Annotated in this window: 64 protein-coding genes, 1 pseudogene, 1 riboswitch and 1 other annotated feature; of the genes and pseudogenes, 8 read left to right on the top strand and 57 right to left on the bottom strand. The window is 35.3% G+C overall.

All coding sequences use genetic code 11. The features are described from left to right. Positions 1–286: 286 nt before the first annotated feature. The 7 genes from ACQV2Q_RS04660 to ACQV2Q_RS04630 all read right to left on the bottom strand — a co-directional run bounded on the left by ACQV2Q_RS04660 (position 287) and on the right by ACQV2Q_RS04630 (position 11,946). Positions 287–796 carry a phosphohydrolase gene (locus ACQV2Q_RS04660; RefSeq protein WP_428874344.1) on the bottom strand — a complete coding sequence of 170 codons (510 nt, stop codon included), beginning with the start codon at positions 794–796 and terminating at the stop codon, positions 287–289. A gap of 99 nt (positions 797–895) precedes the next feature. Next, positions 896–1,681 (bottom strand): TrmH family RNA methyltransferase, encoded by a 786-nt coding sequence (locus tag ACQV2Q_RS04655; protein ID WP_428874343.1) that lies wholly within the window; start codon positions 1,679–1,681, stop codon positions 896–898. A gap of 101 nt (positions 1,682–1,782) precedes the next feature. Then, the gene (pepV, locus tag ACQV2Q_RS04650) at positions 1,783–3,201 is read right to left on the bottom strand and encodes a dipeptidase PepV (protein WP_428875413.1); all 1,419 of its coding nucleotides are present in this window, start codon (positions 3,199–3,201) and stop codon (positions 1,783–1,785) included. Positions 3,202–3,373: 172 nt separating this feature from the next. Further along, entirely contained in the window at positions 3,374–4,099 is a 726-nt protein-coding gene (locus ACQV2Q_RS04645; RefSeq protein ID WP_428874341.1) for a pseudouridine synthase, read from the bottom strand. Then, on the bottom strand, positions 4,096–7,458 hold the full coding sequence (locus ACQV2Q_RS04640) for a polysaccharide biosynthesis C-terminal domain-containing protein (protein WP_428882069.1): 3,363 nt from the start codon (positions 7,456–7,458) through the stop codon (positions 4,096–4,098). The genes ACQV2Q_RS04645 and ACQV2Q_RS04640 overlap by 4 nt, the downstream gene beginning before the upstream one ends. Positions 7,459–7,536: 78 nt before the next feature. Beyond that, a complete protein-coding gene (leuS, locus tag ACQV2Q_RS04635; protein WP_428874339.1) occupies positions 7,537–9,957 on the bottom strand; it encodes a leucine--tRNA ligase in 2,421 nt (806 codons plus the stop codon). Between the two features lie 67 nt (positions 9,958–10,024). Then, positions 10,025–10,238, bottom strand: a binding site (T-box leader). Then, the gene (locus tag ACQV2Q_RS04630) at positions 10,237–11,946 is read right to left on the bottom strand and encodes a LysM peptidoglycan-binding domain-containing protein (RefSeq protein ID WP_428882066.1); all 1,710 of its coding nucleotides are present in this window, start codon (positions 11,944–11,946) and stop codon (positions 10,237–10,239) included. Its footprint overlaps the feature before it by 2 nt. 443 nt (positions 11,947–12,389) lie before the next feature. On the opposite strand from ACQV2Q_RS04630, the gene ACQV2Q_RS04625 reads away from it, so the two are divergent. Continuing rightward, the gene (locus tag ACQV2Q_RS04625) at positions 12,390–12,569 is read left to right on the top strand and encodes a hypothetical protein (protein ID WP_428882064.1); all 180 of its coding nucleotides are present in this window, start codon (positions 12,390–12,392) and stop codon (positions 12,567–12,569) included. Next, positions 12,569–13,138, top strand: a complete 570-nt coding sequence (locus tag ACQV2Q_RS04620) for a tRNA (mnm(5)s(2)U34)-methyltransferase (protein ID WP_428874335.1) — start codon at positions 12,569–12,571, stop codon at positions 13,136–13,138. The genes ACQV2Q_RS04625 and ACQV2Q_RS04620 overlap by 1 nt, the downstream gene beginning before the upstream one ends. Positions 13,139–13,207: 69 nt before the next feature. On the opposite strand, the gene ACQV2Q_RS04615 is transcribed toward ACQV2Q_RS04620, so the two are convergent. The 48 genes from ACQV2Q_RS04615 to ACQV2Q_RS04380 all read right to left on the bottom strand — a co-directional run bounded on the left by ACQV2Q_RS04615 (position 13,208) and on the right by ACQV2Q_RS04380 (position 52,969). Beyond that, the gene (locus ACQV2Q_RS04615) at positions 13,208–14,380 is read right to left on the bottom strand and encodes a MalY/PatB family protein (protein WP_428882063.1); all 1,173 of its coding nucleotides are present in this window, start codon (positions 14,378–14,380) and stop codon (positions 13,208–13,210) included. 165 nt (positions 14,381–14,545) lie between these two features. Further along, a complete protein-coding gene (locus ACQV2Q_RS04610; protein ID WP_428874333.1) occupies positions 14,546–15,742 on the bottom strand; it encodes an FAD-dependent oxidoreductase in 1,197 nt (398 codons plus the stop codon). Between the two features lie 36 nt (positions 15,743–15,778). Then, positions 15,779–15,904, bottom strand: coding sequence for an NADH peroxidase (locus ACQV2Q_RS04605; RefSeq protein WP_428874331.1), 126 nt, complete (start codon positions 15,902–15,904; stop codon positions 15,779–15,781). Positions 15,905–15,987: 83 nt separating this feature from the next. Further along, a complete protein-coding gene (gene metK / locus ACQV2Q_RS04600) occupies positions 15,988–17,178 on the bottom strand; it encodes a methionine adenosyltransferase (protein ID WP_428874329.1) in 1,191 nt (396 codons plus the stop codon). Further along, positions 17,176–17,268: riboswitch (SMK box riboswitch) on the bottom strand. It overlaps the preceding gene by 3 nt. Before the next feature lie 143 nt (positions 17,269–17,411). Continuing rightward, on the bottom strand, positions 17,412–17,768 hold the full coding sequence (locus ACQV2Q_RS04595; RefSeq protein WP_428875970.1) for a hypothetical protein: 357 nt from the start codon (positions 17,766–17,768) through the stop codon (positions 17,412–17,414). Between the two features lie 91 nt (positions 17,769–17,859). Beyond that, the gene (locus tag ACQV2Q_RS04590; protein ID WP_428875969.1) at positions 17,860–18,264 is read right to left on the bottom strand and encodes a HEPN domain-containing protein; all 405 of its coding nucleotides are present in this window, start codon (positions 18,262–18,264) and stop codon (positions 17,860–17,862) included. Then, positions 18,265–18,624 carry a hypothetical protein gene (locus ACQV2Q_RS04585; protein ID WP_428875968.1) on the bottom strand — a complete coding sequence of 120 codons (360 nt, stop codon included), beginning with the start codon at positions 18,622–18,624 and terminating at the stop codon, positions 18,265–18,267. A 10-nt stretch (positions 18,625–18,634) separates the two neighbouring features. Next, on the bottom strand, positions 18,635–19,030 hold the full coding sequence (locus tag ACQV2Q_RS04580) for a DUF6941 family protein (RefSeq protein WP_428875967.1): 396 nt from the start codon (positions 19,028–19,030) through the stop codon (positions 18,635–18,637). Positions 19,031–19,259: 229 nt separating this feature from the next. Beyond that, a complete protein-coding gene (locus tag ACQV2Q_RS04575; RefSeq protein ID WP_428882062.1) occupies positions 19,260–20,717 on the bottom strand; it encodes a glucosaminidase domain-containing protein in 1,458 nt (485 codons plus the stop codon). Beyond that, the gene (locus tag ACQV2Q_RS04570) at positions 20,710–21,027 is read right to left on the bottom strand and encodes a hypothetical protein (protein WP_428875965.1); all 318 of its coding nucleotides are present in this window, start codon (positions 21,025–21,027) and stop codon (positions 20,710–20,712) included. The genes ACQV2Q_RS04575 and ACQV2Q_RS04570 overlap by 8 nt, the downstream gene beginning before the upstream one ends. Before the next feature lie 2 nt (positions 21,028–21,029). Then, the gene (locus tag ACQV2Q_RS04565; RefSeq protein ID WP_428872910.1) at positions 21,030–21,317 is read right to left on the bottom strand and encodes a hypothetical protein; all 288 of its coding nucleotides are present in this window, start codon (positions 21,315–21,317) and stop codon (positions 21,030–21,032) included. 56 nt (positions 21,318–21,373) lie between these two features. Further along, on the bottom strand, positions 21,374–21,967 hold the full coding sequence (locus ACQV2Q_RS04560) for a carbohydrate-binding protein (RefSeq protein WP_428875963.1): 594 nt from the start codon (positions 21,965–21,967) through the stop codon (positions 21,374–21,376). Continuing rightward, a complete protein-coding gene (locus ACQV2Q_RS04555; protein WP_428875962.1) occupies positions 21,967–22,152 on the bottom strand; it encodes a hypothetical protein in 186 nt (61 codons plus the stop codon). The genes ACQV2Q_RS04560 and ACQV2Q_RS04555 overlap by 1 nt, the downstream gene beginning before the upstream one ends. A 21-nt stretch (positions 22,153–22,173) precedes the next feature. Then, entirely contained in the window at positions 22,174–23,772 is a 1,599-nt protein-coding gene (locus ACQV2Q_RS04550) for a hypothetical protein (RefSeq protein ID WP_428875961.1), read from the bottom strand. A gap of 10 nt (positions 23,773–23,782) precedes the next feature. Continuing rightward, positions 23,783–26,257 carry a G5 domain-containing protein gene (locus tag ACQV2Q_RS04545; RefSeq protein ID WP_428875960.1) on the bottom strand — a complete coding sequence of 825 codons (2,475 nt, stop codon included), beginning with the start codon at positions 26,255–26,257 and terminating at the stop codon, positions 23,783–23,785. After that, complete coding sequence (locus tag ACQV2Q_RS04540; RefSeq protein ID WP_428882137.1) at positions 26,254–28,833, bottom strand: phage tail spike protein; 2,580 nt, start codon at positions 28,831–28,833, stop codon at positions 26,254–26,256. Before ACQV2Q_RS04540 ends, ACQV2Q_RS04545 begins: the two co-directional genes overlap by 4 nt. Positions 28,834–28,842: 9 nt before the next feature. Further along, on the bottom strand, positions 28,843–29,565 hold the full coding sequence (locus ACQV2Q_RS04535) for a hypothetical protein (RefSeq protein ID WP_428882061.1): 723 nt from the start codon (positions 29,563–29,565) through the stop codon (positions 28,843–28,845). Next, the gene (locus ACQV2Q_RS04530; RefSeq protein ID WP_428882058.1) at positions 29,562–34,439 is read right to left on the bottom strand and encodes a phage tail tape measure protein; all 4,878 of its coding nucleotides are present in this window, start codon (positions 34,437–34,439) and stop codon (positions 29,562–29,564) included. The genes ACQV2Q_RS04535 and ACQV2Q_RS04530 overlap by 4 nt, the downstream gene beginning before the upstream one ends. A 38-nt stretch (positions 34,440–34,477) precedes the next feature. Next, positions 34,478–34,645 (bottom strand): hypothetical protein, encoded by a 168-nt coding sequence (locus ACQV2Q_RS04525; protein WP_428882057.1) that lies wholly within the window; start codon positions 34,643–34,645, stop codon positions 34,478–34,480. A gap of 50 nt (positions 34,646–34,695) precedes the next feature. Beyond that, positions 34,696–35,046 (bottom strand): hypothetical protein, encoded by a 351-nt coding sequence (locus tag ACQV2Q_RS04520; protein ID WP_428882055.1) that lies wholly within the window; start codon positions 35,044–35,046, stop codon positions 34,696–34,698. A 10-nt stretch (positions 35,047–35,056) separates the two neighbouring features. Beyond that, a complete protein-coding gene (locus ACQV2Q_RS04515; protein ID WP_428882053.1) occupies positions 35,057–35,734 on the bottom strand; it encodes a hypothetical protein in 678 nt (225 codons plus the stop codon). 24 nt (positions 35,735–35,758) lie between these two features. Continuing rightward, the gene (locus tag ACQV2Q_RS04510; RefSeq protein ID WP_428882052.1) at positions 35,759–36,196 is read right to left on the bottom strand and encodes a hypothetical protein; all 438 of its coding nucleotides are present in this window, start codon (positions 36,194–36,196) and stop codon (positions 35,759–35,761) included. Then, a complete protein-coding gene (locus ACQV2Q_RS04505; RefSeq protein ID WP_428882051.1) occupies positions 36,196–36,531 on the bottom strand; it encodes a hypothetical protein in 336 nt (111 codons plus the stop codon). The genes ACQV2Q_RS04510 and ACQV2Q_RS04505 overlap by 1 nt, the downstream gene beginning before the upstream one ends. Next, the gene (locus tag ACQV2Q_RS04500) at positions 36,531–36,875 is read right to left on the bottom strand and encodes a hypothetical protein (RefSeq protein WP_428882050.1); all 345 of its coding nucleotides are present in this window, start codon (positions 36,873–36,875) and stop codon (positions 36,531–36,533) included. The genes ACQV2Q_RS04505 and ACQV2Q_RS04500 overlap by 1 nt, the downstream gene beginning before the upstream one ends. Beyond that, complete coding sequence (locus ACQV2Q_RS04495; RefSeq protein ID WP_428882048.1) at positions 36,868–37,152, bottom strand: hypothetical protein; 285 nt, start codon at positions 37,150–37,152, stop codon at positions 36,868–36,870. Before ACQV2Q_RS04495 ends, ACQV2Q_RS04500 begins: the two co-directional genes overlap by 8 nt. 1 nt (position 37,153) lies before the next feature. Further along, positions 37,154–37,384 (bottom strand): HeH/LEM domain-containing protein, encoded by a 231-nt coding sequence (locus ACQV2Q_RS04490; RefSeq protein WP_428882047.1) that lies wholly within the window; start codon positions 37,382–37,384, stop codon positions 37,154–37,156. A 10-nt stretch (positions 37,385–37,394) separates the two neighbouring features. Then, positions 37,395–38,570 carry a phage major capsid protein gene (locus ACQV2Q_RS04485; RefSeq protein WP_428882045.1) on the bottom strand — a complete coding sequence of 392 codons (1,176 nt, stop codon included), beginning with the start codon at positions 38,568–38,570 and terminating at the stop codon, positions 37,395–37,397. Beyond that, positions 38,570–39,358 (bottom strand): head maturation protease, ClpP-related, encoded by a 789-nt coding sequence (locus ACQV2Q_RS04480; RefSeq protein ID WP_428882044.1) that lies wholly within the window; start codon positions 39,356–39,358, stop codon positions 38,570–38,572. The genes ACQV2Q_RS04485 and ACQV2Q_RS04480 overlap by 1 nt, the downstream gene beginning before the upstream one ends. A 37-nt stretch (positions 39,359–39,395) precedes the next feature. Continuing rightward, positions 39,396–40,538 carry a phage portal protein gene (locus tag ACQV2Q_RS04475; RefSeq protein ID WP_428882042.1) on the bottom strand — a complete coding sequence of 381 codons (1,143 nt, stop codon included), beginning with the start codon at positions 40,536–40,538 and terminating at the stop codon, positions 39,396–39,398. A gap of 170 nt (positions 40,539–40,708) precedes the next feature. Beyond that, positions 40,709–42,364, bottom strand: a complete 1,656-nt coding sequence (locus ACQV2Q_RS04470) for a terminase TerL endonuclease subunit (protein WP_428882041.1) — start codon at positions 42,362–42,364, stop codon at positions 40,709–40,711. Beyond that, complete coding sequence (locus tag ACQV2Q_RS04465; RefSeq protein WP_428882039.1) at positions 42,357–42,701, bottom strand: hypothetical protein; 345 nt, start codon at positions 42,699–42,701, stop codon at positions 42,357–42,359. Before ACQV2Q_RS04465 ends, ACQV2Q_RS04470 begins: the two co-directional genes overlap by 8 nt. 169 nt (positions 42,702–42,870) lie before the next feature. Next, entirely contained in the window at positions 42,871–43,227 is a 357-nt protein-coding gene (locus ACQV2Q_RS04460) for an HNH endonuclease (protein WP_428882038.1), read from the bottom strand. Positions 43,228–43,546: 319 nt separating this feature from the next. After that, positions 43,547–43,957: a DUF1492 domain-containing protein gene (locus ACQV2Q_RS04455; RefSeq protein WP_428882037.1), complete on the bottom strand. Its 411-nt coding sequence runs from the start codon at positions 43,955–43,957 to the stop codon at positions 43,547–43,549. After that, the gene (locus ACQV2Q_RS04450) at positions 43,924–44,097 is read right to left on the bottom strand and encodes a hypothetical protein (RefSeq protein ID WP_428882035.1); all 174 of its coding nucleotides are present in this window, start codon (positions 44,095–44,097) and stop codon (positions 43,924–43,926) included. The genes ACQV2Q_RS04455 and ACQV2Q_RS04450 overlap by 34 nt, the downstream gene beginning before the upstream one ends. A gap of 71 nt (positions 44,098–44,168) precedes the next feature. Then, the gene (locus ACQV2Q_RS04445) at positions 44,169–44,648 is read right to left on the bottom strand and encodes a hypothetical protein (RefSeq protein ID WP_428882034.1); all 480 of its coding nucleotides are present in this window, start codon (positions 44,646–44,648) and stop codon (positions 44,169–44,171) included. A gap of 1 nt (position 44,649) precedes the next feature. After that, entirely contained in the window at positions 44,650–44,946 is a 297-nt protein-coding gene (locus ACQV2Q_RS04440; RefSeq protein WP_428882033.1) for a MazG-like family protein, read from the bottom strand. Continuing rightward, on the bottom strand, positions 44,947–45,498 hold the full coding sequence (locus tag ACQV2Q_RS04435) for a nucleotide modification associated domain-containing protein (protein WP_428882032.1): 552 nt from the start codon (positions 45,496–45,498) through the stop codon (positions 44,947–44,949). Between the two features lie 335 nt (positions 45,499–45,833). Next, positions 45,834–47,933 (bottom strand): DNA primase family protein, encoded by a 2,100-nt coding sequence (locus ACQV2Q_RS04430; protein WP_428882030.1) that lies wholly within the window; start codon positions 47,931–47,933, stop codon positions 45,834–45,836. Positions 47,934–47,953: 20 nt separating this feature from the next. Then, the gene (locus tag ACQV2Q_RS04425; protein WP_428882029.1) at positions 47,954–48,439 is read right to left on the bottom strand and encodes a DUF669 domain-containing protein; all 486 of its coding nucleotides are present in this window, start codon (positions 48,437–48,439) and stop codon (positions 47,954–47,956) included. Between the two features lie 15 nt (positions 48,440–48,454). Further along, entirely contained in the window at positions 48,455–49,378 is a 924-nt protein-coding gene (locus tag ACQV2Q_RS04420) for an AAA family ATPase (RefSeq protein WP_428882028.1), read from the bottom strand. Then, positions 49,378–50,304, bottom strand: a complete 927-nt coding sequence (locus ACQV2Q_RS04415) for a lambda-exonuclease family protein (RefSeq protein ID WP_428882027.1) — start codon at positions 50,302–50,304, stop codon at positions 49,378–49,380. The genes ACQV2Q_RS04420 and ACQV2Q_RS04415 overlap by 1 nt, the downstream gene beginning before the upstream one ends. After that, the gene (locus tag ACQV2Q_RS04410; RefSeq protein ID WP_428882026.1) at positions 50,305–50,493 is read right to left on the bottom strand and encodes a hypothetical protein; all 189 of its coding nucleotides are present in this window, start codon (positions 50,491–50,493) and stop codon (positions 50,305–50,307) included. After that, positions 50,494–51,708, bottom strand: coding sequence for an SNF2-related protein (locus ACQV2Q_RS04405; RefSeq protein WP_428882023.1), 1,215 nt, complete (start codon positions 51,706–51,708; stop codon positions 50,494–50,496). Further along, on the bottom strand, positions 51,680–51,970 hold the full coding sequence (locus tag ACQV2Q_RS04400) for a VRR-NUC domain-containing protein (RefSeq protein ID WP_428882022.1): 291 nt from the start codon (positions 51,968–51,970) through the stop codon (positions 51,680–51,682). Before ACQV2Q_RS04400 ends, ACQV2Q_RS04405 begins: the two co-directional genes overlap by 29 nt. Before the next feature lie 55 nt (positions 51,971–52,025). Further along, complete coding sequence (locus tag ACQV2Q_RS04395; protein WP_428882021.1) at positions 52,026–52,241, bottom strand: hypothetical protein; 216 nt, start codon at positions 52,239–52,241, stop codon at positions 52,026–52,028. Continuing rightward, positions 52,231–52,404: a hypothetical protein gene (locus ACQV2Q_RS04390; RefSeq protein ID WP_428882020.1), complete on the bottom strand. Its 174-nt coding sequence runs from the start codon at positions 52,402–52,404 to the stop codon at positions 52,231–52,233. The genes ACQV2Q_RS04395 and ACQV2Q_RS04390 overlap by 11 nt, the downstream gene beginning before the upstream one ends. A 12-nt stretch (positions 52,405–52,416) precedes the next feature. Continuing rightward, a complete protein-coding gene (locus tag ACQV2Q_RS04385) occupies positions 52,417–52,647 on the bottom strand; it encodes a hypothetical protein (RefSeq protein WP_428882017.1) in 231 nt (76 codons plus the stop codon). A gap of 130 nt (positions 52,648–52,777) precedes the next feature. Beyond that, positions 52,778–52,969 carry a hypothetical protein gene (locus ACQV2Q_RS04380; protein ID WP_428882014.1) on the bottom strand — a complete coding sequence of 64 codons (192 nt, stop codon included), beginning with the start codon at positions 52,967–52,969 and terminating at the stop codon, positions 52,778–52,780. 62 nt (positions 52,970–53,031) lie between these two features. Between ACQV2Q_RS04380 and ACQV2Q_RS04375 the strand changes: the two genes are divergently transcribed. Continuing rightward, positions 53,032–53,244, top strand: coding sequence for a hypothetical protein (locus ACQV2Q_RS04375; RefSeq protein ID WP_428882013.1), 213 nt, complete (start codon positions 53,032–53,034; stop codon positions 53,242–53,244). Here ACQV2Q_RS04375 and ACQV2Q_RS04370 read toward each other — a convergent pair whose 3' ends face one another. Continuing rightward, on the bottom strand, positions 53,245–53,385 hold the full coding sequence (locus ACQV2Q_RS04370) for a hypothetical protein (RefSeq protein ID WP_428882011.1): 141 nt from the start codon (positions 53,383–53,385) through the stop codon (positions 53,245–53,247). 306 nt (positions 53,386–53,691) lie between these two features. Here ACQV2Q_RS04370 and ACQV2Q_RS04365 point away from each other — a divergent pair, with 306 nt between their 5' ends. From ACQV2Q_RS04365 to ACQV2Q_RS04345, 5 genes are all read left to right on the top strand, one after another. After that, positions 53,692–54,009 (top strand): helix-turn-helix domain-containing protein, encoded by a 318-nt coding sequence (locus ACQV2Q_RS04365; protein ID WP_428882009.1) that lies wholly within the window; start codon positions 53,692–53,694, stop codon positions 54,007–54,009. 12 nt (positions 54,010–54,021) lie between these two features. After that, complete coding sequence (locus ACQV2Q_RS04360) at positions 54,022–54,423, top strand: ImmA/IrrE family metallo-endopeptidase (RefSeq protein WP_428882008.1); 402 nt, start codon at positions 54,022–54,024, stop codon at positions 54,421–54,423. Continuing rightward, the gene (locus ACQV2Q_RS04355; protein WP_428882006.1) at positions 54,420–55,160 is read left to right on the top strand and encodes a hypothetical protein; all 741 of its coding nucleotides are present in this window, start codon (positions 54,420–54,422) and stop codon (positions 55,158–55,160) included. The genes ACQV2Q_RS04360 and ACQV2Q_RS04355 overlap by 4 nt, the downstream gene beginning before the upstream one ends. A 125-nt stretch (positions 55,161–55,285) precedes the next feature. Then, positions 55,286–56,380, top strand: coding sequence for a site-specific integrase (locus ACQV2Q_RS04350; RefSeq protein ID WP_428875899.1), 1,095 nt, complete (start codon positions 55,286–55,288; stop codon positions 56,378–56,380). Positions 56,381–56,517: 137 nt separating this feature from the next. Further along, positions 56,518–57,321, top strand: a complete 804-nt coding sequence (locus tag ACQV2Q_RS04345) for a hypothetical protein (RefSeq protein WP_428875898.1) — start codon at positions 56,518–56,520, stop codon at positions 57,319–57,321. Between the two features lie 76 nt (positions 57,322–57,397). Here the strand turns inward: ACQV2Q_RS04345 and ACQV2Q_RS04340 are convergent. Continuing rightward, positions 57,398–57,480, bottom strand: a pseudogene (locus ACQV2Q_RS04340) (IS3 family transposase); the annotation flags it as partial. Between the last annotated feature and the right edge of the window lie 191 nt (positions 57,481–57,671).

Below are 57,671 nucleotides of genomic sequence, written 5' to 3'. Positions count from 1 at the left end.
CGCGCTACCGTGGTACCACCCTTATTCTTGAAAAATTTCAAGCACTCAAATCATTGTTAACCCCAATGAAGGTATCTTTTTCTAGTTTCAAACTATTTAAGGATCGACTCCTAGGATGAAAATAATTGAAAAGTGACATCATCTGCTCTCAGTCGGTGACAAATTTCCCTGTTTATGTACCTTTCAATTAGGTCCTAATCATAGTCTTTAGTTATCTTTATCAAGTATAGCCTGTAAATAGTTTTTCGTCAATCTTGCTCTTTAGTGAAAAGTCATTTCACCCTCACTATTCGCTAAATCCAATGGTCTGCTCTTTCTTATATAGAGAGGCTTTTAGCCACCTTTTTAAACCTTCTACTAATTCGCATACAGCTGATTGCTTATCCATTAAAGTCACAATTAATGACTCGCCATAGCGTGGGATATCTAAAGTAGCGCCACACATATGTTTTAAAATTATATCTTTTTCTTTGTCTGATAAATCAGTGATTTCTAATGCATTCTTTAAAGCGATACGTGGATGCTCATAATTATGGCCTTTTCCGCCTACGCAATCCTTTGAGCAAGAATCGTAGAAAAACAAATCGTGCAGAAGGGCTGCTCTGGCTGTAGCGATCGCATCGAGCTTAAAACGTTTAGCCCAAAGGTATGAACGATAAGACACTGAAATAGAATGTGCTAAACGATTGGTATATTTATGATGGACAAATTTTTCTAGAGATTGAACTTTTTCATTCTCCATCAAATCTTTAACAATTGCCACATATTCTTGGTTATCTTGCCAAGCTATTGCCATTTATCCACGTCCCTTCTTTAATCTAACTCTAGTATACTCCGCAAATATGAAATTTATGTAAATTCTATGTAAAAGTTTAATAAAGCTAATATTTATTAACTAATTCGACCATTGTTTCCAGGCAAACATTAAAATACCTGCTGCTATAGATACATTAAGGGATTCTGCTTTTCCTGGCATAGGTATAAAGACTGATTTATCTGCTTTTTCCATCCAAAAAGGCCCAACACCTTGCCCTTCATTGCCCAAAACCAAGACACAGTGGTTAGCGATTAATTTACGATAATCTTCAGCTTCTTGATTGACGGCTGTACAGTAAAGAGGAAGTTCACTCGCTTGAATGGCTTTAAATATTTGAGCGTTTGAAGCTTCATAGATAGGCAAGTGCCATAAAGATCCTTGACTCGCTCTTATGACTTTATCATTGTAGAGGTCTACACAACCTTCAGCTAAGAATACACCATCAAAACCTGCTGCATCAGCGGTTCGAATCATGGTTCCTAAATTGCCCGGGTCTTGTACCCCGTCACATAAAAGATAGTGGCTACCATTTATATTTTCTTTAGCTAAATTACTTTCTTTTTTCTTAATGACAGCCATCACTCCTTGGGTATGTTGAGTGAGTGCGACTGTCTTCATCACTTCTTCACTTAAAATCAACACTTCGATTTGAGCTTGTTTGATTTGTTCAATAGTCTGTATATGATTTTCATGATAACTTGGCGTCATTAAAACTACTTCAATGGCTGCTTGATAAGTGATGGCTTCTTCAATAAGATGTTCACCCTCGATTAAATAAGTTTCTGTCTTTTTGCGATTCTTAGCTAAATGCAATTTGCGGTAGTCTTTTATTCTTTGATTTTGCTTTGATTGAATAATTTCCATAATATTTCACCTTTTTTCTTCATGAATTGAAGGTTACTTGAATATATAAAAAAAAGCAAACTTTCTAGCAAATTGGCTAGAAAGTTTGCTTAAATGGTCAATTAGCGTGTTAAGCGATAGATAGATTCTGCATAAATAGCAGTAGCTCTTAATAAGTCATCCATCGCAAGGAACTCATTGGCTTGATGCATAGTATCAATTGAATCTGGGAATAAGACACCAAATGAAACTCCACGCTCCATTAAGCGGCCATAAGTTCCTCCACCAATTGTTTTTTCATAAACTTCATTGCCAGTTTGTTTAGCATATACATCCAGTAAAGTTTTAACCATTGGATCTTCTGGTGAAAGATAATGAGGGTCTTTATTACCATTCATTTCCACTTTCACTGCTAAGTTAGCAACATTTTTGATAATAGCTGATTGAATTTGATCTTTGTCGGTTCCTTTAGGGTATCTAAAGTTAGCATCTACTAATCCACCTTCAGCATCATCAAAATTGATAATACCAATATTCATAGACAAGGCTCCCATAATATCATCGACTATAGCGACACCGATTTTTTCACCTTCAAAATCAAGATGTAACTTATCGCCTACTAGAGTTAAGAAGTCATTGGCTTCTTTTTTATCAAAAGTATACTTACTTAAGAAAGCAGCTAAGTAAGTTCCCGCATTATGGCCTTTTTCTGGAGTAGATCCGTGAGCCGCCTTACCTGTTAGTTCAAAACGTAATTGACCAGACGCTTGGGAAACTTTACCTGATACAGGTTGATCTTCTAAAAAGGCTTGGAAATCAGCTTTTATTTGGTCTGCTTGATCAGTTTTTACACTCGCATAAGCTTCTTGAGGAACCATATTTGCACGAAGACCTGCATGGAAATCAAGCAATTTATGATTAGCTTCCACTGTTTGCTTAGCATCAAATTTAAATTGAGCAGAAACATTTCCTTTTTCACCGTTGATAATTGGGAATTGCGCATCTGGTGAAAAACCATAGTCTGGCATTTTTTCAACTTTAGCATAATGATCCATACACATCCAGCCAGATTCCTCATCTGTTCCAACAATCAGATGAATCTTTTGATTAAACTCTGCGCCTAATTCACGTAATAATTTAATGGCAAAGTAAGCACCAATTGTTGGTCCTTTATCATCAGAAGAACCACGCGCATAAATGCGTCCATCTTTGATTACTGGCTCATAAGGGTCAGTGTCCCAACCAGTTCCTTCAGGAACAACATCCAGGTGACCTAAAATACCTAAGGTTTGATCGCCTTCTCCAATTTCAACACGGCCCACCAAAGGCCCAAATTGCTTCGTTTCAAAACCATCTTCTTGGGCCATTTTTAAGAATTCTTCTAAAGCTTTTTTAGGTCCAGGTCCAACAGGAGCCTCTGCTGTTGCTAAATCATCTTCACGAACTGAACGAATGCGAATCATCCGAAAAAGATCTTCTAATAAGTCTTCTTGACGTTTAGTGACTTCATCTAACCAATTAATATTGTCTAAATTTTCCATCTTTCTACCTCCATAAAATATAGAATTTCAAAATCATTCTGACTTTAATAAACTATTGCCATCAAATGAATCCGTTCCCATTATATCATATAAATTTATCCAACCCTATATCTCTACTTTAAATTTAAGTCTTTTTTTTAATAAGACTTCTTCTCTGAGAATAGCATTTTTACTATTCATAACCCAATGGCTTTAGAGCTTCTATTTCAGCTTGAGTTAATTGACGATAATCTCCAAGAGCTAAGTCATCTTCAAGCTGGAGAGGTCCCATTGATAAACGGTGAAGTTGAAGAACTTCCATCTGACAAGCTTGAAACATTCTTTTTACTTGGTGAAATTTACCCTCACTAATGGAAACGCGAATTTTAGATAGACTCTTTTCAAAATCTACTTCATCAATCCATAATTGAGCGGGTTTACTTATAAATTCTCCTAAATCCAAGCCTGCTTTAAACGCTGCTACCGTTTCTTTCGTAACATTTCCTTCAATTAAAGCTTGATAGGTTTTATAAACTTGTTTTTTTGGAGAAGTTAACTGATGAGCCATTTGACCATTATTGGTAATTAATAAGAGACCAGTGGTGTCAATATCTAGTCTCCCTACCGGAAAGAGATCAAAACGATAATCATCCGGATGTAGACAATCGATAACCGTATCATGGTGTCCGTCTTCAGTGGCAGAGATAACGCCTTGCGGTTTATTCAAGAGCCAATAGATGAACTTGTGGTAAATAATTTGTTGTCCATCTACTTCTATCAAGTCCTTGTTTTCGTCTACTTGAAAGTTTGCTTTTATAATTTGTTCACCATTGACTCGAACACTTCCTGTTGAAATTAAAGACTTGACTTCTTTTCTAGAGCCGAAATTCATATGACTTAATAATTTATCTAATCTCATCGGTGGATACTCAATTTCTTTTGTAAATCCGCACGGTAATCACCGATAATAATCGGCAACATACCGAATAGGGCCATAGTGCCGCTATAGATAAGAATGGCAATCAAAACGACTATAATGATTTGAACTAAAGTTAAGCCTCGTCCTACTGGATCCATCATCAGATTGATTAAACGATTCCAACCGTAAGTACCAATTGCCATAATGGTTGTCGCAATCACAATGCGCACAATATCACCTACAAAATAACGATCACGAATTTTGATTACACGCCAAATCTTCATCCACATTAAAACAGCAGCCACAGCAAAGCCAAAGAAGGTCGCCAGTAAAGCACCGTGAGCTTGGAATAACGCTACCATTGGAAATTGTAGAACAAGCTTAATTGCTAAACCTACCAGTAAATAAGTGATTGCAAACCGACGATAATCCATTGATTGAAGAATGGTTGCAAAAACAGTATATGCTCCTAATACAATAGCTGTAAATGATCCTGTCGTTAATAAACCCGGTCCTGCAGAAATACCTGCTGGATAGAAGAAAGGATAGACATTGTCAGCTATAATCGCCATTCCGATTGAGGCTGGCAGCATGATAAAGGTGAATAAAAGAACAATATTTTTGATTAATTCACTGGTTTTATTAATATTTCCTTCAGCGTACTTACTTGAAACAGCTGGGATTGATGAAGCCGCAATAGCTACAGCAAATGAAACAATAATCATCACTAATTTATTAACATCTAAGCTCATCGCTCCAAATAATTCAGCAATTTCTGAATTTAATAACACACTGGTACGAACAAGGATTTGTTTAAAGGTATAGGTATCAATATTTTGTGCAAAAATTATACCTGAGCCAAGCAAGATGAAAGGAATCGAATCACGTAGCATAATTTTTAGGCTATCCATGAAATCGATATCCATCTTATTTAAGGATGTCTCTTTAATACTTTTCATTTTTCGATTATGAATAATATAAGCACCAACCAAGAAGAGCAAGGCAATTAAGGCTCCAACAAAGGCTGCAAAAGTTGAATGAGCAACCGCGTCTGTAATCGATCCCTCGTAAACCATCATAATCAGGTAAGTAGCACCTAAGATATAAAGAACTCGCATAATTTGTTCCAGAACCTCAGAAAGGGCTAGCGGTATCATTTGACTATAACCTTGGAAATATCCTTTAAATAGGCTTAAAGTAGGTAAAATCAAGAGAGCCGGTGCTAATGAACGAACGACAATGATTGCCGCTTCTTGGTTATCTGTTGGTGAATTAGCTACTAATACAGGTGCGATTAAATAAAAGATTGCAGCAATTAAGATACCTGAGAAGGCCATAATTCCCAGTGAATATTTAAAGAGCTTGTCGACCACTTTAAATTCTTTCTTAGTGCTGTAAAAGGCTATCTGCTTAGCAACCGCCGCAGGAAAACCAGCTACTGCAATTGATAAGAAAAATACGTATGGATTATATCCAACAGCATAAAGAGAGTTTGCTTGAGAATATTCTGCCCCTAGCCAAGCTGCCCATGGAATAATATATAAAGCCCCAATAATTCGGGATAGTATTTGTCCCATTGACAACCAAGCAGCACCAACAACAAATTTAGATTTATCTTCAGAATGGCCTTGTTCACTCAGTTCTTGCTGAGCTTTTTCTGCTTCAAAAAGATTAGCATCTAAGGTGTCTTCAAGAAGGACATCCGTTAAAATTGGCGCTTCGTAATAAGAAGTTTTTTGCGAAATTTCTTCTGCAATGGACTCTTCTTCAGATAAATTATCCCTATCCTTGGGTTTTTCTTCTTCATTTATTGACTCTTGGTCATCATTATTAATGATTGCAGCTTGTTCATTTTCATCAGAAGATTCCTGTTCAAGAATCGCATCTAAAGGCGCTTGTTTTTCAGTTGGTGTCTCTTTTTCTCCTTCAACTTCACTGTCTTTATCATCATGATTTTGAACCGTTTGTAGCATTTGACTGGTTGACTGCTTGGTTTTCTCTAACAGCTTTGTAGAATTAGCTGCAATTTTAGCCCAGGCATTGCGTGAATTGACTTTAACCTTATCTAATAAATTAGATCCTTTTTTAGGAGTTATTTGCTCTTGTTTATAATGATCTTCAGGCAAGATGTCCCATGCTAAAGCTTCTATTTCTTCATCATTATACATTTGAGTTTGCGATGACTTTTGCGATTCTAAATCTTTTTCATCAGAAGAACTTTCATTGGTCTTGGAATTGAAATTAACTTTAGAAAAAGCAGGTTCGACAGAGGAAGAATTCTGCTCTTCTTGAGATTGACGATTGTTACTATCTTGAGTCTTTTCTTGCGATAAAGATTGTGACTCAAACTCCTTATCTTCCCTCCCTTCGTCTATATTTTCAGCTTGTGAACTTTCTGCCGATTCCCCATCAGTCAATGCTTCCTCAAGAGAATTTGAACTACTCTTTAAACTTGAATTAGGAGTTTGAGAGAGACTTTCAGTTTCAGCTTGACTATTATCCTCAATATCTTCAGCTGGATGGCTATTATTAATTACGTCCAATTCGTTAAGAGACTCTTGTTCTAGACTAACTGCTTCCTCACTCGCTAAAGAATTATCAATCAATGCTTCGTCTGAATCATAGGATTCAACTTCAAAAGTATTGGTGTTGAGAGACTCATGCACAACTTCTTCATCTTCTCGTTCTTCAGAAGTAAGGGGTTCAAATTCATCACGCGTTGAAAAAACTATCTGGAAAACTCTTTGAAAGAATCCAGGTCTAACATTAGCAGCTCGCTTGTTTCGATGCTCTTTTCTTAGGCTTTCCTCAATCGATCGATACTGGAAGGGGTTCTCATTTTCATTTCCATGACCATCTTGTTTTTCAAAATCATGACGAGTAAAAAGATCTGGTTCTATTTCTAATTCCAGTGTTTCCTTAAGATGATTAGCTGGATCTTTCATAATTTCAACTTTTTGAGTTAACTGTGAGAATTCCCTTTCTTTATCAGTATCCTCAATTGAACTTAGAGAACTAACTTCAATTTGATTGTCTGCGATTTCTTCCTCGGCTTCAATTACTTCCTCTGAATTATCTTCAAATTGCTCAAGTAATTCTCCTGCTTGTTCTTCAGTAGGTTGATTGTTAATGGCTGACTCTTTTTCATTTTCTGTCAATTGATGATCTACTAAATTTTCGATCGGTTGATTTGTATTAGGATCAGCTTTTATCTCTCGGTCAAAATAATCTGAATCCATTGGCCGAGGATTAGGATGTCTCAGTTTTTCGAGATCTTCTTCTGTAAATTCTAGTGTATCAAAACGGTCGTAATCATTTTTAAATCCCTGATTTTTATCATCAAATTGATTATCAGACACTTACTACACCCCTTTTATTGATATTTCGTCTCTAATATAACATGTATCTATATCAAGAACGATTTCTTAGCACTTTAACTAGTTAGCCACTATGTTAACCAAACGGTTAGGAATAGCAATGATTTTACGAACTGTTTTACCATCCAACTCTTTTTTTATGCTTGCTTCTGCAAGAGCTAACTCTTCCATAGCCTCTTTTTCTAAATCCAAAGCTATATCGAGTTTTGCTTTAACTTTACCGTTAATTTGGATGACAATTTCAACAACTTCATCTTTAATGAGTGACTCATCATATTCTGGCCAGCTTGCTTCTGATAATGATTCAGAGTGCCCTAATTTTTGCCACAACTCTTCCATTAAGTGCGGTGCAATTGGAGCTAACAACTGAACAAAGCCTTTGGCATATTTCTTAGGCAATACATCGACGCTTCTAGCTTCATTTAAGAAAATCATTAGTTGAGAAATAGCTGTATTAAAATGTAACTGCTCAAAATCTTCTGTCACTTTTTTGACTGTTTGATGGTAAATCTTAGTCAATTGATCATCTTCAGACTCTTGAATAGCTGAACTTATTTGACCCGTCGTTTCCTCAATAAATAAACGCCATACGCGATCCAAGAAACGTCTTGAACCTTCCAAGCCATTTTCTGACCAAGCGATCGATGCGTCTAAGGGGCCCATGAACATTTCATATACTCTCAATGTATCTGCGCCATATTCATTAACTACATCGTCTGGATTAACCACATTTCCCTTCGATTTAGACATTTTTTCATTGTTTTCACCCAAAATCATTCCTTGATTGTAGAGTTTTTGGAAAGGTTCTTTAGTAGGAACGACCCCCAAATCATAAAGAAACTTATGCCAAAAACGGGCATAAAGAAGATGTAAAACAGCATGTTCCGCTCCACCTATATAGAGATCGACATTTTGCCATTTGTTTAATGCCTTTTCAGAAGCAATCGCTTCAGTATTATTTGGATCCATGTAACGTAAAAAATACCAGGAAGAACCTGCCCATTGTGGCATAGTATTTGTTTCTCTTCGGCCCTTCATGCCTGTTTTGGGATCTTCAACTTCCAGCCAATCTTTAACATTGGCTAATGGAGATTCGCCTGTTCCAGAAGGTTTAATGCGGTCTGTCTTAGGTAAAAGTAAAGGTAGTTCTTCTTCAGCAATCGCTGTGCTTGTACCATCTTCCCAATGTATAACTGGAATAGGCTCTCCCCAATATCTTTGTCTAGAGAAGACCCAGTCTCTTAAGCGGAAGTTAACTTTTCTTTGTCCTTTAGCATTAGCTTCTAACCACTCAATCATTTTTTGATTGGCTGCTTCTATGTTCAAACCATCTAAAAATTCAGAATTAATATGCATTCCATCTTCTACATATGCCTCATTTTGAATTCCTTCTTCGGATTTAATCACTTCATATCTTGGTAAATCATATTTTTGTGAGAACTCATAGTCTCTTTGATCATGAGCTGGGACCGCCATGACCGCACCTGTTCCATAAGAAGCCAATACATAGTCTGCAATCCAAATAGGTATCTCTTTAGCTGTTACAGGATGGATGGCGTATGAGCCAGTGAATACACCCGTTTTATCTTTAGCAAGTTCAGTACGGTCTAAATCCGTTTTAATCGAAGCAGCAGCAATATAGCTTTCTATTTCTGTCTTTTGTTCTGGACTCGTTAAGTCTTTAACGAGCTCGTGCTCTGGTGCTAAAACGATATAAGACAAACCAAACAAAGTGTCTGGACGGGTAGTATAAGTTGTAATGATTGAAGGACTATCTTTTACTTCAAAATCAATTAAAGCTCCCTCAGAACGGCCTATCCAATTGCGTTGCATCTCTTTAACTGAATCCGGCCAATCCAAATCTTCTAAATCATCAAGTAAACGCTGGGCATAGGCTGTAATTTTTAATACCCATTGCTTCATTGGACGACGGACTACAGGGTAACCGCCACGTTCTGACACACCATCTACAATTTCTTCGTTAGCTAATACTGTTCCTAAAGCTTCACACCAATTAACGGTAACATCCGCTTGATAAGCCAATCCTTTTTCATAAAGTTTGGTAAAAATCCATTGAGTCCATTTGTAATAGGATGGATCGGTAGTAGCAAATTCTCGCTCCCAGTCATAAGAGAAGCCTAGAGATTTGATTTGACGTTTAAAGTTGGCGATGTTTTTTGCTGTAAAATCTGCTGGATCGTTACCAGTATCTAAGGCATATTGTTCAGCTGGTAAACCAAAAGCATCCCACCCCATTGGATGAAGAACATCATAACCTTGTGCTCTTTTCATTCTGGCCATAATATCAGTAGCAGTGTAACCTTCTGGATGACCTACGTGTAGTCCTTGACCTGAAGGGTATGGAAACATGTCTAATACATAATATTTTTCTCGGTCTGCTCTATCCTTAGTTTTAAAAGTTTCATTTTTATCCCAATAATCTTGCCACTTTTTCTCAATTACTCGATGCTGATATGTCATATTCTTTTCCTCCAATTATCTAATCTTTTATACAAAAAAGCCCTATGAAATCATCTCAAAGACAACTTCATAGGGCGCAATCGCGCGGTACCACCTATTATTTCATTAGCTGAGAGCTAATGCTCTATGCTTTAACGCAGCAAACGTCTCAAGTTAACACTTTACGCTTAGCTCGAGCATTAAAAGGAAGAGTTCAAAAGCTTTTCAACACTTACTTTCACCAAATGTAAGTTCTCTTTAGATGATCCACAATTTACTAGGTCCTACATTTTTAAATTTTTAAAAATTAATAATTTGTCCGATATAAATGGTTGTTCCACCATTTTTTTCAATCAGATCATTAACATCTAAGCCATTACGACGTGCAATCGCATATAAAGTATCATTAGCCTTTACAACATAAGAACCCGTTGAAACTACTTCATTAGTGCTTTCATTTGATTCTTCATTAATTGTTTGACTTAAGTTAACCGTTTCAGACTTTAATGGAGTAGAAACAGTTACTGAAGATTCGATTGAAACGTCATCTTGCTTAATAACTTCTACTTTAGTTTCTAACTTCGTTGCTTGACGAGCTAGGGCTTGACTTGATGAAGTTTTAGTGGAAATATTTAATTTTTGGCCTGGAATAATTAGACTGTTAACTTGTAGATTGTTTGCTTCTAATAAGCTAGCTAATGTTATTCCATGGCGATTTGCAATGGCCCATAAAGAGTCACCTGCTTTTACTATATAATCCCCACTTGTATTTTGTTTAATTTCTTGAGTTTTATCTGTAACTACTAGATTTTCTTTTGGCGTAGATACTGGCTTTTTATTAACAAGATGAGAAGACGCTTCACCCATATTGCTTCCAGGAATTATCAATTTTTGATTGGGATGGATAACAGTATTTAAGTGAATGCCGTTAGCTAATAATAAGTCGTTAATACGCACACCATACTTTTTCGCAATAGCATATAAAGAATCGCCCGCTTTAATAGTGTAAAGCCCTTTAGTTGTTGAGCTTACAGTGTTCTTATCAACAGGTTCATTCGTATTTTCAACCGGCTTGCTTGCAGAAGGCTTGCTGATAGATAATTTATTTACTTGACTAGTAACTTGAGTTTGACCAGGTATCCTTAAAACTTGATTGGGATGGATAACTGATTGAATCGTCATTCCATTAACTTTTATTAAGTCATCAACATTTACGCCTAATTTCTTGGCTATTTTATAAAATCCGTCACCCGGCTGGACTTTATAGCTTCCATTGGTTGAAACGATTTCACTTGAAACAGTTTCGTCTACAATGCTTGTTTCTGGTGATGTAGTAGGTTTAATTGTAGTGGACTGATTGGGGCCATCAAATTGATCCAATTGATATTGGCTAATTATTTGGTTTAATTTTCCGCCATAGCGTGTATCTGTTGCATAACGTCCAGTTAAATGTTCTGTTGCCTCTTGATACGAAGTTGTATTGGATTTTAAAGCTCCTTGATAATAGCTTTTTCTCCAAGCAGATCCTTCACCAGTTAATACTCTAGCATAATCCAATAATGAATCAGCATAAGAATCATACTTTCTAAAGTTATCTTTAATTTGATAATAAGATCCTGTCCCATCATCTTCTAGAGTATCCATTTCCACTTTTTTATCCTTTTTTCCTGCCTTGACTCCAAACAGATTATAGTTAGGTGCTTGAGCAAGTGTTGAACTTCCCCAGCCGGACTCTAACGCTGCTTGGGCTATCATAACAGAAGCATATAAATCATTTTTAGCAGCAATTTCTTTCGCAGATTGCCCGATACTATTGATAAATTCTTGTGGAGAGAATTTCTTTTGAGATTTCTGAGCATGAACAATGGCATTTTCAGATTGAACTTGTGTTAACACACTTGTTGACAGTAACATTACACCAACATTAATATTGGTGAAAATTTTCTTAAATAGTTTGCGTCTTTGGATTTTTTCTTGCTGACGCATTCTCCGATTTCGCTGTTGAATCATCCTTCAGCCTCCAAATTAAATAAATTTCCATACGGATACATACTGTATTATATGCCATCTCTAATAAAAAATGTTCCTTTATCGTTACTTTTATTGGATTTTTAACATAAGTAACATAAATGAAATATATCAATATTGGTTTGACTACTTTTAATTAAATACATTAGCGAGTATAGTATGAATAAATGGCCACAATATAGAGGAGCGATTTTTTTGAAGTCCTATTTAAAACATATACTCATCCTTTCATTTGTTCTTCTGTCAGGATGTTCTTTCTTAAATGAAAAAAACTTGAAAATCACTGTTGGCAAGTTACTTTAAATGATTCACTTATTTATCAAGTAGATTTTCAAGATGAGCTTGTTCACTTTCAACTGAATGAAGATAATTTCCTAGAACAAGCCGAACAAGAGTTGGATTTATCTCTACAAGAAACAAGGGATTTGCTGATTGATAAAAAAGAGGAGTTAAATTTTACAGCGCGTTATTATTTAGAAGGAAACTATTTAAATCTTATTCAATCAGCGCACCAAGCAAAGCAATATGAAATAAAGTTTAAGGGTACGACTACCATACTCACTTCCTCAGATGGCAGTCAACTTTTATTAGAAAGAGTGGAATAATGAAGAATGCCTTACAGTCTAGTCATGATGCTTTAGGAAAATTAATTGAAAAATTCCCTGCTGGAAATTATATTGACGCTACTCTCGGAAAAGGAAATGACAGTTTTTTTATATTAAGCCACCCGGCTTTTTCTGGAAAACTTTTTGCTTTCGATATTCAAGTTCAAGCACTGGAAATAGCTCAACAAAAGCTAAAAATCTTTTCATCCGATTCTTTCCAACTTTTTAACAATGGACACCAGCATTTTGATCAAGTTCTCAGTTTTTCAACCTTAGCTAAAGTTCATGGAGCTATTTTTAATTTAGGCTATTTACCTGGAGCCAGCCATCAAATCACTACTAAAGCTTCCACAACCTTAAAAGCACTCAATCAAATTGCTCAGCGCTTAGTTTCAAAAGGGAAAATATTTATTGTTGTTTATTCAGGACATAAAGAGGGAGCGATTGAAAAAGAAGAATTAATAAAACACTTAACGCTATGGTCGCAAGATCAGTTTACAATCTCTATTCTTGATTTTTTAAATCAAAGAAATCACCCTCCTCTTTTAATTACTATCGAAAAGAAATAAAGAAGCAATCATGAATGACTGCTTCTTTGTTTTATCTTTATTAGTTTAATTTCAATTTAAGCTTATAATCTATCTGCTCTTAATGGCTTCAATAAACCGTTCGATACTCTCTTTGACTATTTCCTTAGGTAGGGCTAAATGAATACGAATAAAACCTTCACCACAAGAGCCAAACATCACACCATTATTGATATAAACATGATGTGCTTCTAACAGCCTAATAATTTCCTCACATTCCATATTTAATGGAGTTAAATCCAACCATAATAAATAGGAAGCCTCCATTGGTGTTACTACAATTTCAGGCAGCTGATCTTCAATCATCGCTTTTGCCATTTGATAATTTTCTTCGATTAATTCTACTAATGCTTCTTTCCAATCTAAACAATCATTATAGGCATGTTTACAGGCATAAAGACCTAAGACTGGAACAGAAAGCAAATTCATTTTTTCAGCTGTTTCGATATATCGTTGACGCCATTCAGGATTCACGATAAAGATATTTGATGTCTGTAAACCCGCTAAGTTAAACGTTTTAGAAGGCGCAGTAGCCACGACTACACGCTGTGCAATATCGTCAGATAAATTAGCAAAGACATTATGTTTGAAATTTTTGTGGGCTAGATCAAAATGAATTTCGTCTGAAAATAGATATAGGTCATTTTCCTTACAAATTTTAGCAACTTTTTCCAGTTCTTCTTTCTTCCATACACGCCCGACTGGATTGTGAGGGCTACAGAAAATCATTGCTTTAGCCTCTTTTGCTGCTGCTTCTAATGCTTCAAAATCTATGGTGTAGTATCCTTCATTATTAATTAACTCAACATTAATCTTCTTACGCTCATTATTTTCAATAGCTGCCGTAAAAGGTCCATAAACAGGCTCTAAAATAATGATACCATCGCCTTTTTGTGTAAAAGCATTAACGAAAACATTAATTGCTGGAACAACTCCAGGTGCGGTAACCATCCACTCTTCTTTAACATCCCATTGATGCTGGTCTTTCATCCATTTCTTAACGGCTTCATAATAGGCTTGATTCGGTACGGTGTAGCCTAAGACAAGTTCGTCCAAATCTTTTTTTAAGCCTTCAATGATACCGGGTGCCATTGGGAAGTCTAAATCTGCTACTGAAAGCGGAGCGATCCCCTCAGGAATATTCTTATTAGACTCTCTCATTAATAACCATTTTTTAGAACCTTGCTGTGTGCGATCGACACACGTTTTAAAATCATAAGCCATGTGATTGCCTCCTAGATATACTAAATTTCAATCTCTGTACTCCTATCTTACACAAATTAAACGCTTTCTTCAACGGCTTCTTAAATTATAAGAGAAATATTAAAGAAATTTAATTTAAAATAAAAACTAGCCCATTTTAGCATGGACTAGTTTTTTTAATGATTATTAGAACAGTAATTTATCTGCTCCCCCAACAGTATTACCTAAGGCTTCAATCGCTAAGACATTTAAATAATGCCATGGACGGTCATAGTTAGGTTGGAAGAAGAAGTCTAACAACGCTAGTTGCTCAAGCGTATATTTGGCATTAATGACTGTTGAAAGCACATTAATTGAATCGGCTACATCAAATTTAGAAACTAGCTGTCCACCTAAAATGATATGGCTATCTTCATCATAGAAAATCATCATATGAACAGTGCCTGGTTTACGCATGAAATCAGGATAAACTTTTTCTTCTACATATTTCCAAGCTACTTTACCTTCATATAAATCTTTATTGACCATTGATAAGCCAGTTGAAGCAATCGTATAGTCAAAATATCTCAAGGCAGAAGTTCCAGATACACTAGGCATCTTGAATTGAGTTCCTGAGGCGTTAAGAGCGGCTACGATTCCTTGTCTTCTCGCTAAGGTAGCAAGACCAATATTTGTCTTATCAGCCGTTGGTGCAAAAGGAATATAAGTTGCATCTCCACCAGCGTATACGTCTTTTGCGGATGTTTCTAGGTATTCGTTTGTTTGAATAAAGCCATGATCATCCATTTCAAGAGTGCCTTTCAACCAGTCAGTTGCTGGCTTAACACCTACAGCTACTACAACTGTATCAGCAGGATATTCACCCTTATCGGTCACAACAGCTTTGACTTTATTGCCTTCTCCTAATAGTTTTTTAACAGCTTCTCCACCCTTAAAGTGTAAGCCTTTATCAGCACCGTGCGCTTCTAGTAATTTTGAAATGTTCTCATCTAAATAAGCAGGCAAAATACGATCTTCCATATCAATAACTGTAACATCTATACCCGCTTCTGCATATGCCGTTGCCACTTCCACTCCGATATAACCAGAACCAATCACTACTAAGTGGTTAGTTTCTTTCATACGATCGTATACTACTTGCGTATCTTCTGGTCCTCTAAAAGTGTGAACATTTTCTAAATCATATCCTTCAAACTGAGGAAGTGGTGCAAACCCACCTGGACTCAATAGTAACTTATCATAAGACTCTTGATGCTCTCCTTCTTCTGTCTTAACCGTTACTGTTTTTTCTTCTGGGTTGACTCCTATTACTTGGCTGGCAGGATGCATGATAATACCTTGTTCACTATAGGAGGCGTTATTGGCAAAATGTAACTCTGACAACTCTTTAGATATACCTTCCAGGTATGATTGAGAACCTCACCCCATGAAGGATGACTCTTCTCCCGCCTCAAATAAATGAATTTCAGCGTCTGGGTCACGCTTTAATAAAGTCTGAACCGACTCATAACCAAAGTGTGATGTTCCAACTACAACATACTTCATTCTAATCCCTCCGAATTGTTATTTATAATTATTCTAACTAAGCATATATTACTAAAAATAATAGATAAGTACAACCTAATAGCTTACATTAGTAAAGACTTTAGTTCTTCAACCTTATCTGTACGTTCCCAAGTGAATCCAACTTCTTCTCTGCCAAAATGGCCATAGGCTGCTGTTTTGGCGAAAACTGGCTTCCTCAAATCCAACATATCAATAATTCCCTTAGGTGTAAGTTTAAAAACCTGACGAATGGCCCGAACAATTTCAGCATCTGAATGATCGGAGCTTTCAAAGGTATTCACACTAACAGATACTGGTTGAGCCACTCCAATCGCATAAGCAATTTGAATTTCTATTTTTTTTGCAATTCCTGCAGCCACTATATTCTTAGCAATATAGCGTGCAGCATAGGAGGCTGATCGGTCCACTTTGGTTGCGTCCTTTCCTGAAAATGCGCCTCCTCCATGACGAGCATACCCTCCATATGTATCCACTATAATTTTGCGTCCGGTGAGGCCTGCATCTCCTTTTGGACCGCCTATAATGAAACGTCCTGTGGGGTTAATATAAATCTTAGTTTCTTCATCCAATAATTCGTTTGGAATAGTTGGTTTAATAACAAGGTCTAAAATAGCTCCTCTAAGCTCTTCTAATGACACTTCCTCGCTATGCTGAGTTGAAACGACTATTGCCTCTAATCTAACGGGTTGATCTTGTTCGTCGTATTCTACAGTTACCTGAGCCTTACCGTCCGGTCTTAAATAGTCCAACTGTCCAGATTTTCTTACTTCAGTCAGTCTACGTGTTAATTTGTGCGCCAAAGAAATCGGTAAAGGCATCAATTCTGGCGTCTCATCACAAGCATAACCAAACATCAATCCCTGGTCACCCGCTCCTATTTCTTGTACATTTTCTTGGTTTTCTCTTGTTTCAATAGCTGAATCAACCCCCATAGCTATATCAGCTGATTGTTCATCTAAAGAAACAATAATGGCTAAGTTTTCGGCGTCGAAACCAAATTTGCCACGATTATAACCAATTTCATCAACCTTCTGTCTAACAATTTTTTGAATATCCACATAGGCACTCGTAGTAACTTCTCCTAACACCATAACTAAGCCAGTGTTAACAGCTGTTTCACAGGCTACTCTGGCCATCGGATCCTGTTTCAAGATGGCATCCAAAATTGAATCAGAAATTTGATCTGCAATCTTGTCTGGATGTCCCTCTGTAACTGACTCTGATGTAAATAATCTTTTCTCTAAAGCTTTCATTTATCTTCCCCCATTTTTTATATTGGTTACAAGGCAAATTCACAATCGATGAATCGTGAACCCTATCGGGAACTTTTGGTTGTAACGTTGTAAATTATATCATTCAAAACATACACAAGTAAACATGCGTTTATATCAAGCTTTATTTAAGTTCTCTTTCGCTTAAAAACATACAAAAATATACACTACTATATACTTTTGACCCCTTTTTTGCCCCTTTTTTTAAAGGGGTTTTATTCTTCATAATCAACCCTAATCAAATCGTCCATTTCAATGAAGAAATATGCCTCTTCGGCCTTTACACCTATCTTATCAAAATCTAAAACATCAATGATTCCCTCAATAAAAGTAGTTTTCTTTTTGGAATCTATGTAGGTAAATCTAACTTCTAGTTTTTGAATGTAAGCTTGGTTTAATAACATCAACTTTTCTTGCGGGTTTTGTCTTTTATAAACACGTTCGTGAACATCGTAATTATTTTTTAAGGCTGCGGTATGTTCTGAAAGGAAAAATCCCATCCATTTAGCCATCTTGCGGTCTTGATATTCTCGCGCTGATTTCGATTTTAAATAAGAACGGTCTACACTCATATCATCACTTCTTTTTTGTTTAGATTATACGAACAAGCGTTCTTATTGTAAAGAATTTTAAATTAAAAAAGGATAACTATAAATAGTTACCCTATAATTTATTTAATGTATTAAATGTTTTTTCACATGTTTTAATTATTCTATCAACGGGATCTCTGCTGAATAAATTACTATTACCATCTTCATAATCAGCTTTTTTTCTATATTCTTTTAATTTTCTCATGGTTCTCATTATTTCGTTTTTATCGGGTAAATCTTCATATTTATTTAAGCAATCAATAATTTCAGTGTGACTACCTAATCCACCTTTTACCGTTTCAAAACCCTTCAAATTATTTAACTGCCTTATTTTATTAAGACAAGCATAATATCCAGAATGTACAGCGATACGGTTTAGCCCTTCAATTTTACTTGGGGTTAATTGTTCTCCTTCAATGTCTTTATCTAGTTGATTAACTATTTTGCAGATTTCTAAGTTTGTTTCCCATATATACATTTACTCACCTACAGTAAATATAAGTTTTGAGTTCGTTCTATTCGCATGATCATTTAGTTCTTCTTCGATATCAAAAAGTTGATCAAATGAAAATTTATCAGAGTAAAAAGATACGTATGTGTAATTTGCATCATCCGCATATTTATTTAGTTTTATTGAAAAACCTTGCTTATCTACTACTTCTTTAATCAAATCATGAATTTTTGCTTTTTCGATTTCAACAAGATTAATGTCAGTATTGTTAAACGTTATATTTTCATTCACTTGCAATGTAACTTGTGGAGTGATTTGATTTATATAAGAAGGAGCAAACGGTAGAGTAGTTACAGCTACAGCACTTGCAGCTTGTTTCAATTTCATGTTAACCCTCCTAATCTAAATCAATATTTTTATTAAAAATCTCGAAACTATACGATGCAACCTTTTTCTCATTTATATATAGTTCGCATATGTGTGTACCATCATTTTTAATGATCACATCATCTGCATTAATGTTTAACTGCAAAACTCCTCGTTCGCCAATATTCGATGAGTTTAATGGACCGCTCGCTGATAAAATCTCTTTCTCTTTCTTATCAGTTATTGTGACTCTTGCCTCATAACTGCTCTCGATTTCAGATACAACTATTAATGAACAAACAGTAAAAGAAACAGTAGTAGGAAGAAAAGGTACTTGCATTTCAGCTATAGGGTTAATTAAATGTATACTTCCATCTTCTTCGTGAAATTGTTTTCTTGCAACTATAACTGTGCTGTTAACTATCATAATTAACCTCCTTCTCTAATTCATATTACCATAAATATTAGCCTTCTAGTTACGGAAATGCAACAGTTATTTTATGAAAACTATAAATAGCTTCTATACATAAAAATAACCCCACCTCCAATTAAGGAAGTGGGGAGTTTTTCTTTTGAGAATCTTTTGAATTTAATTTATTAGAGTCTTGAAAGCCACATAAAGTCCTATAACCGTTATGATGAAACCTATCAAACCTTTAAGCTTTTTTGATTTCATACAATACACCGTCTAGATAGAATTGACCGTCTTTTACTTCATAAAATTCTTTATCAACGTTCTTATCGATTTCAGCTTCAACACGGTCATCTTTATTGATTTCAGTATCTTCCACTTTGACCCAATCAGATTTAGCTTCTTTAATATGTTCTTCAAGAATCCAAGAATTAAAATCCTCAAGTAGATAAGCTACTTTTGAATGAGACACGTCTTTAATGTCCTTGACTTGCTTAATCTTGGCTTGCTTCCCAGTGACATCAATAGATGGTTTCATTTCCACCTCTTTTTGTGGATCGTACCATTTGCCGCCATTTTCAATGGTTACCATGTCACCTACTTTTAACTCTTTAAATGGCAATTTAGGGCTTGTATATCCCTTGACTTCAAAGGTTTCTAATCCTTTTGGATTATATCTAGAAGTTCCTCGTAAGGTATTAATGTGGTTAACAATCATCGACAAGTAAATTCCCCACGTAATACCTTCTTTACCTGCTCTAATTTGTGCTGGGCAGTTCTTTTTATTAGGGGCATAATCATAATGTTGTTTAATCATCAATAAGGGATCCCAATTCTTTAAATAGCAGTAGATAGCTGATAACTTAGCCATGTTGTCCATCGCTTTTTTATAATTTCCTCCACGGTTGATACACCCTTCAAAGGCAATAGTTCTCATATTTCCAGGACCCTTGCCGTCTGAGGCGTGCCAACATGAAACATCGTCTTCAAACGATTGGATAGCTTCTTTGTCGTCCACTTGCCAATGCCACGAAGCACCGTATACTCTTGATTGTAAGTTAGCGTGCATTTGAGCAGTAGCCCGAGGGTCAACATTGCCAGTGTTGTGAGTTGTTATACCATATTTATTATCATTCATTCGTCCAAAACAGTTTACTCTAGGTTTAACTGGGGCTAGTTGTTTCTTGATTTTAAGCCCTAGAATATCGGCACATTGTTGAAAAGTTAGCATCTTTTTATCCTCCTTATCATACTGCTTCAAATCATATTCATTGATTAAATTAATTAGTTTTGCTCCATAAGTTGAATCTGTCGCATACGTACCCGTTAAAGCTCTTGCCTGCTGTTCGGGTGTCTTGGCACTTAAAACATCTTTGTATGCGACGTTTTTGCGATAGTCTGTAGATGTAAAGAAACTTGCATGATCCTTTACTGACAACTCCCAAGAAGCATACTTCCTAAAATCCCCCGGAACTTTAATTAGTTTTCCAGTAACTTCTTCTTTGGTAATCTTTGTGTATAATTCTCCTGCCCAAGGATACGAAGCTTTAATTCCAAACAAGTTTTTACCATGAATGGCTAAATCAGATTGGCCAAAGTTAGACTCCAAGCAAGCTTGAGCTATTCGAACCGAATTAAAAACAGGACTGGAATATTTTTCAACCAGTCCTGCGATTTGCTCGATAAAATCTTTTCTATTCATTTGAGATCCCCTTAAATAAACTATTGACAAACTTGTTAGACCATTCGTAAATACCAGTTGACATGATCGCTGCTGCTAACCCAATGAAGGTGTATAACGTCCAATCTTGCCCTAAAATCCATGCAAAGATTATTGCCATTGTTTGACCGATTAATAAAGTGATCACACGTATAAGATTAGAACTCAAACGAGAATTCACATCAAAAGCTTTAATCAATTCTGTTAACGTTGCGATAATTACCGAGCAAATTAAAAGGACAGCAATTGCTGCCCCGTCTAAATTTGATAATGATTGTGAGATTTGATCCATTGTTAGTTCCTCCTATTAGAAATAATTTTGATACGTTCATCATGTTTTATAATGTCATCTTCATTTTTTCCGATACGGACTTCATGTTCTTTCAACTTTGCATGAATATTTAGGCGGTCTTTTTCCGACTGATCCATTCGCGAGTTCCAAATTTTCAGTTCGTATTTAATGTCTTTTAGTGTGTCATTTATGAGATTAACACCCTTATACGCACCAACAAACATTCCTGTAAGAACTGAAATAAGAAACCACCATTCTTTTATGAAATAAGCCATTTCCTTAACCCACATATGTTACTCCTCTCGATTTATTCTATTCACTTAATCACAACCACTAATTTTATCTACTATTCTACTTCTTCCTCTGTTGTTTCAGCATTTTCAAGGTCTTCGATTGGGACTTTATCCTTTATATTCAAAACTTCTTTGTAAAGTGATGGAGTGTCTTCTGGAAACCAATCGGATTGGGAAATGTGATTTTGCAATACTTCATACAATTTACCGTCAAACTTAAAGACATCCCCCTGATCATACTTTTTGCCAATTTCAAAGCCATCATAAGAATTAAAAATAATCTCTTTTTGTTCTTCGTTTAAATCTTTTGCAAAGACCACTGTCTTCATTATTACCTCAGACACAGATTTTACCTTATCCAAATAAGTTTTAATATCTTCTATCTCTTTTGTCTGATTTTTAATTTTCGTGTTCAAGTTTTCTATATCGTTTTCAGCCTTTTTTTCTTTGAAATTTTCTTCAAAGAAAACATCTAAGACACGTTTGACAACTTCATTGTCTTCTGAGTTCATGAAGTTCCCTTCAAGTTCTTTAGTAATTGTATCTATTCCCTTTGAATGTTTACATGTAATAGTCGCTATTGTTTTCTCGATTTCTTGCATATTGTCACTCTTAAAAACGGGATATTTAACCGATACTTCAAACATTACTTAACCTCCTTTTTATTTTTTGTTGCTGCTTCATTCAACTCTTCAGCTTCTTTATTTTGATAATTTTCTAAATTAAGACGTAAGACTTCATTATTCACTTTTAATATAGCGATTTGCCTTGTAAGATCTTCGATTACGTTGCTCACTGCTACATCTTTTATTGTTATTGTTTGTTCACTCATATTAAAATCCCTTCCATATTATTAATTTACTACATAAGCGATATCGTCATTTACCCAAAACTCTGAATAACTTGTTTCTACGCTACCGTCATTGTACACTCTGTGGCACCTATAAGGTGCTGGGGTGTTCCAGGTAGCTTTATATAAGACTTTGTAGGTGAGGTTTCTATAGGCTGGATCAACCGTCAATCTATATCCGTCTTGATTATAAATCGTTGATGAATTTAACTTAATCTTGGCACCTACATAAATTTTGCTGCCAGATCCCGTTTCACCACCTGTGTCACTGCTGCCTGGATTGACCGTTCCACCTGTATTTGCACCACTATCAATATTTCTTATAGAGCTTTGTAATGTTTTAACAGTTCTTTCAAGATTGGCCAGTCTTGACGCTAGATTTTGTAGATTGGTATTTATACAAATCCATTTATTAGTGGCAGGCTCATAAATATAGAAATATCCTTTATCAGACCCATTGCTATATTTCCATCTGATAGCACCACCACTCATGACGTCCTCAATAACAGTGTCGTTATAATAATTGTCCAGACGAAATCCTTGCGGCCTGTCTCCGTGCAATATAGGCCGATACAATCTCACATCACCTAAAGAGCCGTGAACGGCTAAAGATTGTAAATAACTGTTATCAGCACCTGTTGAATAACCAAGAATAAGATTTGCTCCACTTTTTCCTGCTAATGCAAAATCTCCACCTGCTGAATAAGACAAAGCCCCTATCCATTTATTAACATTATTTCGATTGCCATAAACACGAATGCCGTCGGCAACAAATTCTGTTGAAATTTCATTTGACCCGATTGTTTTTAATACCTTCATGCCATTTGAATCAATTTTCGTCATGCTATGCTTACCATTGAACATAGCTTGTATAAGGTTGGCTTCTTGGCCTGTTATATTCTTAGCATTAATATTGATAATATTAGCCGTTAAAGCGTCTATAGTGCCTATTTTAGCCGTATTAATGGCCGCGTCAGCAATCATAGCTGACTTAATCGTGGCATTTTGAATATAAGTTGTATCAGGGGTGATTCGGAGAATATTCTTGCCAGACGAGTTCTTAGAACTAAAAATAGTTGAACCTGCCTGAACATTGATTTCATTTATAATATCTTCTTTGCTAACCGTAACATTATAAATATCTTCACTCATTTGCTGAACCGTTTTTGAAGTTTCGCCTTGAATTAAATTAATTATTTTTCCTGCCGTTGTTAAGGTGCTTGTTTTCAAAGAACCGTCAGCATTGAGAAATTCAGTTAGAATACCATTCGCATTAATTTGAAATTTTCCATAGCCATTTGCTGGGTCTTGCATAGCTAAAGATATGTTATTTAAATTATCAAAAATAGTTCTCAGCCTTGAAGCTTCTGAGGTGTTCTTTTCATAAGGTTTGTTAGGATCTCCAGTCCATAACATTGTTTGTTCTAAATAATAATCTCCTATGTGACCATAGGCAGCGCCATCTAAAACATCTTCATGTATAAGTTCTATCGACTGGTCTGCTGAAGTTGGGGAGAAATCAAAACTTAATAGCTTTTTTCCATCTTCTAAATCTTTAATTTTAGGAGAGATTACTTTATTTTTTGATTTTATTTGGAACATAATTCACCTCCTAAATTCTATACTTAACTTCAATGTCTGCGAAGTGGGAGTCTACTCCGTTAAACAAGCCATCATTTCTTGCTGCTGATAGTGAGTTATAATTGACTAATAAGTCTTGATTATTTATTGAATATATCTCTTTGTGCATTATCCATTTGCCATTATTTGGTATATATGTTTTGCCATCAAATCTTACAGATATTATATCTTTCCCTATTAAGAAATCACTCTCAACATTTATAGTTATTGGTGAGTACCCTTGCCACTGGTGTTGTTTAGTTTTATAAATGAATTTGTTGTTGAAAGTTATGGTTGCTTCTCTTGGTTTGGTTCCAACCAAAGTTATTTGGTCTCTTTTTGATTTTGTGATAGTCCCAGAGGTGTCAACATTTCTGTAGTTGGTTGTTTTGCTGCCGTTCAAATATTCAACTTCACGATAATAAGAGCGAACTCCAGTTATTCCTGATTGCGAAATTCTGGTTTCCCCGATATACATTGTATTTGTGTTTCGATTAATATTTGAATAAGGAATGGGCTCAGTCTTATATACTTCGCGTTTCCATTCAACGGTGGCCGTACCTTGAATATAGATTTCGTTGACTGGTTGTTTTGTTATAACTTCATAATCTTTAACTATTGTTCCTGTTGGCCGATTATCTTTAACATAAACTTCTTTGATCGAATAAATGATTTTGCTTCCTTTTTCGCCATTAGTCCTAACAAAAGATTCGCTAGCTCTTTTATTTCTATCATTGACGGTTTCTCGAACAAAAGGCAAAGATTTAATGGTCGAAGTTTCAACCCATTTTGTTTCTTCTCTACTAAGTGGAATTGACAATTCTACACTTTGATTATTAGGGTTCAATGAATATTTTTTAGAAGCATTTATCAATCTATTTCCTTTGGCTGTCATCACAATCTCATTATCTTGATAAGGTTGTTGAAATTCATAAGGTAAATAATGAACTTTGCCATCTGGTAAGGTCACATAAGATTTTGATCTTTCAACCAATGTTTCTATATCTTCCATAACTGGTTGCCATTTCCCAGTTGAGTCAGATATATATATATTTGATATTAAAACCTCTACATCATTTGTTAAACCTCTATTTGGCTGTATATAAAGCCGATTGGAAGTGCCTTTATTTCCAAATGTTATATACGCATCTACTTTGTGCCTGTTACCATCATTAAGTATCTCTTCAACACCTGGTTGGCTATATGAATATGATTTTAATTGGCCATCAATATATATCTTACTATTTGAAAAACATTTATCTAAATGTCCACCTATATTTTTAAGATTTCCAGAAAGCTTCTGCACATTAAACCTTAAATAATATCTAGTGTTTTCTTTCATATTTTCAAAATTTAATTTTAAGCCGTCATATGCCTTGTCACTAGATGCGACATAAGCTAAACTTTTGCCAAAACTAGAAACGCTTTTATTGAATATCGATTCGATTGGCACTATATCTAGAAGATTTCTATTACTTTCATCAACAATTTGTTCTGATGGGTGTTTAGAATACGGTGTGGCTTCTTTTCCTCTTTCTAGTTTGATCCACTCCAAAGTTGAATCTACAACTACTGTGTTCGGAATTGGATATACCCTAATATGAGTATTATCCGCGATATATTTAACACCGCCGTAGCTGGTTTCTTCTTTCCAAGGAAAGGTCTTAGTTACAATTCCTTCCTCGTTAAATTCTGATTTCTTAATAAAAGCCATACTAACAGATCCTCCAGAATTATATAAAGAGACCCCAGTTTTACCGTCTCCAAGTCTCATTTTTAAAGTGACAGTAACTAATTCTCCGGCCTTAGGTGGGTCTGTAATTGGGAAAAGTTTTGTTGGATAATTCGGGTTAGTAGTAGGTCTAAACGAGTTTAATAGCATGTTCTCACCATCATTCACTTTTACAGTCCCTTTTCTAGTTCTTAGTTGGACTTTTAAAAGGTCGCTTTTTTTAAACACTCCCCAATATTTCATATTGTTTTTCCAATCTTCATTGCTAATATTTCTAAAACGATATATTGAGACCCCTCTATAATCTTTTATTGTGTAATCGTTTTGGGTTCTAAACTCCCCGATCCAAAAATCACCACCAATAGGGTCTAAGGTTGAAGTTACCCATCTACTTTTGCCGCTATATCTCATCAATAAAGCCAAGAGGTTGTTAAAATTACCTTGAACAATAGATATGTATGTTTCACCTTCTACTATATCTTCTTTCAGCCTTCCTTCTCTGATAAGGTATTCTCCATTGATAATATTCAAGTCTGGTTCTTCTAAAAGATTAAAATCTTCTAGTTTCTTAGTAACGTTCTCATACCAATCAGAAGTTATGCTTAACTCATACTCTGGGAATAAACCGTGGTACAAGGTGTCAATTGTAAAATCATCAGTCACATTGTTTTTGATATGACTAGGATACCTTTCATTCTTGGGAACCAGACTAAAATTTACTGGTTTTATTGTCATTCTATCACCTCAAATTCTACTCTCACTTGACTGCTCACTCTTGGTACATATTTAGCAATTGTTCTGAAATGATAATCTTGAGTGACATCAAAACCAGAACCGTTGTGAGTTAGTTCCTTTGTTCTATCTTCAAGTAAGAAAGCCCAGTCATCACCGTTTATGTCTGTATCCAGTCGATTGTCTGAGAAAATCATCTCTTGGTCATTACCAGAAATGTCAACCAATATTTCGGCTTGCTCTGACAAACCTTTCAACTTCAATTCAATGTTTTCCAGAGCTTTTAAATCATACATAGCTGACCAAGCATAATCCCTAGGATTGCCAGATTTTGTTGGAGTGGTTTTGTTGTAAGCTAACCCAATATATTTCTTACCAGTAGGGTCATCACTCATACCCTTACCACTAGCTGTATCAGCATACTTGATCCAGGTGTATAACGTTTGGCCGTCTACACCTTCCCTGCCATCAGTACCGATCCTGGCCACTGAATATCCATGTTCAACAGTTCCGTCTGTATAATTCCAAGTAGTTCTAGTCCATATATAATCTCCTTGCTTCGCTGTCGGTATGTTTTTTGAATACCCCTTTGTTGGCTTTGTTGTGCCAGAGGTTGAGGTTGCATACTCAATAACGGTACTTGAAACACCCACACCGTCTTTACCAGGAATTCCATCTGACCCTGTATTTCCATCTTGACCAATACGAGAAACAGAGTAAGCACTTTCTGTAGAATTGTTGGTATAAGTCCAGGTTGTTTTAGTCCATAGATATTGCCCTGGAGGAACTGTTGGGATATTGGTACTCCAACCAGATGAAGGCTTTGTTGTGCCAGAGGTTGACTTTGTGTACTTAATGTCTGTTCTGGTAACTCCTAGCCCATCTTTCCCTGGCGCTCCATCTTGCCCATCAGACCCTTTCTGGCCATCTTCACCTTTAATCTTTGACCACTTATAGTCACTGTAGTTTGATGATTGAGTGGGTGTGTTTTTATTTTCAGCAATACCGATATACTGAGTGCTCGCTTTAGGATAGTCGGACATTCCTCTTGTCGGAGTATCAGCGTATTTTATCCAGGTGTATGTTGGTTGCCCATTTTTTCCAGGTGGTCCTTTTACACCATCACGACCTTCAAGAGATTCTAACCATTCTTCCTCGCTTCCTTGAAAGCCATGTTTGACAGCTATTTCATAAGCTGAATCGCCCGGAGTCAATTCGATATTAATCAAATCTTGTTTTGCTTTTTGTAATTGATCATTGAATTTTTTAGATTGTTGGTCGAGTTGTTGGAATTTTAATTCAACTTCTTCGCTGGTTATATCTTGTCTTTCCCACAATCCATTTTCGCTATTAAATATACGCATTTCAACTTCACTAGGTCTATCTAATTCATAGTAGAGCCAAATATCTCCAGTGATAGGATTAGGTACGGGATTGGGTCCAGAAGCAACTCTGTTTATTCCATTAGCAGCCATTTGTACAATCTGCACTTCTTTAGATAAACGTTCTAATTGACTTTTCTGTTTTTCAGAAACATCAGCTACACTATTATTGATGGCTGATCCAAAGTTCTGTCTCCAATCTCCTAATTCGACAGAATAATATTCTTCACCAACAGGATCATAGTCATAACCCACACAGCGAATAACTTCGTCAATATCGTGTATTAAATATTTAAGAACTAAGTCGTCACCGTAATTAATTTCAGTCCCGTCAATAATATTTGTTTTTAATTCAATAGATCTTTTGGGTTTGTCTATGTGGTCGGTTGAATACTTCAACTTCGCCCAATTGATTAGTTCCCCTTTGGTTCGCAAATCATTATTAGTAAATTCTTCTTCATATATTTGAGAGTATTCATTAATTAATGGACTATCCACAACTACATTAAGTGATCGTTCATTATTACCATCCTCCACATATCCCTCATCTTCACGATCAAGAGTCCATGTTGAGTGTGCATGAATACGAGTAACTAAGCCGCTAATTGTTTCTTTAGACTCAAATTCACTTATGTTTTTCTTTTCAGAAAGAAGTGCATTTGTTTTCTTTCCCAAACGCTTGATCATGCGAACATCAAAGCCATTTAATAAGAATTCGCTATCCCACCTCTTTGCAATTCGATTAATTATCTCTAAAGCGTTGTAATAACCATCATTAGTAGATTGAGTATCTGTTGTGAAATCATGTTCTTCAATAACGCTTGAATCAAAAGTATATGGAGTAATATTCGATACAAAGTTATTTTTAAAAACTAAAATAGCTTCTTTACCAGTTGCTTTATTTAAACTAAATGATTTTATTTTTCTAAAGTCCAAGAAATAAAAAAGGTGTAAGGCTACTATCTCGACATGATCTGTTTTAGGTGTTATATCAAACACTCTGAACTGATTTATTCCGTCGGGTGTTTTAGCGCCGATAATCATTTCTTCTTTAACTTTTTGATAGTCCTTATTCTTGTCTAATAAGAGTTTGAACTTTAAATAAAAACCTTCATCTCTTATTACATGTGCATCATAAACATGGTGGATAGGATCACCATTCATTGAAAAATCGGTTTGCCTTTTGTCATACAACATTAATTGCAATTATCTCCACCCCCACCTAGTTAACATTTTGATACTTTGAAAGCCAGAGCTCTTTTCAATTGGCCAACTACCATCTTTAGGTATTTCAAAAAATGGACCTGTAGCCAAACCGTTTTCTAGTTCGCCAGTTCTTATGTTCTTAATGTTCTGATAATTATGTTTACATTCAATCTCATAGGTACCATTTAACCCCTTTTTAAAATTCATCTTATGTAGTCCTATTTTTAAGTACATAGGTGATGATGAAGAAGCGACAATCGTTAGCTTTGGATACATTGGAGCGTTGGTTCTATTGGTTATAGACTGCAAATTAGTAATATCGATTTCTTCCTCTTCCTCATATTCAAAAGGCTCACATTCGAATTCTGCCGTTACTTGATAGCCGTTGACCTCATCAAGAACCTCAGAAGTTATTTCGACCGATAAATAATTGTAGTGTATTAAAGGATCGTCATATCGGACTAACCGACCTTCGTCTTTTAACCATTTTTTAAACTCCCTTAATTCATTTCTATTTACATCATGTAAATAAAAAATAAACTTTAAAGAAATCGTATCGTACGCTTCAACAGACTGTTTTATTGCACCGTTAGCGTAATCTGTTTTAAAAAGCTTGTCTTTTTTGTTGGCTCTTACTAATCCTGGAACTTCTTCAACAGCTACATAAAAAGGGAAGTCAGCACTCGACTCCCCATTTAGTATTAAACTATTATATTTAATCAAGTTGTTCTCCCCTTTCTAAATAGTGCATTCATTGAAACCTCACGATGTAATTGCTGACCAATTACTTTAGCGAGTTGGTCAATGTCACGATCATCTCGGATGACAATATCACTTACATTCACTTCAACGTTGATGTTCGTCGAGTTGTTTCCACCCTTATTCTTCATGTATTCAGCAATAGCTCCCTCCACACCTCGCATTTTCTCGCTAGAAGCTAAAGGTGTGATGGAAACCCCTGATCTCGTAACATGAAACAATTCGGGTCCAGCTTCCCCGACAATCCCCATATAACCTTTAGGAACATTGCCACCATTAGCAAACATACCACCCCATTGAATGTTGCCACCTTCAGCATGCAATCCGATGTGGCCACCCTCAGCGTGTCGTCCAAAAGTTCGATATACCTTGTCAACATAAGTCGTTAAAGTGGAGGTCTTGCTATAAGTAGAATTTAAAGCACTTATCCAATTACGTACTGCATTAGTATTGCCAACAATATTCGGAACGCTAGTGGTGGCCGTACTCGAATTAGATTTCATGTTTGCTACTACATTATTCCATTTATCGACTAGGTTTGTGTCTTTAGGTAACCCAGGAGCACTTGTTGTAGCCTTGCTAGAATTAGATCGCATTGCTTTTACTTTTTCGTTCCATTCTTTTACCTTGTTTGTGTCACTTGGTAAGCCTGGAGCTCCTGTAGTTGCCGTCACCGACTTATCAATCATAGCTTGGGTATGTTTGTTGTAATCTTTAATATTAGCTGACGTCTCACTAATTCCATTCGCGTTTACGGAAATAGTCGTTGTTTTATTATCCGGAATTTCTTCGATTGATTGTTTGTAAGCTTGCATTGATAAAGCGCCAACTGCCCCAGCTAATGCACCTGCTATACTAGCAGACAAACTTGTACTTTTACTTTCAGGAATGGAGTCTATTTCTTCTTTCTTAGCAGTAATAACACCATTGGTATTATCAGATGCCGTAATAAACACATTAGGATCTGCATCTTCTAAATCAGATGCTCCTAAAGCTACATCACCAATAATTGGGGATGCATTATCAGTAGCACTGACACTTACATTAGGATTAAGAGTTCCGAGTTCAGTAGCTAATGCCTTGGTGTTTGTTAAACTTCCGTCAGCAATCAATGTTTCGGCAGTAACTGTCATATTAGTTGGTGTGGCTAAGTTATTTTTCTTGTTTTCAGTCTCAGAAAGTTTTTGATTAGCGAGTTCTGTTTGGGCATCGATAAGTAATTGCTTAGCTTCTGCTTCGCTAATGCCAGCCCATTTCGCAATGACAGCAGCTAATTTATTTTGTGCTTCTTCACTTTCAGCTTGAACAATAAGTTTTTTTACCTCACCATCATTAATTGACTCATGGGCTTGAATAATTTCAAGCAACTGTTCTAAAGCGCCCTTGGTGTCAGCAGTTACTTCTGTTTTTGCTTTAGCACCATCTAAGCTATCAACTTCTGATTTAACTTCTCCTACTTTTTGTTTAGATTCTTCTACACCTTTAGTTTCAGATTCAATCAACATAGATTTCACTTCTTCTAAAGGAATACCACTCCACTCAGAAACTAAAGCCAAAATTTGCTCTTTTGCTTCTGGGCCGTTTGTGTCAATGTAGGCTAATTTAGACAAGAATTGTGTGTTGTTCCATAATTCAGTCTGTTCAAACAATGGAATGAAGTTAGCTAAAGCTTCATCCGTTTCGACTGCTGCTTTTTTAGCTTCGATATTCCCGTCAGCTTTCCAGATGCCCCACTCGTATAATAAACCCGATAGTTCATCATAGCCCTCTGCATTTACTAGAGCTGTTTTCTCTTCATCAGTTAAACTTGCCCAATCGGCCCCAAATAATTCAACAATTCTTTGGAGTTCTTCTTCTCCACTTGTTTCAACTTCAGCTAATTTAGGGTCTGGTTTAATTTGATCATATTCATCTAGAGCCTTTGCTAAAGCTCTTGTTCTTTCTTCTGCATTGTCCATGGAACGGATCATTTCAGCTGTTTCAGAATCAATCATACCCGCAGCTTCCATGAAGGCTAAACCTGTATCTGTTGCTAATCCACGCATTGCTTCTCCAACCATTTCGCTACTTTCGGCTAATTCAGTTAGTGATTGCCCCGATACCTTGGATAAGTCTTGGAATGATCTTACCATTGAAGCCATTTCTTCATCTCTTAAAGCTCGTTCACTATTGGCGGCATTTTTTAATATAGTTTGAATTGTATTTTGTGCATTCTCAACTACCCAAGTTCTTTTCGAATATTCTTGTTCGATCCTAGCTGTTTCTTGAGATAACCATTGCGCTGAATTTTTATGATACTGTGCTTCTTCTTGGGCATTTTTAAGAAGAGTTTCTTTTTGTTCAGATAGTTTTTGTTTAGTTGCTTCTGCCACTTGTGTAATCGCATCAACTTGTGCTTTTGCCCATTTAGAAGTGACAGGTGTTTGATTCATAAATGAGTTGCCAATTTCAGCTAATGAATTACCAACCATGACAGCCATTGAATTGAAATCTTCTTCAATCTTTTTAATCTCGGATTCTGGCATTAAGTCAGATAATTTATTCGCTAAACTTTCATACTCAACAAGCGCATCATTAAACTCATTCAACGTATACGACCAACCCGCATCAATAAATCCACCTTTAAAAATAGAATCTATATTAGCCTGAATAGTACTATTTTGGTTCATGATCCGTTGCGCTGCTTCTTTATAGGTTTCGCCTGTTTGTTTAGTTGCGTCTTGAATTTTCTTCTGTGCATCTGCAGCTTGAGAAGCACCTGCCATAACAGAGTCAAACCACTCTTGATAAGCGCCCTCTGTTTCTTTTACAGACTCTTTATGATCTCGAATAGGTTGAGTAACATTCGTAAGAATAACGGCTCCTATGCCAGCTAATCCAGCTATAATAGGGGCTGCACTAGCTAACCAAGGTCCACTAAATTTAGCAGCCGAGTTTCCTGCATTCGTTGCTTTTCCAGGGATATCATCTAAAGCTTTACCCATATCAGTCAGCGATTTAGGAGTTGTTAATTTGCCGTATGTTTTTATTAAGGTTCCAATTCCCTTAGAAAGACCACCTACTCCTGAAGTGATGCCTCCTATCGTCTTGAGAATAGGACCAGCAGCTGCTACCCACAAAGCTCCTTTTATAATGTTACTTTGAGTAGCTTCGTCTAGATTACTAAATGCTTCAACAGCATTTGTAACGTTTTCCACAATTTCTGTTATGTTATCCCCAAAGGCATCAAAAATTTTGATTCCTAAGGTTTCTAAACTACCCATTAAATCTTCAATCGATCCACCTAAACCTGAGTTAATCGTTTCAGCCATTTCTTTAGCTGCTCCGTCTGAATTAATTAAAGCATCAGTTAATGCTTCATATTCACCTGGAGCAGAGTTAATTAAAGCAAGCATACCAGACATGGCATTTTGCCCAAATAAAGCGATGATTGCTTGTTGCTTCTGTTTGTCAGTAAGATCAGCCGTTTCTTCTCTCAACTCACTAACAATTTGAGTTAATGGCTTCATTTTTCCTGAAGCATCAAACGCTGACCAACCCCAATCATCCATATAGCCCGCTGCTTCTTTAGACGGATCTGCAAGTTTTGATAAGGCTCTACGTAACGTAGTACCCGCTTGAGAGGCCTTGATACCTGAGTTAGACATAATACCTGCTGCGGCAGCTACTTCTTCAAATGTTAGTCCTAAGGAACCTGCAATAGGACCTGCATATTTTAGCGTTTCAGCTAAGTCTGTTGTTTCAGCGTTCGTGTCGGAAGCTGTTCTTGCAAAAACATCCGCTACGTGTGTTGCTTGATCGGCTTCAAGATTAAATTGATTTAATGCAGTTGCTACGGACTCGGAAGCCAAAGCCATATCTTTACCAGATACTGCGGCTAAGTCCATTACACCTGGCATTGAACCGATAATATCTTTAACAGCTAGACCAGCCGATGCCATCATTTCTTGGGCGCTCGCTACTTCTGTTGCCCCAAAGATTGAATCAGCACCTAGTTGAATCGCCTGATTTCTTAATTGCTCGTATTCACCACCTGCAATTTTCAAGTCAGAAGCAGTTAAACCCGCTATAGCAGCAGTTTGTCGCATCTGTTTATCAAAGGTCAATCCTGTTTTAATGGCTGCACCAAAACCTGTAATGATAGGCAATGTGAATCGGGTAGTCATGAAATCGCCAGCACTTGATAGCGTTGATCCGATCGCCATTGCTTTAGTACCAAACTCTTGATACTTTTGAGCAGTATCTGCTAAACGTCCACCTTGATTTCGCCACATCTCATGCTCTTTTTGCATTTGATTAGTTAATCGTTGTGAAGCTAACTCCGTTTTAGCTATTTGATCAGGAAGTTTAGAAAGTTCTTTCTCAGTTTTGCTTACTTCCCTTGAAAGGTTAGTGTACTCTTCTTTTAAACTTTTAGTAGTACTCTTAGACTCTTCCCAAGCCTGTTTTACTTTTTGAACCTCAGGATGCGTTTCACCAAGAACCTTTTTCATCTCTTTGTAGTTCTTTTCCAAGCGTTCAGTTTCACGCGAAGAACTCTTAAATGCACTTTCGGTCTGTTTTAATTTATTAGGTAATTCAGTATAGACTTTACTTAATTTTTCTTGTTCATTTTTAAGAGAGGTTGATTTAGTCTTGACTAACTCCAGTTCTTTACTCAGATTCTTTTGACTGGTTCGATATTTGTCAGTGATACTTGCATTGTTTCCTAACTGAGCCATCGCCAATTTACTTTGCGTCTGCAAAGACTTCATTTCATTAGAGATGCTTTTTATCCCTGAGCGGTATTCTGCTTCCCCCGCAATCGTTAGCCTTATACCCGTTTCAACTAAAGTCATTCTTTTCCCCCTTTCCTACATAATAAAAAAGAGCCCTATTAAAAATCTAATAAGGCTCTTGGATCTGATACGACTTCTATATCATCATCTTTAGTTATAATTTCTCCTTCTTCACTTTCAAAATAGCCATGCCTTTGACCATATCTATGAATCAAATCATAAACCATGTCTAAATTGTGTTCATAGAGAAACTCTTGAAGAGTCATAGAGAACAATTCCCGACATAAGAAGTATAAATTGTCCCAGTCGGTTTCTTCTACTTCCCCTCTTCTTCTTTTTCTTTGTTAAAATGGTCTAACGCTTCAGACGCTTTTTCGTTTACCATCTTGTTGTATGAAAGCATGAACAATTCGACGTCCACTGAATCAGCTTCGTTAATAAGCATTTCTTCAGTGATCTCATCAATACCATTGGCTTCTAAGACGCACATGATAAACTTAATACTTTGAAGGATATTGTTTTCATATCCTTCTTCTTGGAAATCTTTTTGACTCATTCCATAAATGGATTGAACATTCACCCAAACTTTGTTGTTAATTTTTAGTTTATATTCTTTCCCTAATAAGTTAGCTTTAAATGTTTTTAATCCCGATACGACCACACTCATAATTTTCCTCCTATTCTCCTGGGACTACCGTACTAGACTTACATTTTTCTAATGAAGCTTTATCATAGAAACCTTGTTCTAACAATTTCTTACGATCATAGGTTTCACGTACTTCTGGAATGGATAAATCAGCGAAGAAAGCGACCCCATTAGAATTAATCAAAGAGTCTTGCTTTAAATCTGTTTCATATTCTAATGGAAGAGCATTAATAATGTATGATTTCAATTGTTCTTGGAAGTCATCGCGTTCAGTCTCACCACTAACATCAGATGGCTTTAATTCACACTTAGGGAAGTTCCAAATAACTTCTTCACCTGCTTCATTCGTAAATGGAATAGCTAAACGGAAGTAATTATTTCCAATGTTTTCAACAATTGCGTAAATCCCTTTTGCTAATTCAACATAACCAGACATTTTCTCCTCAAAGCCTGCTGCTAAATACCCTGCGTCTAAACTAATTTCAGCAAGTTTCAACTTTTTAATAGGTGAATGCGGTTTGTTTGAAAGATGCACCATCTTCTCTGCAATTTGTAAGGCAATTCCTACTTTATCTAAAGACGGTGTTTGATTAACCACATCTCCATATACTGGTGCAGTATTAGGATCATCTACCGTTGTCATTTCTTGAGTATAAATATCCCCTGCACCTGTCATCAATTTACGTTTTGTGTATTCTACTATTGCCACTTTATAATCTCCTTTATTTATTGATTAAGGCACTAACCGACGTTGTGCCTCTTTAGTGTATTGATCTTTTAATTCATAGTAAGCGGGTCTCATATGTGGTGTTGCGGGTACATATGTAGCCGTTCTGCCTCGATAGCCACCATGTCGGTTTGTTCCACCCAGTTTTTTGTGACGGATTCCTTTTCTTCGGTTATCTAAAGCATGGAATCCTAATTCATGAAAATACCCATGCATACCTGGTCTTCCTGACCAACCAATATCATAATGATCTCCGCTAGTTTCTTTTTGAATACCTGCAGCCCCTTTACCAGTTCTTTGAGTCAGCCCAGCTTGAAAGTTTCTTCTCGCTAAGTTCATCATTTTTTCTTGGTATTCTTCGGTCGTTTTTCTACCTTCATCTGCTTTGCTTGCAATTTCATCGAACATTTTAGCCGCTTTATCAAACCCAAATACTTCAGCCATTATTGCACCACCGTCCAATAATGATAGTAGGTGCGATTTTCGTCTTCTTCAGGAGTAATGGACTCTCTAAACTCTTGAGCCATCAGTCCCGCTTCTTCCAAACAATTCAATATCTGATCCAGCTTTTCGCTTGATTCAACATCTTCTGCTTGGTTGCTAAAGTAATCCACTTGATAAATAGGCCTTCGAGAATGTCTCTTGTTCGATTTTCTGATGGTCGGATTATAAGTCAAAATATAGTTTAATCGAGGCAGTTGACTTAAATCAGAATCAGCATAGGCAAGCGGCAATCCCAAAGTAGATAGCGCATTATAGATTCTTTCTTTAGTAGTCATTAGTCCACCTCTTTCAAACTAATTTCAGTTTCATTATTTTTGTAAGCATAAAAATAGCGATAAACTTCATAAGTTTTATCGCCTATCTTCGCTATATATTTAGTACTTATATTAGTTTTTCCTCTAACAGCAAGTTTTCTACTAATATCCACATCATCTGCATGGGCATAATACGTATCAGAAGCAGTGATTCCTAAATGACGAAACCAGTGGGAAGATACTTTTTCTTCCTGATATTCACCACGAATAATTGTTCCAAACTTATCTTTTTTAGGTGAAACACTATAAAAAGTTATCTTGCCTGCATTATAAACAGGTTGAATAATATCTTTTTTCTTAAGCATCTTGATTCACCTCGTCTGGAGGTTCAATACTTACAACAGACCATCTCAATTGATTAATCTTTTCAAAGAAACTATCAAAGAAATGTTCACTTGCACCATTCCAAGCAAAACGAACATAATCTTTGATTAATGCTTTTGATTCTGGATAGTCATCCATTTTGAACTTCCCACAATGAGATTGAAGAACATTATGTCCATCCGCGATGAGATTAATAATGTTCTCTTTGTCTGCTTCGTCTGCATGTAAGTACGTCATAACCTCATCAACGAATTCCATGTTATTCTCCTTTCAATAGTTCAATTAATTCAGCTTTTTTAGCTTTATCATCGAACTCAATTTCTCGCTTAGTTAACTCTTGCTTAATTTCAGTAACAGTTGCTTCTTTAGCAACTTCATAACTTAAAATTTTATCAGCCCGGGCATCTTCTCCTATCCAAAACTCTCCTTCTGAATATTCAGGTCCCTTTTCAGTGTCTAAAAACTTTTTAGTTGTAATTAATGCTTTCATAATTCTCCTCCTATTCTCCAGGAACTACTGTTGTTCCACCGTCAATGGCAAGATCATAAACTTGAGCTGCATAATTATCAACAGGTTGTCCATCACCTAACAAGTCAATGGCATATAATCTTGCACGTCTCATAGCGAATGTTTCATCATACACGTAAATCCGATTATTAAATGATGCTGAAGCTTCATATTGCCCATCCACATAAGCAATTAATTTATTAACTGGCATTTCAGTTGAAACAATAATTGAATCTTGAGAAATAAATGGTAAGTTAGAAACGAATACTCCATTTGCATTTTGAGTAGTAACTCGCCCAACAATATCTGCATAGTTTTCTGGGTTAACAATCAGTTTAACTTTGCCATTGATATTTCTGTAACGAGTTTCTGTTTCCTCTCCAACCTTTAATTCGTACTTAGATAACGCTTTAATTACACCAGTAAACTCAGTTACCATAGTTTGAGCATCTTTAAAGGTTAATGTGCCAGCCGATTTCTTGTCTTCGTAAGGACTACCATCAACACGAGCTGCTCCTAAATCTTTCATTAGTCCAACTGGTTGACCTACACCTGTACCAGAAATAATCTTAGCTTCCCATTGCTCTGCTACAGCTTCTTTCAAGCAGATACGTAAGAAACGGTCCATCCAACGTGGTCCCATATCTAAAATATCATTAGAAATGATGAAGTATGCAGTTAAGGCATTAAGAGAACGGTCAGACACTCCAAAGATAGCATCTAATTGACCTTCTAAGTCTTTATGCAATTTACCCCATACTGCAAAGCCAGTACGCTTAGCAGTAATGATTTTTGTTCGTCCAATACCTGGTTTGAATTTAATCAGTTTTAATAATGGACGATCTACTTCCAAGTCGTCAAATACACGTTCAATAACGGTCTCAGGTAGGATTTGTTCATTAAAATCTCCACCAGATTTTTTAACCTCGTTATAGAATTTAGTTTCTTCACCCGTTAGCATATGAATGCCACGCGCCATTAAAATATTGTTATCAGTTACATTACGTAACTCTTCGTATTCTTCTTTCACTTGTTTAGTCGCTGCTTCAGTAATCGTATCAGCATAATTCATAATGGCTTCGACTTGTTGATCTGCGGTTGTGTCTTCTGCATTCATAATGTCCTTGAATTCGTTTTTTACTTCTTCTTTATTAAAAAATTTATTCATTATTTTCCCTCTTTCATAAACTTTAATTTGTTTTTAGGTACAGAAATAGAACCCTCATTCTTTTGAGCGTTCTTATCGGTGCTAAATATTTTATTTTCAATTACTTCGGTCACCTTGTTTGCTAACCTGATTTCTAAATCATTCATAGCATCCATCAATTCTTGGTTCCAAACAGAATTATTAATCTTAGCAGCTATATCAATTTCATCTTCATTAACGATTTCTTTTGTTCTGTCAGCGAATCCATCTTTAACGGCTTCTTCTGCTGTCATCCAAGTTTCTTCATCCAATAAATCTGTTATAAATTGTTTTTCAAGACCAATTCTTTCTCCGTAAATATCCACGATGCTAGAATCTACTTTATCCATCATATCTGCCGCTTTTAATAAAGCGTTCTTATTTCCCCAGACGATGGTTGAAGCGCGATGAACCATCATCATTGAACCTGTGCACATAATAATCTCATCGGCACCCATCGAAAGTATCGAAGCAGCACTTGCTGACAACCCTGTAATTTCAACAGTAACCTTTCCAGGATAGTCTTTTAATAAGTTATAAATTTCTACACCTGCGAAACAGTCTCCACCTCCAGAATTTAACTTGATTAAAACTTCGCCTTTGGACTCATTCAAGGCTTTGTTAACTTTCTTAGGTGTGATATCAGTTTCATACCAACCGTATTCGTTACTTACGACATCCCCCGACAAATACAATACTGTTTTGTCTTCAGACACCTCGGCTTTAAATTCAGGCTTAATTTGAGCCCTCATTTTTTCCCATCTTTTCAATCTCTCACCTCCAAGATTTTCCATAAAAAATAGCAGATTATTTCATCTGCATGCTTCCGTCGTCATTTAATGGAGCCATATTGCGTGTAATAAACCTCCTAGTAGTTAAGGAAGTATTTTCTCTTGGTTTGCCCATTAATTCATTAATATCATCAATGGTCCAAACGGCTGACTCCATCATTGTTCTTATATCTTTGCCCATTTCAAGCTCACTATTATAAAGTAAATTAATCGTGCTATACTTCAACAAATCATCAGCCTTAATCTCAGCTTCCGTGAAGTACTTTGCATTCACTTCATTAACTATAATTTGAATAATGGGCTTGATACAAAATTGTACGAACGCTTCTCGATGTTGACTAATATCAGCTAAATCACCACTAAATAATAATGGCGGAACTTGAAGAGCATTAGCTACTTGTTTAACATACATGTTTTCCAAATCGCCTAATTCTGTCACCGATCTACCTAAGAAGGTCTGTGAACGTTCCTCAATATCATAGTCTAATTGTCTTGGTAAGATAGCAACCGATTCTTTTTCAATTTCATTTTTAATATTTGCTAAATATTTTTTATAATCTTCCATTTGCTGTTTTTGACTCTTATTTGGAGAATTCAAAAACTTAAATTGAGCAAAGATTCTAAGTTGTTGTTCTCTCATGTGAACGTCTACTAATCGACTAAAAAGCGTTGAGTAAGATTCATCCAACTGTTTTAAGAACAGCGTTAACTTCTCATTAAAATATTTAAAGTGAAAAACTTCATTCGCATAATAAGTTTTATTTAAAGCTAACTCACCAATTACAATATCCTTATAGTGATATGGTGCCATTTCTTTATTTCGAAACACGTTAAATGAATCAGCAATATACAACTTATTATTAATAGGAACAACTAAGCATTCACCTTCTAATAATAATTTTTCAATTAATTTCGTTTTAAAGTCAACTGAATTCATATTATCATTTGGTGAATGATTAAATAAATAGTTCAATGCGCTGTCTCTTGATCTAAAATCAACTAAAGTTGCTGCACTTTTTATTTTTCCGATAACAGTATCGAGTGCTGCTTGTTTTAAATGCGTTTCCTTATACAAACTATAAAGTTCTGTCCATTCAGATATAGGGACGTTTGCTGTTCCTTTTTCTTCAGGAGTAAAAATATGTTTAATATACGTCATTAATCCAATCTTAACCCACCACCTTTATTAAATATTCGTCGTAACCCAGACGTGGGAGATGTTGGATCACGCTCCTTACTTTAATCCTAACTGACGGACAAATACTAAAGACATCCAAACACCTCCCTTGGGTTATTTACCCAGTTTAATGTCATATGGTAGGACAACATTTAACTATAAAAGTCTCCAAGAACAAATTCTTCAGGTTCATTCTCAATTAAATCATCTGACTTCCAAATACCTAACATCATGGCCATGAAACCATCCGTTTTTCTTCTTTCTTTACCTTTTTTACCAAAGACTAAATTATTATATTTATCTCTGGTCACATAGACATTATTCGTAAACCAATTCATCAGTGGGTTATATCCCCAACTAAGTAATCTTCTACTAAATATTGATTGGATTCTAATACCGATACCTGCTGCGATTGCTTGAGATTTCATGACAACGATCACTTCAAACCCTGCTTCTTTTAGAGCTTTTTCTGCATAATCTTTTCGGTAACGGTCAATAATTATAGTGTTAATATTGTATTTTTCTCTTTTCATTACAAACCAATCAACTATATAACTTATTGGTATATCTACTTCCTCGACAATTGTTAAAAGTGGCTCTCTACCAGTTATAGGATCTCGCTTAGACCATTCATCAACTGGAATGCTAATTTCATAATTATTGAGAAATGTTCTCGGTACAAAAGAATGTGTATCATAGAAATATTTAGGACCTTCTCTTAAAATAACACCACAAGCAGTAAAATCTTTATTACTAGATAAGTCTAAAGTTCCGATTCCAGGGTAACCCGTTAAATCTGGTAATTCTCTATTACAAGCCTTTACATCTTCTTTACTTGCAACATTTTCCTTTGTTTCAATATCATCAAAGTTCATACGCTTAACAATAAAGAACCCTTTATCGCCCCCATATTTCAAATCGTTATAATCCGTTATAACTTCATCAAATAATATTTCAGCGTATTCAGACATTGGCTTTTGAAACATTGGGTTAGCTTTTTGCCAGTAATCAAAGTCATTCATTTCTTCTATGCTGTCTAATCTACAAACAAAAGGGAAAAATCCAAATTCTTCCGTTTTGCCATGGAGGATGTCGAGTGAACGTTTCATTAATTCATCATAAACGCCATCTCTTTTAAATCCTGTAGTACCGATAAAGAAAGTTCTACTATATGGTCGTTTACCAAACCCCATTCGGAAGGCTCCGATAATTTTGCTATCCATAAATTCATGAATTTCATCAAAAATAATAGCACCCAAACGGGCACCTTCTTTTGTATCCGCATTACTAGTGTAATACTTGAACCAATTTTTATTATTTCTTGATATGATTTTAGACAGATTATGTCTGAAATGAACTTGCAATACCTCTTTTTCATCAATAACATTGTAAGTTTCTTCAACTGAGGTTACCGCTTGGTCTTCGGAAGTTGCCACCACACCAACGTTATACCCATTGACGCCGTGTAAATCACTGATTAAGTAATGACTTAACCCAGAAATCAATCCATTCTTTCCTGCACCTCGTGCCATAGTCCAAAAGAATTGGTTAAAAACCACCTTTTTCTTGCCTTTATACTTTAAAAATACGAAAGCAATTAAAAATTTTTGAAAAGGCTCTAATTTAAAGTACCATTTTTCTATGAACTTAATACAATTTTCAATTTGATCTTCATCAAAATAAATATCATTTCGCGTGTAGATTCTTTTGTGAACCCATTCAAATAATAACTCTTGTTCTTCATTAACGAGTATTTTACCTGATTTCCAAGTGTCTATATATTGATCAATATAAACTTGGCTAATCATCAATTAAATTCCTTAAGTTATTTTTATTTTTGCTCGTGATTTTACTCGTAACCTGGGAGTGGTTATCAATTGACTTCCATTGAATTGATTTTTTCAAATCTTTGATTGTTTTGTTTAGGTCATTCATTTTAACAATCCCATCATTCGTTTTCGTAAATGATTGAGATCCATTCTCTGTTATGGTTAAAACGCCAGTTTTATGTACTTCTCGTCTTAATTTTCGGTGCATATTTATTAAATCGATTAAACGGTCAACATCATCTTTGGAACCTAAATCCTTTTCATCAATTCGAGAATAATAGTATTCTCTCAAAGTTTTAATCGGAATGTCAGCCACAGAACCCCCCCTTTCTAAAAAAAAGAATTACTTATTTTTCTGGGAAGCGACCTACCCGCCCGCTGATAAGAGGATTTAAATTTTGTGAAACTTTTTGAGGGGGAATGTTTCACGGAATATAAAACCACCCACCCTCTTTGAAGATCATAAACTTAAAACAAATTGACATTTACCACCATTCATCATCCCACTCAATGCTTTCACTTGATGTAAAGTGTATTGCGTTGTGACAATCGATACACACAGTTAACAAATTATCCTCATCAAGTCTTAGTGAAGGATAGAACTCAATTGGTTTGATATGATGAACGATCAAAATCTTGCCATTCTTCTTGTTACTTCCAAGGGTTACTTTCCCTTGTGACTTACATACTTGGCATTCATTGTTGTCTCTTTGCTTGATACGGCGAGACAACTTACGCCAAGCACTCGACCAATAGAATTGATTCTTGTCGATCTCTTGAGTAGGAAGATCAGGTCTTGCTAACCTTTGAAGTTCTTTTAATAAATCCTTTGATAACTCCACCTGATCACTATCCCTCCATTCTTAAATCAAAAAAACAAATCTTAAAAACAAATCGACTAATTATTTAACTCCTATTTTTTTAAATCAAAATAAATTAGCGAATAAATTCTTGGAATAAAATTCTAAAAATAAATCCTCAAAATAAATTCGCTAAAATAAATTTAATAAATTAAAACCACCCCAAATTTATGGGGTGGAAACAAAAGGAGGTAATGTCGTCGCACGAGTCAGCAAATCAATCACAATTTGCTCACTACCATCATACTATAGAATAGCAAGATGTAGTGTAGGTTCAATGTAGGTATATTCATCATACAATTTATATCTCACTCAAATCATCCATCGAAATCTTATCTGCTAATTTAATAGCCTGAACTAATCGAGAGTGTTTCTCACGGATATGTTGATAGGAATATCCAAGGTCTTCAGAGATTTCAAACAATGATTTCTTCTCAATATATTTCATGACTAAAATTTGAGAGTCTAAATCTTCAAAGCCCTTAATTAAATTCGTTAATTTATCCCGACGGTCTTTTATAATTTCTAATTCTTTTGTGTAACGTTTAATGTTTTCTTCTAAGTTACTGGATAGAGATTCTGATTCTAATTTAATCTTTTGTAGATCTCCATCAACCCAGCGCTTCAATTCAGCTTTTGATTCTTCTAGTTGAAATTGATAGAACTCTATCTTATTTTTTATTTCTTTAAAGCTTTCGAGCCATTCAAACATTGCTTCCCTCCTTGAAACTGGTCAGGGTGTCTTAAAATATACGTCTCACCACTGACCTTAATAACAGTGGGCTTACCTTTTTTCATCTTTTTAATCGTTACAATGGGTCGGTAGCGATCTCCTACTTTTCGTTCTTTCAATCGAACTCGTCCTTTCTGTATATTGATGACATGATAAGTACGGTTAATAATAATGCTACGATTAGTGGCATTTAATCAGCCTCCAGTAAATCAATAATTTCAGTCGGTTCTTGATTTTCCCATTTGATAAAGGAGAATAAATTTTTATTTAATTTTATATAGTCATCGATATTATTATTTACTTTCCAACCGTAAGAGTTTTTAGTCGGCTTGTCTTTGTAAGCGTATAGATCATCATCACTATCTCTTGCAATATAGTTAATACTTCCAACGCTCTCCAAAATAACTCTTTCAACATCTGATAATTTAACCTCTCTATCTTCAATCGGGGTCGAAGCGTATTCTACGCATAGTTTTAAAAGTTTTTCTTTATCTCTTTCGCTCATTTCATAAAAATTTCCATATCTTGTATCAATGGCATAGGTTTCATCAGTTCTTACACTACAATAATATGTACAACCCATTTTAATGTATATACCCTTATCTATTACTTTTATTTCCCAATCTTTATTTATCTCTTTAACTTTTTTAATAAATTCTTTTGTTAACATATTAATAAGCCTCCTTCACAAACACACCATCAACAACTTTACCTTTTCTATCCTTAATTTCTTCATACGCACTAGCCAAACATTCTTCAAAGTCTAATCCTGTCTGCATGCAGAAAACAATTAAAACAACAGTTATATCTCCAACTGCGTCTATCATTTCTTCACGGTCATTCTTTTCGTACGCATCTTTCAATTCATTGACTTCTTCTTGTAGCTTAACTAGTTGACCTGTACCGTCTAAAGTGTGCAAGTTGCGGTCTATGAACCACTGTTCTACTTTAGTGATTAGTTCTTGCATTTATTCGTCCTCCTCTTTCGTCACCCACATATAAGTCATAATGCAATAATTCGCTAAATCTAATAACGTATCTTTTACCTTTTCGTCTTCAACTTTAAATTCTTTACCCATCGCTGCGACGCCAATCCGTTCCATTTTTTCGTTTGCTCGCATATCAAAAGCCATTAAACCGTATTTGTTTAGATTACGTTCCCACGAATTGTTGTAATCGTGATTTTTGGCAACATAAGTTTCGTTTAGTTGTTTGCATATATCCGCATGAATATCGCCTAATGTTTTTGGCGCATTCACTTTTACTGGTGGTTTTATTTCAGCACCCATCTTCTTTTTCTTCCTTTCGATATTTGTCTCGCACCTGCCTGATAAGTGTTTCTTGTCATAAGATGATGGATTAAAATCAAATACCAATCCTTTATAAATCTCTTTACTTTCAGCATACTTTTGTAAGGTAGGATATCGAATTCCAAACCGCTCACATACTGCTTGCTTAGAAGTAAATAATTCTGTATTCCCTTGTTCGTCTGTTACTAAGACTTCTAATCCTTCACGCATTTTAAACCTCCTACATTTTAATTTAGCCCCCACTTTGTCCCCTACTTTAATTTAAAGTAGGGGCCACTATAAAACTTGATACAATAACCTTTAGAATAAAGTCCCCGACTTCCCCTACTTTTTTTGCCATTCTTTTTTGTTTTTGTAATAATAATCCCCTTATTAATTATTATTATTAATTATTATTAATATTTTTTTCTTAAAAGTAGGGGAAAATAAATATAGATATAGATAAACCCAATAACATCAAGCAATTACCCGGCCCCTACTTTTTTGAAAAAGTCGGGGAAAAGTCGGGGAAAAGTCGGGGAAAAGTCGGGGAAAAGTCGGGGCTATTATTCTTTAATGTACAATTTAACCCGTTTCCCAATTTGTTTTGTGTCTTTTACTACGTATCCAATATCTTTTAATTTTTGAGTGAAAGAAGTTACTTTTTGAGGTTTCATTCCATACATCATACAAAAATCTTGATAGGATTTATAAATCAACTTTTTGTCCATGTTGGGATCAATGCCTTCTTCGTCTTCAAACATCAATACCGAATCCACATCTTCTAAATAAGTCTTGACCATACTATCAACAATAGAATTTTTAGTTATTTTGCCACCGTTATGGCGAATGCTTTCCACGCCTTTAAGGGCAACATTTAATAAATAAGACTTTGCTTCTTTGGTGGTCAGTTTATCTATTAAACCAAAATCCGCCTTTTCAACAACGTTGTCACATGGAATTATCACCAGCCGCCTTTCAATCCCTCCCGTTTTATCTTTAAAGGTCGGCATATCATTGGCTGTAAAGATCAATGTCGCTGTATTTTGGAGTCTTCTAGGCGTTTGATAAATTGGACGTATCATAATAGTATTACCGGATGCTAACGCTTTAAAATTAGCTGACTTTTCTAAATAGGTCGCGTCAATATCATCCCCGATATTAACTATCTTGTCCTCTAGTTCTCCGACGCTGGTAGCGTCATTGAAATTATCTAGAGCGATATTACTTCCCATATCTCCAACCCACTCGTTCAACATCTCTAAGAAAGTTGATTTACCGTTAGCACCTTGTCTCCCGATAAGAAAGAAAACGGAATGAGGAAAACCTTTGATTAGGATAATATGTCCCAACATCTCTTCGACCGTTTTTCTTAAATCTGGCCGATCCATAACTAAGAAATTTAAAAAATCATCCACTTCTTTGCTATAGGCTTTCGGGTTATACTCCACATCTAATAAATAAGGCGTAAAATTATCGGACGCTCCTTGAACAATATGCCCGCCTTTAATCTGATAGCCATTAGCTAATTGAATGGAATCGATATCCCCCTCATATTCATCTGCATTCTTTGACAGCTGATGCAGCACTTCGTTGTCTTGGCTTTTTTTAAGCTTTTTAGACTCATTGATGGCCCTTAAAATATCGTTTTCATTACAACGCCATATAATGCCGTTTTTAACGTATATTTTATTTCTGTAGTAAACGACTTGATAATCACGAATAAACTCTTCGGTAAACTCAAACACATCAAATTCATCAGATTTTGATTTGGCCGAAAACTTAGATTTGAAGGTGTAGTTTGTATAAATGTCATCTACTTTTTTTCCTAAAAACTCGTTTAACTTAACCTGGTTTTCTTCAGCCCATTTTTGATTATCTAAAGCTAGCAGTTCAACATACTCTCTAGCCCAGTCTTCTTGTATTTCGCCAGTCAATACAGATTTACCAATGACCGAGATTGCTGAAAGGGCGTTTCCGTATTCTTCCAAGTTCTCACGCTCTCTGCCTATATAACCTCTAATCATTTGACTGGCTTGACGTTTGTTTAAAGGTGTTACATTTCTAAAATTTTCTGTATTAGCTGATTTTTTAGTTTTTTCAATTAGTTCTTCTGATGCCCAGGTGTTATGAAAATTAACTTCAATGACTTCCGTCCCACCATAAAAGATACGACTACAATCTTTCGGCGCAGGGTCTGCTTGTGGAAATTTTTTCATTAACCATTTATAAGTATTGGTTACCTGATTTGGGTCTCTTAGTATTTTGTCAATAAAAATAACCACTCTGAACTTTTGCCAATCGTCTTTATAGCTAAAGGACTTATAGATAAAAGCCGCATTGTGTTGGATCCAAGAACTTTGTAGAACGTCTTCGATTGTTACATAATCGTCTTCCGGAACTTTTGTCTTAACTCCGTTTTTAGCAACAGTGTTATCAAAATCTAGCATAAGTATTTGTTGGCCGATTAAGTTGTTCTTATTCCTCTTTCCGTTCATTACTCCTAAACAGACAGTGTGGCCAGCGGCCACTTTGTCTGCTAATTGTTTCGGAGTAACTACTTCTACTTCATCAACGATGGTCTGGCTGATTCTAGCAGCTTCACTTTCAACAGGCTTACGTTCGTATGGTATCGGATGAATATGTAGCTGATAATACTCAGCCATTTATTTCACCTCTTTCTAATTTAAAATGGCAATTCATCTTCTGCGTATTTTAAAAATTGATAATTTCTGTATGGGTTGGATGGATCCTTTTTATTCTTAGATTCAGTAATTTCTAATACAAACTGTTTACCCACTGCCTCTTTAGCAAAAGCATCTCCTAAGGATAGTTGATCTTCCCAATCATCATCTGAAAGATTGATATCGCATGCGAAAGCTAGTTGACTAATCATTTTAATATTCTTTGATAACAAGAAAGGATACTTTTTATATGACTCTGTTTCAGGGTCTACATTAATATTAATTAATTCATTGCGGTTATCGTATTCTCCGCCGACCACCTTGCAAGTGATGGCTACACAGTCATAACCACTTTCATAAACGACGTGTCCTGCTTTTTCAACGATTACATCGTACTCTCCGACAGGAATATTACCTTGACCGTTGGGATTGTCTTTCGCTGGGTCAAAGTTACCTAGAGTTTCCATTGCGATTTCTTTTAATGACATAATTATTTCCTCCTATTATTTAACTTTCGGTTTGCGGCGGGTTGAAACTGGGCCTTGGACAGATTTGTTTTCTGCGGCCTTAGATTGTTTAAACTCTTTTTGTGGTATTGCTTCTTCAATAGCTTCCTCAGCTTCTTCCGATGTTTGGACTTCCTCAGCGTTTGATTGAGGAGTTTCTTCTAAAATTTGCTTTTCTTCTTCCTCTTCCATCTTTTTAACTAATTTCTCTTGAACAGTCCGGTCTGTTTTTCTTGTTTTCTCAAAAGCGCCAGAAACACTATCTAAAATAGTGATGATACGCTCGTCATCAATATTCTCCCTCTTATAGTTTTTACGCTTGTCTTTAACTACTCGGATATAGTTTTTACCTATCTTCTTAGCTTGAATCATGTAATCACAATTTCCATTAACAATGTTCACGTGCTTTTCTTTAAGTGATGGTTTTTCGTAAGTCACGTTATTTTCTTCAAAAGTCATGATTCGACTAACATAAATAATATTTAGTGGCAATGCTTTTAGTTCGATAACAAGCTGCTGAAAAATATTGTTAAAGGCTGCATAACCTTTTCCATAACCAATATCCCCGATTGTTTCAACACCTTCTCGGTCACACACATATTGTTCGATCATTACTACAATGTCATCAATAACATCGAGCACAATCGTTTCAAAACTATGCTTAGTTGTTTGTAATTCCGTGATAATTTGGTCAAGCTGGTCTACTACTGATTGTTTAATTTTTCCGTCTTTCCCTCGAATGTTTCTTAATTGAATGGATGGATAAGGGTTAGCGCTGGCGTTTCCGTCTGTATCTAAAAATAACGGGTTAGGAAACTCTCCGGCTAAGTAAGATTTTCCGTTCATAGTAGCTCCATAGATAAAGAAGTTCTTAGGAGTGTCCACCACTTTTTGTGGTTTGTTTGCTGGTAGGATTGGCATTATTTATCATTCCTTTCTGTTAGTTTGATGTAACCTTTTCGATTAGAAGTTGTTTGATACTTTTCGTAAATATCCGGATGGTCTTCCTTAAACTTTTTGCTGTCAAATCGCTTAGATTGACTTGGTAAAACGCGGGTTACGATAAAGAACGGTGTTTCTATTTTCTTAACGTCGTTTTCTTCCATGTTTTGATAAAGCATTTCTTTTAACTGCTTCTCCTGATCTTCGAGATGTTTAACAAACTCTTTATAACGTATTAAATTGGGGGCTAATTTATTTAATTTCATCAAAGCAACGTCCATAGTTGTTCCAATTGTCATAAATTCAATTTCAGTCATATCTGGCTTTTCTCTTAGGTATTCAACCCTCACCCAGAAAGTTTCAATACTATCTAATATCTTTTCTTGATAGTCTTTATCCGCAGGCACTTCAACTATTTCTAATTGTTCATTATTGAAGTCTGTATCAAAGTTTTCTGGTCGCTCATACAAAGCTAGCCATCCCATCTCGCAACCTGTTTGAGCCATGTATAGCTGCATTTGAGCCTTGTAGACTTCTAGCTTAGGTTGTTTACCATGCGTTTTTATTTCAAGTAGCGTCATTGTTTCTAAATCAATACCGTCAACGTTAGAACGGATGGATTTTTCTTCATCGTGGTATGTATTCACGATAAAAGACATCTCATTAACCGAATTAATATAGTCTCTAATTTGAGGCTCCAATTGATTGCCGTATGTTGTATAAGCATTTCCTTGGAACTCGTTTTCTATGATGCCTAATTTTTCTTGAGCTAGCTGATACTGCGTTTTGTATTTATTGATCCCAAGAATAGTCGGAACGTCTGAGCCGCCAACATAAATATTTCGATCTTTAGTGACGTTGTCGTCTTGCTTTTGCAATCCAAAGCCATTAAATGTTTCTAACATTTAATCAACCTCCTCGATCTCAACATTTTCTATACCGTATTTAATAAATTTCTCCGCAATTCTTTGGATAGATATTCCTGTTTCTTGCTTTAACTCTTTTATCCCATCCAACAATTCAACATCAATAAAGATAGGTTTGGTTGCTTTTGCTTCCTTTTCTTTTGTTAAAATTAATTTTGGTTCCGCCATTTAAATCACTCCTAATTTTGTTTTTAAATATATTTTCTTATCAAAGTCTTTCTTACCAGCCAGAGCCTTCCAAACAGACTCCTCGATAGTCTTGTTAGTTGAGAATTGAAAGACTGTAACTTTCCTTTTTTGACCATTTCGATGCGTTCTTCCTAGAGACTGCGCATAATCTTGATAACTGTATGTAGGCGTGTAGTAGACGACAATATTTGCATACTGCAACTCGACCCCTGCACTCCCTGCTTGATACTGAACAAGCGTTACGCTGTTTTTGAGTTTCTCCCAATCCGATTTATGAGGTATGTTTTGCTTACTTCCGTTCACTTCAAATACCTTTTTATCTTTTGTGATCGATTTGATATTTTTGAGTTCGGAAATGTAGTTATAAAAGATAACGATGTTATTGTCTGTGGCTTCAAACAGCATTTCTAAGTACGCTAATTTGTCTTTAATGTTTGCGTGTTCTCTCAAACCGTGCAATAAAGCGGATGGATTATCATAAGCTTTATCTTCTAATACGCGGTCTTTTTCAATAACCTTGTACTCTTTGCTAGCCTTGAAATTTATTTGTTTAAATAGTATTGGTGGCAAATCTAATACATCATCTTTCTTGACGCTTGTAGTGAAAGATTTGTACCAGCCGAGCAGTTTATTCTTTTCTTTATAATCAGCTACGGCATTGATTGTTTTATTACCAAAAAACTTTTGTTCCCATATTCCATACTCGCGATTAAACTGAGTTTTATTCTTCGTAAAACCAAACATAATAAAATAATTGATCATATCGGCTATACTGTTTGAAGCAGGTGTTCCGCTTAGCAATAAAAAATGAGTGGAATACTTAGTAAGTTGATAGGCTGCTTTACCTCTTTGGCTGGTTGGGTTTTTAACGTAATGGCATTCATCAAATACGACAAAATGTCTATGGTATTGTTTCCACTTTTTAGCTAAGACTCCATAAGACAACATTTGATAGTTAATTTCTATAGAGTATCGTTCTTGAACCAATTTAATATCTTCATCCCATCCACCTTCTTTTATCTTTGCAGGCGGAGCGACAATCAATAATGGTTCTCCTTTGTTATGTTTAAGATAATGATGGATTGCCATTAATGTTTTTCCGGTACCAACATCACTAGCTATTAGATAATTAGGATTAGATGAATTCACTATTTCTTTTTGGAAGTTATATAAGATCGTGTCTTGATAACTCATTTTTAACAACCTCCAAACTGTTCGCCACAAAAGCTATCCCGCCCGCTTGATTAATTTGTTTAATTTTTAGTTTTTGTAAGGCACTAACCACTCCGCCTTTGGCCTTTTTTACTTCTATCGCTACAAACCTACCTTTCACACAAGCTAAAATATCGGGTGTTCCAGCAGGCATGTATGCTGAGCCATGTATTTTTAAATGATAAGCTCCTAAACTATCTAAATACCGTTTGATGCTGTTTTCCACCTTCTTTTCCTCTTTCAACTATTCGACCTCCATTTTTATGGTATAATTAACTCAGATATATTTTTCTAAGCGCCTAACCCCGCACGGTAGGTGCTTTTTCTTTTTGGAATTCAAATTCCATTTCCAATTGTTTAAACATCAATTCGCGTGAAATGACTCTTTTCTTGCCGCGGAATATGGTTAAATAAATTTGGTTGCTAATAAACCCACCATTATTAAAATGCTCACGTAAAAAATCACACAGTTCTTCGTCTAGTAAAATTGCTTGAAATAAAATTCTATCCACCATACCACCCCAACTCTTCAAAAAGTAATGAAACGAACGGCCATGCGATAATAAAGTAAAACAGAAAATTAAGAACGAAGTAAAGAATGTTATCTTGTCTTTTCTTCATTTCTTGCAATTTTTCTCTTTTTAGTCTTTCGCAGTTTTCTTCTAGTTTGATGTTCATTTGCGTTCCTCCTTACTTAAATTTTTCTGCATCCATTTTTCTAAGAAATTCAATAAATCTAGAGATAATTACTATCGTTGTTTTTTGTGTCGGTTTAATCACCCCGTCTGAAAATTCTGGATCTGCGTACATTTCTGAAACGTATCTAGCAGCTTGTTGTTTTCCTAATCCAATAATTACCTCAGGGAGTTTTTGTGTTGTTGTTGCAAACATTACATCATTTGGTATTGGTGTCAGTTCCATGATTATCCTCCCTCCTTTTAGACCTCACTTTGTCGCAGATTGAACAGTAAAACGTCTTTGTCTTTTCTGTTTGATTCGTGATCACCATTTCTTTATGACATGCTGGGCACTTCATAAAACTCACTCCTTTCTAAGCCAGTCCAAACATCTGAATAAGTTTCAGAATAATCTGATTGGATTTTGGTGTGTTTGACTTGCCAGTTAAAGCATTAAATATTTCTGGCTTACTGTAACCAGTCATGACAGCTAATTGTTCATAAGAAATTTTGTTTTCATCCTTATAATCTAAAACCCTTTGTCTTGCTTCGATTGTCTCTGGCATTAAATCAGCTCCTTTCTTAATTATTAATTTGATATACTCTCCTTTAGAAAGGAGGGAAAAATATGAAAGATACAATTAACGCTCATAAGTTTGCTAAAACTGTAGTATCTGCTCATTCTTTCGATGGCAGCATTGAAGAAATAGCTACTAAATCGTTAGAACTTTACAAAGCTGCTTTTGATGTAGTGGTAAAACATAACGAACCAATTATTGAAAAACAAATTCAAGAAAGCGAAGATCAACAAAAAGCTTTTAGAGAAGCATTCTTAAAATAATTATTTCGTTAGTAAGAAGATCTTGCACGCCATTGCGAGGTCTTCTTTTTTTATGTTGTTTTCAACCATCCACTTAATCAACTTTATATAAGTAGGTATGAAGCGAGTTTCTTTAAAATTTTCTAGCACTTCTTCATTCATTTCTTAACTCCTCCTCTCTCAAATTTATAATGTAAGGTAATTCGTTAGAATAACCGTTAAAAGCATTGACTTATTTTAGACTTTGTTTTAATATAAAAGCACAGTTAAATAAGGTACTTAAAAGCATTTGCAACTTACTAAAATCGTTCCCCAACGTTTTATGTATGTAAGAAACTGCTATTTTTAACTAACGGTATTACTAACGAATTAACTTACTGAACACAGTATATTAGACTTTGTTTTAATTGTCAAACAATTTTTAAACTTTGTTTTAATATTTGTGTTCTTATTGAAAGGATCATTGTTATGACACCATTTGATAGATTAAAGATTTTATGTGATAAGCAAGGAATTTCAATTAATGTTTTAGAAGAAAGAGTAGGCTTAGGACAAAACACACTATATTCCTGGAAAAAGAAAATACCTAGTGGACAGAACTTAACTAAGGTTGCAGACTACTTTAATGTGTCGATAGATTATTTGTTAGGAAGGACTGACAATCCAACTATTAAAGATGATGACGATTTTTTAGTAGCTGCTCATATAGATGGAGATTTCACTGAAGAAGAGATGGAAGATATTAGAGATTACATTGAATTTATAAAATCAAAACACAGAAGATAAGTGGGTGATTATATGAATGCATTTGAAAAACTGTTAGCGGAATTTGATAATGAATTAACATTTGTGTTTGATAAAGATATTCCTGATAAATTACCTGGCTTAATTTGTGATAAGACGGTTTATTTAAATAAAGATTTACCATTTGATAAAGCAATATGTGTTTTATCGGAAGAAATTGGTCATTATAAGACCTCTACTCCTAAAGATATAACCGATTACAGATTTAATGGTAAAGAGGAGCGTAAGGCCAGGAATTGGGGATATAAGAAGTTAGTACCCATTGAAAAGCTGAAAAATTTTATCGTAAAAAAGGAGAGCGTGATGCCATACGAATTAGCTGAAGAGTTTGGAATTACTGAAGAAGTCGCAGAAGAAGCTGTCCAGATGTATAGAGTAAAAGGAGAATTAGATTGAAGAAATTATTATCTTTATTATTTGTTGCAACTATATTTTTTAGCCTGTTGTTAAAAGTAAATGCTATGACAATTGATGAATACTCGGACTTGAATACCGAAGAAGCCACATTAACTTTAATTTTTGCAGATACTCTATCAGATGAGTTTTGGTTTAATTACGAAAAAGAAACTCGCACCTTTAATTTTGTTTCAACAACTCCTGACTTATATAATGCAGAAAAAGATAAAATTGTTAATGACTTTATTGAACTTAGTCAATATATCTCAGAAGAGTTAAGTGGTGGTTTTACACTAAATGTATACGATCCAATTAACTTAGATGAACCTTTTTCTGTTATTGTTGACGGGGAAAAAGTGATTAGTAAATCATTAAATACAGCCTCTAAAGATGCTACCGTCGATACAGTATATGGAAAAATCAACAAATCTGATAAGACTAAATTAAACGATAACTTATACAAAGATGAATCTGTACTGTTTAATTTAATTGAAGATGATGTAATCTCGCAAATAGAAATTCAATTCCCTGAATTTCACCCAAATATAAATTTGGACAAGGATTTTTTAGATAGTCACATGTTCTCGTATATGGAAGAAGATACAGAGTTAGTTTCTAATAAAAGTGAAACCGAAAAAATTTATAAGAGTAAACTCATTGATAAACTATATATAGTGTCTTATAAACTTGATGAAAATGGTGATGTAATTTCATTGATAATTAATAAAAATTTTTAAAACAAAAAACAGCCACAACTTCCCCCGCCAAGAGTTAGTTGTGACTATCTGATAAATACGAAAAGCCCCTTTTTAAAGGGTGTCTTTTCTGTACCCTATTATACCAAATGAAAGGAGAATTGACCATGTGGGTTGAAGATTTACCCAACGGAAAGTATAAATTTGTTGAGTGGTATTCCAACGAAAAAAATGGTAAAAGAAAACGTGTAAGCGTTACTCTAAATTCCAAATCTGCTCAAGCTAAAAATAAAGCTCAGCAATTATTGAATAACAAAATAGCTAAAAAGAAAACTTCAATAGAGACAAAAAATCTAAAATTCAAGGATTGTTTTACTGAATTCTTTGAATTCAAAACGAAACGTTGGGCCCCTTCCACAACTGAAAACATGCGGTCAACTTACAATGTCTATATAAAAACTGCTGATCTTTACGATTACTATCTTGATAAAATAACTATTCTTGATATTCAAAAATTACTAGACGATATACAGTACGAACAAAACAAATGCGCTCAAATTACAAATCGAGTGAAGCTATTAATTAGTGGTTGCTTTAAGTATATGTCTGTCTATCACGATTATACTTATAATTTAGAATTTTCTACTTTAAAAGTTAAACCAATAAAAAAAAGAAAGTCAATACAGTTCATAGATAGCAAAGACTTGCCAGGGGAATTAGCTAAAATACGCCAAGAATTAAACGAAATACAAGGGGATCTTATCGAGGTGATGATTTTAACAGGGATGCGCTTTGGAGAGGTCACAGCGCTCACAATTGACGATTTTAACGGTTCTGAAATAACAATAAATAAATCCATCGATTCCCGTTCGAAAAGAAAAGCAGGAACTACAAAAACTCCACATTCAAATAGAGTAATTCAGACCAACGATCGAATCAATGAGTTAATTAATAAGAATATAAGCTTAAATCGATTGCGCTTTGGCAATGAAGCTCGTTTAATATTTGCTAACAGAAATAATAATCCAATGCTTTTGACACCAATAAATGATAAAATAAAGAAAGTCAACAAAGATTATACTTCACATACCATGAGACATACCCACATATCATTATTAGTTGAAAATAATTTCGATATTAAGTACATCATGGATCGTGTAGGACACGCTGATGTGAAAACGACTTTGGAAATATATACTCATATTACTAAAAAGCAAAAAGAGGAAGCGAAAGCTAAACTGAATAAGTTGGTCACTTTTTAGCCCCTTTTATATAAACCATAATCTCTAAATCCTATTGTATCAAAGGTATAGGAGGTGTGGTTGTAACGTTGTAAATTATACCTTAGAATACTAATAGAAACAATTTCAATTATAAAATCCTCTTGAAAGGAAACTCAATGAACACAATTAATAACATACTTAAACATCCTTTGATGCAGTTAGTAGGCTATCCTTTGTCGTGGATTGGTTTTGGACTAACTACCGCTATTTATTCAGTGAAGCAAGTCGACTGGTTAGATCTTGGGCTTTTAGCACTAGTTGTTATCTTAAGCAATATGACTAACCATTACAATTATTATCATCATATTTTAAAAGATCCCAAGGCTAAATCACCTATTATATACTATCTTTTATTAATAGGTTTGCTGACAGCCGCTTTGTTCTTTATGATAAACCAGCACTACATTATAAATATTTTGTTAATTATATACATTATCATAATAGTGGTTCAGTACCAATTTGTCCCTTTAGTTAAGACCATTTATCATATACTATTAAATAGTTATTTTACTGGCTTTTTACTAAATATTATCGCCTACTATTCACAGGCGAATACTTTAAACAATAAAGCAATGATATCTTTTATACCCCTTATTATATTGATGACAGCTTTAGAAATAAATCAGCAGTTTCTTAAAGGAATATATAATTTTAAGATACTTGAAAGAAAAATACCCGTAAAGATTATATACATAGTCTTTTCAATGCTAGTACTAGCGAGTATTACAGGTGTTTACACCTCACTACCCACTCAGTCTTTCTACCTCGTTCAAATTCTATTCTTTGTAGTTACACTTGCTATTTACTTACCAAGCTTAATCCCTGTCAAGAAACATCACCGTATTCAAAACAAGCTGAATTATCAGGGTGCTATAAGTATAATTTTCATTGTTTTTTATAGTCTTAGTTATTTATTTTAGAGTAAAAAAAAGAAAACCCCCTTCTATTTTTAAAATGTACTGAACCCATAAATACGTCACTTTAATCAAATAATCTTTAAGCGGCTTGTAACCTGTATCGGATAGGAGACAAGCCGTTTAATTTTAGTTTAATTCTTAATGCTTGTAACATTCAATATATCCTTAAATCGTTTCAGCTCATTCTTCAATACTTTCAACCTTTCTCCATAATAGATTGCTTGTTTTAGAAGTCCTTAAAGACGTCTATCGTGTGGTCCAAGACCTTCGTTTCTCTCTCGATCAATCAGACCCTCTTATGTTTATGACTACCCTTTATCAGCCTTCAAATCAATCGCTTGCACCAAGGCTTA

This window comes from Facklamia sp. P12950 (genome assembly GCF_050409465.1).
In the GTDB taxonomy this organism is placed as follows: Bacteria; Bacillota; Bacilli; order Lactobacillales; family Aerococcaceae; genus Facklamia.
The sequence above is the reverse complement of the archived record's forward strand: the minus strand, read 5'-3'. Positions and strand labels throughout refer to the sequence as shown.

Excerpts from the sequence above, each read along its gene's own strand:
- ACQV2Q_RS04660 (WP_428874344.1), bottom strand. The coding sequence starts at position 796 with ATGGCAATAGCTTGGCAAGATAACCAAGAATATGTGGCAATTGTTAAA.
- ACQV2Q_RS04655 (WP_428874343.1), bottom strand. The coding sequence starts at position 1,681 with ATGGAAATTATTCAATCAAAGCAAAATCAAAGAATAAAAGACTACCGC.
- pepV (WP_428875413.1), bottom strand. The coding sequence starts at position 3,201 with ATGGAAAATTTAGACAATATTAATTGGTTAGATGAAGTCACTAAACGT.
- ACQV2Q_RS04645 (WP_428874341.1), bottom strand. The coding sequence starts at position 4,099 with ATGAGATTAGATAAATTATTAAGTCATATGAATTTCGGCTCTAGAAAA.
- leuS (WP_428874339.1), bottom strand. The coding sequence starts at position 9,957 with ATGACATATCAGCATCGAGTAATTGAGAAAAAGTGGCAAGATTATTGG.
- ACQV2Q_RS04630 (WP_428882066.1), bottom strand. The coding sequence starts at position 11,946 with ATGATTCAACAGCGAAATCGGAGAATGCGTCAGCAAGAAAAAATCCAA.
- ACQV2Q_RS04620 (WP_428874335.1), top strand. The coding sequence starts at position 12,569 with ATGAAGAATGCCTTACAGTCTAGTCATGATGCTTTAGGAAAATTAATT.
- ACQV2Q_RS04615 (WP_428882063.1), bottom strand. The coding sequence starts at position 14,380 with ATGGCTTATGATTTTAAAACGTGTGTCGATCGCACACAGCAAGGTTCT.
- ACQV2Q_RS04605 (WP_428874331.1), bottom strand. The coding sequence starts at position 15,904 with ATGAAGTATGTTGTAGTTGGAACATCACACTTTGGTTATGAGTCGGTT.
- metK (WP_428874329.1), bottom strand. The coding sequence starts at position 17,178 with ATGAAAGCTTTAGAGAAAAGATTATTTACATCAGAGTCAGTTACAGAG.
- ACQV2Q_RS04595 (WP_428875970.1), bottom strand. The coding sequence starts at position 17,768 with ATGAGTGTAGACCGTTCTTATTTAAAATCGAAATCAGCGCGAGAATAT.
- ACQV2Q_RS04590 (WP_428875969.1), bottom strand. The coding sequence starts at position 18,264 with ATGTATATATGGGAAACAAACTTAGAAATCTGCAAAATAGTTAATCAA.
- ACQV2Q_RS04585 (WP_428875968.1), bottom strand. The coding sequence starts at position 18,624 with ATGAAATTGAAACAAGCTGCAAGTGCTGTAGCTGTAACTACTCTACCG.
- ACQV2Q_RS04580 (WP_428875967.1), bottom strand. The coding sequence starts at position 19,030 with ATGATAGTTAACAGCACAGTTATAGTTGCAAGAAAACAATTTCACGAA.
- ACQV2Q_RS04575 (WP_428882062.1), bottom strand. The coding sequence starts at position 20,717 with ATGAATAGAAAAGATTTTATCGAGCAAATCGCAGGACTGGTTGAAAAA.
- ACQV2Q_RS04570 (WP_428875965.1), bottom strand. The coding sequence starts at position 21,027 with ATGGATCAAATCTCACAATCATTATCAAATTTAGACGGGGCAGCAATT.
- ACQV2Q_RS04565 (WP_428872910.1), bottom strand. The coding sequence starts at position 21,317 with ATGTGGGTTAAGGAAATGGCTTATTTCATAAAAGAATGGTGGTTTCTT.
- ACQV2Q_RS04560 (WP_428875963.1), bottom strand. The coding sequence starts at position 21,967 with ATGTTTGAAGTATCGGTTAAATATCCCGTTTTTAAGAGTGACAATATG.
- ACQV2Q_RS04555 (WP_428875962.1), bottom strand. The coding sequence starts at position 22,152 with ATGAGTGAACAAACAATAACAATAAAAGATGTAGCAGTGAGCAACGTA.
- ACQV2Q_RS04550 (WP_428875961.1), bottom strand. The coding sequence starts at position 23,772 with ATGTTCCAAATAAAATCAAAAAATAAAGTAATCTCTCCTAAAATTAAA.
- ACQV2Q_RS04545 (WP_428875960.1), bottom strand. The coding sequence starts at position 26,257 with ATGACAATAAAACCAGTAAATTTTAGTCTGGTTCCCAAGAATGAAAGG.
- ACQV2Q_RS04540 (WP_428882137.1), bottom strand. The coding sequence starts at position 28,833 with ATGTTGTATGACAAAAGGCAAACCGATTTTTCAATGAATGGTGATCCT.
- ACQV2Q_RS04530 (WP_428882058.1), bottom strand. The coding sequence starts at position 34,439 with ATGACTTTAGTTGAAACGGGTATAAGGCTAACGATTGCGGGGGAAGCA.
- ACQV2Q_RS04525 (WP_428882057.1), bottom strand. The coding sequence starts at position 34,645 with ATGACTCTTCAAGAGTTTCTCTATGAACACAATTTAGACATGGTTTAT.
- ACQV2Q_RS04520 (WP_428882055.1), bottom strand. The coding sequence starts at position 35,046 with ATGAGTGTGGTCGTATCGGGATTAAAAACATTTAAAGCTAACTTATTA.
- ACQV2Q_RS04510 (WP_428882052.1), bottom strand. The coding sequence starts at position 36,196 with ATGGCTGAAGTATTTGGGTTTGATAAAGCGGCTAAAATGTTCGATGAA.
- ACQV2Q_RS04505 (WP_428882051.1), bottom strand. The coding sequence starts at position 36,531 with ATGACTACTAAAGAAAGAATCTATAATGCGCTATCTACTTTGGGATTG.
- ACQV2Q_RS04500 (WP_428882050.1), bottom strand. The coding sequence starts at position 36,875 with ATGCTTAAGAAAAAAGATATTATTCAACCTGTTTATAATGCAGGCAAG.
- ACQV2Q_RS04495 (WP_428882048.1), bottom strand. The coding sequence starts at position 37,152 with ATGGAATTCGTTGATGAGGTTATGACGTACTTACATGCAGACGAAGCA.
- ACQV2Q_RS04490 (WP_428882047.1), bottom strand. The coding sequence starts at position 37,384 with ATGAAAGCATTAATTACAACTAAAAAGTTTTTAGACACTGAAAAGGGA.
- ACQV2Q_RS04485 (WP_428882045.1), bottom strand. The coding sequence starts at position 38,570 with ATGAATAAATTTTTTAATAAAGAAGAAGTAAAAAACGAATTCAAGGAC.
- ACQV2Q_RS04475 (WP_428882042.1), bottom strand. The coding sequence starts at position 40,538 with ATGACGTATATTAAACATATTTTTACTCCTGAAGAAAAAGGAACAGCA.
- ACQV2Q_RS04470 (WP_428882041.1), bottom strand. The coding sequence starts at position 42,364 with ATGATTAGCCAAGTTTATATTGATCAATATATAGACACTTGGAAATCA.
- ACQV2Q_RS04455 (WP_428882037.1), bottom strand. The coding sequence starts at position 43,957 with ATGTTTGAATGGCTCGAAAGCTTTAAAGAAATAAAAAATAAGATAGAG.
- ACQV2Q_RS04445 (WP_428882034.1), bottom strand. The coding sequence starts at position 44,648 with ATGTTAACAAAAGAATTTATTAAAAAAGTTAAAGAGATAAATAAAGAT.
- ACQV2Q_RS04440 (WP_428882033.1), bottom strand. The coding sequence starts at position 44,946 with ATGCAAGAACTAATCACTAAAGTAGAACAGTGGTTCATAGACCGCAAC.
- ACQV2Q_RS04435 (WP_428882032.1), bottom strand. The coding sequence starts at position 45,498 with ATGCGTGAAGGATTAGAAGTCTTAGTAACAGACGAACAAGGGAATACA.
- ACQV2Q_RS04430 (WP_428882030.1), bottom strand. The coding sequence starts at position 47,933 with ATGGCTGAGTATTATCAGCTACATATTCATCCGATACCATACGAACGT.
- ACQV2Q_RS04425 (WP_428882029.1), bottom strand. The coding sequence starts at position 48,439 with ATGTCATTAAAAGAAATCGCAATGGAAACTCTAGGTAACTTTGACCCA.
- ACQV2Q_RS04420 (WP_428882028.1), bottom strand. The coding sequence starts at position 49,378 with ATGCCAATCCTACCAGCAAACAAACCACAAAAAGTGGTGGACACTCCT.
- ACQV2Q_RS04415 (WP_428882027.1), bottom strand. The coding sequence starts at position 50,304 with ATGTTAGAAACATTTAATGGCTTTGGATTGCAAAAGCAAGACGACAAC.
- ACQV2Q_RS04410 (WP_428882026.1), bottom strand. The coding sequence starts at position 50,493 with ATGGCGGAACCAAAATTAATTTTAACAAAAGAAAAGGAAGCAAAAGCA.
- ACQV2Q_RS04405 (WP_428882023.1), bottom strand. The coding sequence starts at position 51,708 with ATGAGTTATCAAGACACGATCTTATATAACTTCCAAAAAGAAATAGTG.
- ACQV2Q_RS04395 (WP_428882021.1), bottom strand. The coding sequence starts at position 52,241 with ATGGTGGATAGAATTTTATTTCAAGCAATTTTACTAGACGAAGAACTG.
- ACQV2Q_RS04390 (WP_428882020.1), bottom strand. The coding sequence starts at position 52,404 with ATGAACATCAAACTAGAAGAAAACTGCGAAAGACTAAAAAGAGAAAAA.
- ACQV2Q_RS04385 (WP_428882017.1), bottom strand. The coding sequence starts at position 52,647 with ATGGAACTGACACCAATACCAAATGATGTAATGTTTGCAACAACAACA.
- ACQV2Q_RS04380 (WP_428882014.1), bottom strand. The coding sequence starts at position 52,969 with ATGCCAGAGACAATCGAAGCAAGACAAAGGGTTTTAGATTATAAGGAT.
- ACQV2Q_RS04375 (WP_428882013.1), top strand. The coding sequence starts at position 53,032 with ATGAAAGATACAATTAACGCTCATAAGTTTGCTAAAACTGTAGTATCT.
- ACQV2Q_RS04370 (WP_428882011.1), bottom strand. The coding sequence starts at position 53,385 with ATGAATGAAGAAGTGCTAGAAAATTTTAAAGAAACTCGCTTCATACCT.
- ACQV2Q_RS04365 (WP_428882009.1), top strand. The coding sequence starts at position 53,692 with ATGACACCATTTGATAGATTAAAGATTTTATGTGATAAGCAAGGAATT.
- ACQV2Q_RS04360 (WP_428882008.1), top strand. The coding sequence starts at position 54,022 with ATGAATGCATTTGAAAAACTGTTAGCGGAATTTGATAATGAATTAACA.
- ACQV2Q_RS04350 (WP_428875899.1), top strand. The coding sequence starts at position 55,286 with ATGTGGGTTGAAGATTTACCCAACGGAAAGTATAAATTTGTTGAGTGG.
- ACQV2Q_RS04345 (WP_428875898.1), top strand. The coding sequence starts at position 56,518 with ATGAACACAATTAATAACATACTTAAACATCCTTTGATGCAGTTAGTA.